Below are 57,671 nucleotides of genomic sequence, written 5' to 3'. Positions count from 1 at the left end.
GGCGACCCACCAGGGACTGATGACGCCCGAAACCGATTGAGCCCAATCGGTTTCGGGCGTCGCCCGGCTCAGACCGCGGCCAGTTCGCGCTGCGGCTCCGGCTCGCTGTCCTCCTGCGGCCCTTCGATATTCAGCGTCGGCAGCACCCGATCCAGGCGGCGGGGCAGCCACCACGCCCGGCGGCCGAGCAGGGCCAGCACCGCGGGGACCAGCGTCAGCCGGACCGCGAACGCGTCCACCAGCACGCCCACCGCCAGGGCGAAGGCGATCGGCTTGATCATGGCGTCGTCGGTGGGGACGAAGGAGGCGAAGACCGCCACCATGATCGTCGCCGCGGCCGTCACCACCCGGGCGTTGTGGCGGGTGCCCTCGATGATCGACGCCCCGGCGTCGCGGCGGTGCAGCCACTGTTCGCGAATCCCGGACACCAGGAACACCTCGTAGTCCATGGCCAGCCCGAACAGCACGCCCACCAGGATGATCGGCAGGAAGCTCACCACCGGCCCGACCTTCGAGACGCCGAACAGGTCCGCGGCCCAACCCCATTGGAAGACCGCGACCGTGGTGCCCAGTGCCGCCGCGACCGACAGCAGGAAGGTGACTGCCGCCTTCACCGGTACCGCGATCGACCGGAACACCAGGACCAGCAGCACCAGGCTCAGGCCGACCACGATGCCCAGGAACGGCACCAGGGACGCGGAAAGCCGTTGCGAGACATCGATGGTGACCGCGGTATCGCCGGTGACGGCCACCTCGGCCCCGGGGACCGCGCCGGGCGCCCGATCGCGGATGGCGTGGACCAGATCGGTGGTCTGCCGCGACTCCGGCGCGCTGGCCGGAATCACCATGATCAGCGACTGGCCTGCCCGCTGGGTCGGCTGCGGCGGTGCGACATACGTGACGTCGGGCAGTCCGCGCACCGTGTCGGCGACCGTCGCGGCGGCCCGGGTGTCGCCGTTCGGCGTGTCCACGACTACCACCAGCGGGCCGTTGAAGCCGGGACCGAACTTCTCGGCGAGGGTGTCGTAGGCCTGCCGCTGACCCGTCGCCGCGGCGGCGGAACCATTGTCGGGCAGGGCCATTCGCAGCGAGGCGGCAGGCAGGGCCAGCAGGATCAGCGCCCCGGCCACGGCCACCACGGTGACGAGCGGCCGCGCGGTGACCAGCCGTGCCCAGCGCGCGCCCATGCTGTCGGCTCCGGTGGCGGTGGCCCGGCGATGGGCGCGCGAGCCCGCCCGCGGCGTCAGCCGGACGCCGGCGAATCCGGCCAGCGCGGGCAGCAATGTGAGCGCCACCGCCACCGCGATCAGCACCGCGCCGGAGGCGGCCAGCCCCATGACGGTCAGGAACGGAATGCCGATCACGCTCAGCGCCGCCAGCGCGATGATCACCGTCGTACCCGCGAAAACGACTGCGCTGCCCGCGGTCTCATTGGCCCGCCGCGCCGATTCCCGGGGCGTCAGCCCGGCGGCCAGCTGGGACCGGTGCCGGGACAGGATGAACAGCGCGTAGTCGATCCCGACCGCCAGGCCCAGCATGAGCGCCAGCGTCAGCGCGGTCGACGACACCGGCACCGCCGCGCTCAGGGCGGACAGCCCGCCCACCGTGACCGCGATGCCGAAAACCGCTGACAGGATCGGCATTCCGGCCGCCACCAGTGATCCGAACGTGATCAGCAGGACCAGCACCGCCACCCCGAGCCCGAGGATCTCGGTGACGCCCGGCTGCATTTGCCCGGCCCCGTAGGCGGAGCCGCCGACCGACACGTCCAGCCCGGCCGCGCGTGCGGTCTCGCCCGACCGTTCGACCGCGTCCCGGGCGGCGCTGGTCACCTTGGACCGGTCGCCGTCGAAGTGCACGACACCGATCGCGGTGCGCTGGTCCCGCGAGACGGCTCCCGCCTGCTGGGGCGTGGTCACCCCGATCGCTCCCGGCGCGGTTCCCGCGGCCTCGAGGGTGTGCTGGATCGCCGTGCGATAGGGCGCCTCGGTGATGAGGTGTCCCTCGGGTGCGGTGAAGACCAGTTGCGCGTTGGCTCCCGCCGCGTCGGGCGCGGTCTCGGACAGGGTGTCCAGCGCCCGCTGGGACTCGGCCCCGGGCACGGTGAAGCGGTCGTCGAGGCGGCCGCCCGCCAGCGCGGCGCCGCCGACGACGGCGATCAGCAGAATGGCCCAGATCGAGACGACCAGGCCACGGCGCCGGAAGGCGAAGTCGCCGATCCGGCCCAGTAATGCGCTCATCGGTGATTCCTCTCGGAGGCGTGCGAGTTGATGTTGACGGGCGTGAACTTTATGGGTGTTAACTTGCCTCGCGATCTGTACAGGTGTCAACATCAATGTCGTGGACATCACCGACGATGTGGCGAAGAAACCCGCACGCGAGGGTCCCTACCACCACGGGGACCTGCGCAATGCCCTGGTGAGCGCCTCCGCGCAGCTCGCCGAGATCGGCGGGCCCACCGCGGTCACCGTCCGCGCCGCCGCCCGGGCGGTCGGCGTCACCGCCACCGCGGCCTACCGCCACTTCAACGGCCACGAGGAATTGCTCGCCGCGGTGCGCGAGCAGGCCGAGGAAGCCCTGTTCGAGGCCCTCGACGGCGCGATGAAAAACGTTCCGGCGCAAGCTGATCCGACCGCGGCCGCGATCGGCCGGCTGGCCACCGCCGGGCGCGCCTACATCGAATACGCCGAGCGGGAGCGCGGCCTGTTCCGGACCGCGTTCTGCGGCAGCGATGTCGACGTGGACAAAGAGGTGCTCGAGGATCCCATCTTCCAGCTCATCGGGACCGGAATCGACGCCCTGGTCGCGACGGGATTCATGGATCCGCGTCAGCGGCCCGGCGCGGAGTTCACCGCATGGGCGGCCGTACACGGACTGGCGAGCCTGATCGTCGACGGCCCGCTGGCCGACGCCGAGCCCGCCGATCGCGAGGCGGCCATCGATCACGCCGTCGCCACCGTGCTGCGCGGATTCGCCACCGGCCCGCGCGCCGAGCCGTACCGCTCGACCGATCCGCACATCGCGCTGCCCGCCTGATTCCGGCGACTCGCCGCGCGAATTGTCCTGTGTTCACCGCCATGTCGCGAGTCCGTAAGCTTGCGGCGTTTTGATGACCGCGCAAACGGACTCACGGTGACAAGGTTTTCTCGATGCTGAATCCCCTCGGCACGGTGCCCCGCACGGGCATTCCGGCACAGCTCGCCGCGCAGATGACGATGGACGAGCAATACGACTGGCACCGTTCGTATTTGAAACGGCATCGCGTGAGCCGGCGCACCTTCCTGCGGGGCAGCGCGGCCGCGGCCATGACCGCCGGACTCGGCTCCGCCTTCGGCGGCCGCGGCGTCGCCTACGCCGACGACGCCCCGCTGACCGTCGGCGGCCGCCGCGTCGGGTACGGCACGGACGCGGCCGCCCAGCTGCGCTTCTCCGCCCAGCTGTCGCGAAACCCGGGCGCCACCAAGGTCTTCCTCGATCACGGCCCGACCCCCGCGCTCGGCGGCACCCTCGAGGCCGAGGTTCGCAACCTGGTCACCCAGCTCCCGCGCACCGACGGGGGAGTGCTGTCGGCCGAACAGTTCTACGTCCACGCCCCCGTCGACGGACTACCCGGCCGCCTGCCGCACTTCTACCGCTGGCGCACCGCCGACGGCTACAGCAGCGACGTGCTCTCCGCGAGCACCGCCATGCCGAGTTCGCGTGCCGCACTGCTGCCGTTCCGCTTCACCATGATGGGCGACCAGGGCGTCGACGACACCCCGGCACTGCCCGCGGGCATGCCGGCGGGCGCCTACCGCAACAAGTACGGCGACGGCGACGCCCCGAGCTCCCGCAATGCCGAGAACATCCAGCGCCAGATCGTCGCCAGCAACCCGGAATTCCACATTCTGGCCGGCGACATCTGCTACGCCGACACCTCCCACGGCGGCGGCCCGGACTGGTTCGTGCCCAACGGCAAGGCCGACACCGACGCCATCGACGCCTACAACCCGTTCGTGTGGGACACCTACCTGCAGGCCATCGAGAGCAGCGCGGGCCACGTGCCCTGGATGTTCGCCACCGGCAACCACGACATGGAAGCCGTCTACGGCAATCACGGCTACGGCGGCCTGATGGCGCGCATGGACTTTCCGGACAACGGGCCCGCGGGCTGCCCGTCGGTGTACTCCTTCACCTACGGCAATGTGGCGGTGCTGTCGCTGGACGCCAACGAGGTGAGCTGGCAGGTCCGCGCCAATCTCGGCTATTCCGGTGGCGCACAGAACAGTTGGGTGGAATCCACCCTGGCGGACTACCGCGCCGACCCGAGCATCGACTTCATCGTCTGCTTCTTCCACGAGTGCGCCTACGCCACCGGCATCGGCGGCGCCAGCGACGGCGGCGTGCGCGGAGCCTGGGCCGACCTGTTCGACAAGTACCGGGTCGATCTGGTGCTGCAGGGCCACAACCACAACTTCGAGCGCACCGACCCGATGCGTGGCGGGCAGCCGACCAAGGCCGCACCCGACAACTCGATCGTCTACCCCGACACCGACGGCACCGTGTACTACGTGGTCGGCGGAGGCGGCGCGGCGCACGGCGCCTTCGCCGCGGGCGACACCTACCGCGGCAACGAGCGGCCCGACACCTTCGTGCCGGAGAGCACCCTGTGGGGCTCCGACGGTAAGGAGGGCAAGGAGGCCGTCGCCTGGTCGCGGGTGCGGTTCAGCCGCTACTCGTTCATTCGCGTGGATGTGCGGCCGGGCGTGTTCTCCAGCGAGATGGACGTGGTCGCGGTCGACGAGCACGGGCGCGAATTCGACACCGTGACCTACCGCCGCCTGGTCTCCCGCTAGCCGCGCAACGGGTTCCCGGGAGCCGTGCCGACCCCCGCGGCGGCACGGCGCATACTGGGTCCCGTGCTACAGACCCGAACACCGCTGCAGTTGAGCAGTTTGGTGAGCTCCTGGCGCTGGGACACCTCGACCGTGCTGGTCATCGCGCTCCTGGGACTCGCGTACGCGGCCTGCTTTCTCAAGGGAAGACAGCGCGGCGAACAGCTTCCGGTGAGCCGGGCCCTCTACTTCGGGCTGGCCGGACTGGGAGTGTGGCTGTACACCGGCGTCGGCATGATCGGCGTCTACTCCGACACCCTGTTCTGGGTGCGCGCGCTGCAGGTGCTCCTGCTGCTCTACCTGGTGCCCTTCGCGCTCGCGGCCGGTGCGCCGTTCACCGTGCTGCGCGCGGCGCTGGGCCCGGCGGGCCGGAAACGCCTGGACGCCATGCTCTCCGGCAGTGTCGCCCGGCTGCTCACCCACCCGGCCACCGCCTCGATGCTGATCCTGCTGCTGCCCTGGGCGTTGTTCCTCTCGCCCTGGTACGAGTCGGTGCTGCGGCACGGGGGCGTCGACGCGGTCACCCGAATCATCGTGGTGGCCATCGGGTTCCTGTACTTCTACTCGCGCCTGCAGATCGATCCGGTGCCCAAGCACTTCACGCAGGGGCTGTCGCTGCTCATCACCATCGCGGAGTCCCTGGCCGACGGCATCCTCGGCATCGTGCTGTGGCTGGGACCGCTGGTCGCCGCCGGCTACTACGGCTCGCTCGGCCGCACCTGGGGTCCGGACGCGCGCCTGGACCAGACCATCGGCGCGGGCATCCTGTGGCTGCTCGGCGATTTCCTCGGGCTGATCTACTCGCTGGTCGTCATGCGTGCCTTCGCCGCCGACGAGAAGCGCCGGGCCGGGGAGATCGATGCCGAGCTGGATGCCGCCGAGGCGGCGCGGTCGCGGCGGAAGGTGGTGTCGCGCACCGCGACCCGGGACGCGGAGGCCGACGACGAGCCGGTGTCCACCGGACTGTGGTGGGAGAACGACCCGCAGCTGCGCGAGCGCTTCCGCCGCTGATCGCTGAAAGGTGACCTGTCTCACCATCTTTGGGAGTCGGTGATATCAGGACGCTTCCTAAGCGCAGGGGTGTGAGGCGGGCCTCTTTATGCGCCGAAAGGTTGCCTGGGTCACTAGCGAAAGGCTCAGCGAACGCCATCTTTACGCAAAACATACTTTAAGGAGTGTCTTCGCTACGGTTTGGCAACAAGTAGGCAACATTTGCTGACTTATCTTGATCCGGGTGCTCGATGAGGACCTCGCTCCCAGGAGGGAAGCGCCCGATCAAGAAAGCGACGAGAAGTATGCGTTACACGAAGTTTGCCGCAACCTCGGCCCTGGCCATCGCGGCCGTCGGCATCTCCGCCGGGACCGCCTATGCCGATCCCGCGGCGGCCGCCGCTCCCGGGATCCACTGGGACACGAAGATCGATGGCGCTTCGGTGGTACTGAAGACCGACGCGGGCTCGCTGACCACCCAGGACGGCCAGTTCCAGGTGCGTGACAACAACGGCGGCCTGGTCACCCAGTTCCCGCTGAATATCATCACCGGTGACGTCGCCCACCCGGTCGCCGCCAAGATCGACGGCAACACCGCCACCTTCACCCCGAACATGGACCCGGCCGCCGGCTTCGCGGCCCCGGCTCTCCCGGCCCCCGTGGTCAAGGACGTCGCCAGCCAGGCCGACCAGGACGCCGCGTTCGGCGCCGCGGTCAACCAGTTCGGTATCGCCAGCTCCATGGGCACCCTGCTGGGCACCCTCGTCGGCGGTGTGGCCGGCTGCGCCATCGGCGCGCTGGGCGGCGCCATCGCCGGTGTCGTGATCATGTCGGTTCCGACCGGCATCGCGGGCTGTGTCGCCGGCGCCGCGATCGGCATCCCGCTGGGCGCCGCGGCCGGTCTGATCGGTGTCGGCGGGCCCGCCGCCATCGCTGTCGGCATCGGCCTGTTCAACCGCCTGAACGCGCCGGACTCCACCCCGGCCAGCTAGCCGCTGAACGACTGCCGGACCGGGACCACCGCGGTCCGGCCTGGCCGCGGCGGGCGGCGCGCCCGCCGCGGGGAGCAGCAGTGCCGGTGCAGGAGGCATTGCCTAGCAACAGAATTCGGGCCGGATCGCGGGGGGGCGATCCGGCCCGAATTCGTTGGTGCTGCCGAAAGGGTACGGCGAAACCCGAATGCCCCACGGACATGTCCGTGGGGCAAGGGATTTCGTATCGAACTAGCGCGGGCGGCGCGACACGATGGAGTCGCGGATCAGCACGAAGGCGATACCGGCCGCGAACAGCACCAGGAAGATGTAACCGACATTGCCGGTGCCCGAGGAGCTGCCCTGCTGGTTCTCGAACAGCATGGCCAGCAGGATCACGACGACGACCCAGCCGGCGGCGCGGGCGGAACGGCGCGACTCTCCGCTCCAGCCCCACGCGGCGGACGGAACCTCGGCGGTGTCGACCTTGGTGACAACCTCAGAGGGGTGCGCGGGTTCCAGTTCCGTGGCGGCCACTGTGGCTCCTTTACGGCTCGAATCGATTGCTGGCCAATATCGTGACATACGACCCAGCGTCGTAGCGAGCAGGGGGCAGGGGACAATGGACCCGTGTCCGACGTTGTGAGAGTTCTGCTGCTGGGCAGCACCGGTTCGATTGGTACGCAGGCACTGGAGGTGATCGCGGCCAACCCCGACCGCTTCGAAGTGGTGGGTCTCGCGGCGCGCGGGGGAAATGCGGACCTGCTGGCACAGCAGATCGCGGCCACCGGGACCGGCAACGTGGCGGTGGCCGATCAGGCGGCGGCCGCGAAACTCGGTGTGGCGCTGTCGGGTCCGGACGCCGTGACCGAGCTGGTCCGGCGCACCGACGCGGACGTGGTGCTCAACGCGCTGGTCGGCTCGCTCGGCCTGGAGCCCACCCTCGCCACGCTGGAATCGGGGCGGCGACTCGCCTTGGCCAACAAGGAGTCTCTGGTGGCGGGCGGCTCGCTGGTGACCCGGGCTGCCAAGCCGGGGCAGATCGTGCCCGTGGACTCCGAACATTCGGCGCTGGCCCAGTGCCTGCGCGGCGGCACCGCGGGCGAGGTCGCCAAACTGGTGCTCACCGCCTCCGGCGGACCCTTCCGCGGCTGGACCACCGAGATGCTGGAGTCGGTGAATCCGGCCGAGGCCAAGACCCATCCGACCTGGTCCATGGGGCCGATGAACACGCTGAACTCGGCGTCGCTGGTGAACAAGGGCCTCGAGCTGATCGAGACGCACCTGCTGTTCGGCATCGACTACGACCGCATCGACGTCACCGTGCACCCGCAGTCCATCGTGCACTCCATGGTCACCTTCACCGACGGCTCGACCCTGGCCCAGGCCAGCCCGCCCGATATGAAGCTGCCCATCGCGCTCGCCCTCGGCTGGCCGGACCGCGTTCCCGGCGCGGCCGCCGCGTGCGACTTCTCCACCGCCTCCACCTGGACTTTCGAGCCGGTCGACAACACCGTCTTCCCGGCCGTCGAGCTGGCTCGCCAGGCCGGTAAGGCCGGCGGCTGCGTGACCGCGGTCTACAACGCCGCCAACGAGATCGCCGTGCAGGCCTTCCTGGACGGGCTCATCCGATTCCCCGACATCGTGCGCACCGTCGCGCGCGTCGTGGAGTCCGCCGACCGCTGGAGCGCCGAACCCGGTAGCTTGGACGAGGTGCTCGCGGCGGATACGTGGGCGCGCGACACCGCACGCACGATCGTGCGCGGCTGACAGCAGGAGGGCTCGGAACCGGATGGTCTACGCGATCGGCTTCGTACTGTTCGCCCTCGGGATCACGGCCTCGGTCGCCCTGCACGAATGCGGCCACATGTGGACCGCGCAGGCCACGGGCATGAAGGTGCGGCGCTACTTCATCGGTTTCGGGCCCAAGGTCTTCTCTTGGCAGCGCGGCGAGACCGAATACGGTCTCAAGGCGCTGCCGCTGGGCGGGTTCTGCGATATCGCGGGCATGACCGCACTCGACGAGCTCGAACCCGAGGACCTCGACCGGGCCATGTACCGGCAGGCCACCTGGAAGCGGCTGCTGGTGATGTCCGGCGGCATCCTGATGAACTTCCTCATCGGCTACCTGCTCATCGTGCTGCTCGCGGTGGGCTGGGGGCTGCCGCGTTTCGATCAGCCGCCGGCCACCCAGCTCGGGGCGATGAGCTGCGTGGCCAATATGGGCCCGGACCAGAAGGCGCTGCCCTGCACCGGCGAGGGCCCCGCGCAGCTGGCCGGATTGCAGCGTGGCGACCAGGTGACCGCGGTCAATGGCGTCAAGATCAAGACGTGGAACGACTTCCGCGCCGAGACGGAGAAGCAGACCGGCACCTTCACCTACACCGTCGAGCGTGACGGTCAGACCCTCCAGATTCCGGTCACCCCGCAGATGGCCGTGGTCTACCAGGAGAAGAACGGCACCCCGAAGACGGTCGCCAAGGTCGGTGTCGGCCAGGACTATTACGCGCCGGTGCAGCACAACATCCTGTCCGCCATCCCCGCGTCGGGCGCGTTCACCGGCCAGATCGCGGTGCGCACCGTCGAATCCCTGGCCCAGATGCCCTCCAAGGTGGTCGACCTGTGGCACGCCGTCACCGGCGGCACCCGCGACCCGGAGACCCCCGTCAGCGTCTACGGCGCCTCCAAGATCGGCGGCGAGACCGCCGAGCACGGCCTCTGGTCGATGTTCGTCCTGACCCTGGCCAGCCTGAATTTCTTCCTCGGCGCCTTCAACCTGCTCCCGCTGCTCCCCCTCGACGGCGGCCACATGGCCGTCGTCATCTACGAAAAGCTCCGCAACCTCTTCCGCAACCGCAAGGGCCTCCCCGACGGCGCCCCGGTCGACTACCTGAAGCTGCTCCCCGCAACCTACGTCGTAGTCGTCCTAGGCGGCGCCTACATGATCCTCACCCTGGTCGCCGACATCGTCAATCCGGTGAAACTGTTCCCATAGCCGTTGGCGCGCTTGCGGATTCGATCGAGATGTCGCGCAGCAGAGTGCGGCAGAGCCGATCCGCCCGGCGGGTGGTTTCGGGCTGACGGTACTCCGGGGTCAGGGCCAGGACCTGTGCGCAGGCCGTCTCCAGGTCGATCAGGTGGCCGACCGAGACGTAGACCGGTTTGACGTTGGTGCGGGTGCGGAGGGCGCGGCCGACCGGGTCGCCGTCGATGGTGATGACGGTGGAGGCGCCGCGCTCGGGGGCGGGCTCCTCGAACTCGCCCCAGGCGTTCTTGGCGACTCCGATGGTCGGTACACCGGTCAAGAGGCCGAGGTGGCAGGCGAGGCCGAAGCGTCGCGGGTGGGCCAGGCCCTGGGAATCGCAGACGAGCAGATCCGGTGTGACGGTGAGGTTTTCGAGGGCGGCCAGGGTGGTGGGGAGCTCGCGGAAGGCGAGCAGGCCCGGCACGTACGGGAAATCGGTGGTGCCGCGCGCGGTGGCGGTCCCGACGGTCTCGAGCGTGGCGGCGTCCAGCACCACAATGGCGGCCGCCACATTGCCGTCGTCGTCGTAGGCCGAGTCAAGCCCCGCGATCGTGCGGAATTCCGGTGGCCGGGGGTTGGCGGCGATCACCCGCGCGCGCAGCCGATCCTGCAGTGCCGCGGCCTCTTCCGGTGTCGCCGGCCACGGCTCTGGATTCGCTACCTTCACTGTTCGGAGCGTAAACCTTCGCGTCGATTGCAACGAATATGAACCGTGGGCCCCGGGCCGATTCCGAGTCCTGCGGCCCGCGCGGGTACCCTTGTCGCCGCCGTCACAGGGCGACCGGTATCAGAGCCTCGGTAAGCTCGGAGCCGGTAAGGGTGAGGACTTAGTCGAAAGTAGGCAGCCGATCGTGAGCAGTGCCATCGCTTTGGGGATGCCGGCCGCACCGGCGGCCGTCCTCGCACCGCGGCGTAAGACGCGCCAGCTGATGGTGGGCAATGTCGGAGTGGGGAGTGAGTTCCCCGTCTCGGTCCAGTCGATGACCACCACCAAGACCCATGACGTCAACGCCACCCTGCAGCAGATCGCGGAGCTGACCGCGTCCGGCTGCGACATCGTGCGTGTGGCCTGCCCGCGTCAGGAGGACGCGGACGCGCTGGCGACCATCGCCCGCAAGTCGCAGATCCCGGTGATCGCCGACATCCACTTCCAGCCGCGCTACATCTTCGCCGCCATCGACGCGGGCTGTGCCGCGGTGCGCGTGAACCCGGGCAACATCAAGGAGTTCGACGGCCGCGTCAAGGAGGTCGCCAAGGCGGCCGGTGACGCGGGCATTCCGATCCGCATCGGCGTCAACGCCGGCTCCCTGGACAAGCGGATGCTGGAGAAGTACGGCAAGGCCACCCCCGAGGCGCTGGTCGAGTCCGCGCTGTGGGAGGCGGGCCTGTTCGAGGAGCACGGCTTCGGCAATATCAAGATCTCGGTCAAGCACAACGACCCGGTGATCATGGTCGAGGCCTACCGCCAGCTCGCCGCGCAGTGCGACTACCCGCTGCACCTGGGTGTGACCGAGGCCGGCCCGGCCTTCCAGGGCACCATCAAGTCGGCGGTCGCCTTCGGCTCGCTGCTGAGCGAGGGCATCGGCGACACCATCCGCGTCTCCCTCTCGGCACCGCCCGCCGAGGAAATCAAGGTCGGCACCCAGATCCTCCAGTCCCTCAACCTGCGCCCCCGCAAGCTGGAGATCGTCTCCTGCCCGTCCTGCGGCCGCGCCCAGGTCGACGTCTACACCCTCGCCGACCAGGTCACCGCGGGCCTCGAAGGCATGGAGGTCCCCCTCCGCGTGGCAGTCATGGGCTGCGTCGTGAACGGCCCCGGTGAGGCCCGTGAGGCCGATCTCGGCGTCGCCTCCGGCAACGGCAAGGGCCAGATCTTCGTCAAGGGCGAGGTCATCAAGACCGTCCCCGAGCACCTCATCGTCGAGACCCTCATCGAGGAGGCCATGCGCCTCGCGGAGGAAATGGGCGACACCACCGAATCCGGCGCCCCGGTCGTCACCGCCGGCTAGCCACACCCCAACTCGGCCCGGTCCGCATCGGCATCACCGCCGCTGTCGCCCGGGCCGCTCCTCGTTCGCGCCTCGGCCCGGCACCCGTACCGGCCGCCGCGTTCGGAGTGATGTGGGGCGGATGTCGTACCGAGGGGTTGGATTGGGTTGGGGGTTGGGGCTTTTGCCTGATGGGTGGGCGGTTGGGGACAATCGTGCGGCGCGGGGCGGGAAGTTCTGGCAGGCTGTGAGCGTGCGGAGTGTGCTGGAGCCGACTCGCAAGGGCCGGACGTCCGGGACCCGTCAGCTCGCGAACCGCGATCTGACGCAGGTCTTGCGTGTGCTCGACACCGATCCGGTGGCGACCTGTATGGTCGCCGCGCGCCTGCAGGAGTACGGGCTGGACCCGCGCGGGGTGTACGGCGAACTGTGGACCCGGGGTGGGCCGGCGGAGTCGCTGTGTTTCTCGGGCGCGAATCTGGTTCCGCTGCGCGGTGGTCGCGACGATATGAAGGCCTTCGCGGAGCGCGCGATCAAGGGGCCGCGCCTGTGCTCGTCGGTGGTGGGGCGGCGCGAGCTGGCTCTGCCGCTGTGGGAGTTGCTGGCGGAGCACTGGGGGACGCCGCGGGAGGTGCGCGAGGATCAGCCGCTGCTCGCGCTGGAACGGCCCGCGAGTATTGCGCCGGATTTGCGGGTGCGCCGGGTGCGGCCTGAGGAGATCGACCGCTATCTGGTCGCGGCGGTCGCGATGTTCACCGAGGAGATCGGGATCGATCCGCGCACGGGTGACGGCGGGCGCAGTTATCGCCGCCGGGTGTCGGGGCTCATCGAATCCGGCCGGGCCTGGGCACGATTCGAGGACGGTGAGGTCGTCTTCAAGGCGGAAGTCGGCGCGTTGTCGCGACGCACCGGACAAATTCAGGGCGTATGGGTCCATCCGGACAAGCGTGGCCAGGGCTACGGCACGGCGGGCACCGCGGCCGTGGCCAATGTGGTGGTCTCCTCCGGGCGCACGGCCAGCCTATATGTCAACTGCTACAACAAAATTGCGCGCCGCGCGTACAGCAAGGTGGGGTTCCGCCAGGTCGCCACCTTTGCGACCGTGCTGCTGGATTGAGTTCACACTCTGTGATGTGAGCGTGAAATCCGTTCCGGTGCAGTGTGTCGCGCCGGTTTGCCGGTAGTTGGCTCTAGCATCTGACTCGATGTCAACACGGGTCTTCATCACACTGATCGCCGCCGCGGTCGCCCTCCCGGTCACCGTCGCCGCGGCCGGTTGCTCGTCGGGTCCGCAGGGCCCCGCGCAGGCAGCCGAGGCCTTCGTCTCCGCCTTCGCCGACCATGAGGTGCAGGCGGCGGCCGACCGCACCAGCCAGCCCGAAAAGGCCGGTGCCGCACTGGCTTCGGCGTGGGATCAGCTGCAGGCGGAGAAGCTGGTGGCCACCACCGGCGCCGCCCGCGTCACCGGCGATACCGCCCTCGTCGACTACACCTACGAATGGCATCTGCCCAAGGACCGCGTCTGGACATACCAGGGCCAGCTGCAGATGGGCCGCGCCAACGGGCAGTGGCAGGTGCGCTGGTCCTCCGCCGACATCCACCCGCAGCTGGGCAATACCCAGACGCTGCAACTGCGTTCGAATCCCGCGCCCCGGGCGCGGGTGAACGAACGCTCGGGCAGTGACGTGATGGTGCCGGGCACGCTGTACCGGGTGCTGTTCACACCGTCGGCATCGTCCGACCCGACCAGGGTCTCCGCGGCGCTGGCGAACGCCCTGCACCGCTTCGACGCGCACCTCACCCCGGACTCGCTGTTGCGCGCGGCCGGCAAGGCCGACGGCGCCTACACCGCGGCGCTGCTCTCGGAATGGGAGTTCGGCGAGGTGAATTCGCAGCTGCTGGGGCTGTCCGGGGTCACCTTCAGCAAGGAGTTCGATCTGGTCCCCACCGACCGTCACTTCGCCCCCGACCTCATGACCGAGGTCCGCAAAACCGTCATCGACGAGGTGGACGGCAAGGCGGGCTGGAGCGTGGTGACCGTGAATGCCAATGGCGTCGACACCGACGTGCTGCAGGAGGTCGATCCCCAGACCTCCCCGTCGTTCTCGCTCAGCGTCGACCGCTACATCCAGAACGCCGCCCAGAGCGCGGTGGATGCCCGCACCGAGCAGACCATGATGGTGGTGCTGCAACCTTCCACCGGCGCGGTGCTGGCCATCGCCCAGAACGAGGCGGCCGATGCCGACGGCCCGGTGGCGGCGATCGGCCTCTATCCGCCGGGCTCGACCTTCAAGACGGTGACCGCGGCCGCGACCATGACCGCCGGCCACGCCACCCCGGACACCGTGGTGCCGTGCCCGAGCCAGATCGTGGTGGGGGAGCGCACGATTCCCAACTACGACCTGTTCAGCGTCGGCAATGTGGCCATGGCGACCGCCTACGAGCGTTCCTGCAACACCTCGTTCGCCAAGCTCGCCTCGGAGCTGGGTGGCCAGGATCTGCGCACCGCCGCGTCCGCGCTGGGGCTGGGCCCGGACTACACGATGGCGGGCCTGCCGACGGTGTCGGGTTCGGTGCCGCCCGACGATGATCCGGTGCAGCGCGCCGAGGACGGCATCGGTCAGGGCAAGGTGCTGGCCAGCCCGTTCGGGATGGCGATGGTGGCGGCGACGGTGGCGCACGGTTCGACGCCCGTGCCGTATCTGATCGCGGGTCATCCGACCCAGGTGTCCGGTGATCGGCCGCAGTTGAAGCCGGAGGTCATCAACGGGTTGCGGCTGATGATGCGCAAGGTGGTGCTCGGCGGTACGGCCGAGCGCATCATCGATCAGGGCGAGGTCTACGGGAAGACCGGTGAGGCCGAGGTGGACGGCGGTTCGCACTCGTGGTTCATCGGCTACCGCGGTGATCTGGCCTGGGCGACCCTGCTGGTGCGCGGTGGCAGTTCGGACAATGCGGTGGCGGTGACGCGGGACATGCTGGCGGCGCTGCCTCCGGGCTACTGAGGACCACCGCCCGGCAGGGTCAGCGCTCGCTGTAGGTGTCGAGTCGTGAGCAGGCGACGGAATGGATCGCGCCGAAGTTGTCGGTCACGAAGCGTTGGTCGGCAAGGGCTCGGACGGGTGGTCCGTCATTCGACGCGTCACCGAGGATCTCGGTGACGCCCGCACCCGCGAGGATCATGCCTGCGGTGGTGATCAGCAGAAGGGCCGAGCGCTTCATGTCCCTCTCCCTTGTTTGGGGATGAGTTGGGAGACCCGAACGTTCGCCGCTATCGGCGAACACGGTGGTGATCCGGTGCTCATTAAGGGTTGGCTGACTGTTTGCCAATGGAAGAAACGGTAATCGGTCACTTATGCCGAGGCAACCCGCAAGTGTGCTGCCGCATTCCGGTTGGACGGAGATGCGGCAGGTTACGGGCCGGGTTGGAGCCCGAAGTTCACTGCCGGTTTTCCCGCTGCATGGTCGCCGCGAGGTGATGGGTCAGCGGTTGCTCGACTGCGGCCATGCGCAGCGAATACTCGAGGGTGTCGCCCGCGACGGCGATGGTGCGGCCCAGCGCGGTCACCGATTTCGCGGTGCTGCTGAGGCCGATCGAGGTGGAGTCGAGCTCCAGGCGCAGCTCGCCGTCCTCGGTCACCAGGCTGCCCTCGCAGATCTCGGTGATGCCGGTGGGATGGGCCAGGATGAGTTCGATGCGGTCGGGGCTGATCGCCCGCAGATATCCGGCCTCGCTGTGCATGGGCCGGCTGCCGTCGGCGGCGCGGGTGCGCTGCCGGTAGGTGAGGAAGGGGCGGCCGACGTGGCCGAAGTGCACTTCCTCCAGGTACTCGAACGGTTCGATGGTCGGGTATTCGCCGCGGCCGCGGCCGCGCCAGGTGCCCAGCAGCGGGGCCAGGTGGGCGATATCGGGGTGCGGCGCGACGGTGGTTTCGGGTTCGAGCACGGCGGACAGCTTAATCGGCCCGGCGCGTAGCCGCGGGAGGTAGCCGCGCCCGGGCGCCGACATTCCCGGATAGGGGTATTGATCTCAGCGGCGGCTGGCCCGGCGGTAGCCGTAGGCGGAGGGAATGGCGAACACGATGATCAGGCCGGCGGTCCAGGCGAGGGTCCGCGTCAGCGGGCCCGCCACGGGTCCGCCCTCGGCCAGCGCACGCATGGTGTCGACGGCGACCGACATGGGCTGATCGCGGACCACGGGCTGAATCCACCGGGGGTAGGCCGGGAGCGGCACGAATCCGGTGCTGAAGAACATGAGCAGTGACGACAGCAGTGCGACGGCCTCGACCAGGGTGGACTTGGCGGTGAACACGGCGATGGCGGTGACCATGGTGGCGAAGGCCAGCCCGAACAGCACCGGAATCCACAGGAAGGCGAAGGCCTGCAACGGTCCCTGCCGGAAGCGGAAGCCGAGCGCGGTGCCGAAGCAGATGATCACGACGGTTCCGGCGAAGATGCGGCAGCCCTCGGCGATGATGCGCGCGGCGAGCCCGGAGGCGCGGTGCACCGGCAGCACCCAGAAGCGGGACAGGATGCCCGCCTCCCGTTCCCGGCCGAGCATGACACCGCTGGCCACGGTTCCGGAGAGCGCGCCGACCAGGGTCACCATGGGGGTGGATCCGTAGAGTGCGCTGTGGCCGGAGAACTTCTGGATCTGTGAGCCCACCACGATGTCGAGCATGAGCAGCAGCAGGCACGGCACGATGAGGGTTTCGAGCAGCGTGATGGGGTCGCGGACCCAGCGCAACAGCAGGCGCTGGGTCTGAATCCAGGTGTGCCGCAGCAGAGCTGGGGCCGAGCCTTCGCCGAAGACGATGGTGTCGGCGAGTTCGGGGCGGTCGAGGGTGGCCATATCACGACCTCTTCAGGTTCTGCCGGGCGATGAAGTAGCAGGCCAGCGCGGTGCTGCCGACGAGCCACAGCAGCGGCGGCAGCATGAGGGACCAGGTCACCGGGTGGGCCTTGCCGAGGGTGTCGCCGCCGAACGCGCGCAGCCCCTCGGCGAATTGGGAGACCGGCTGGTTGCGGACGAAGAACTGGACCCAGTGCGGGAATTGGTGGGCGGGGGCGAGACCGGTGGAGAGCATGCCGAGGATGAGCGGCGGCAGCACCAGCATCTGGGTGGTGGCCTCGGGGCTGCGGGTGGCGGTGCCGATGGCGTCCGCGCCGAGACAGAACGCGATGCCGATGGCCAGTCCGAGGGCCAGGAACCCCAGGGTGTGCACCGTGCCGCCGACGAAGCGGAACCCGATCACGTGGGTGCTGACCACGGCCGAGGCAAGCCCGATGAGCAGCCGGAACACATTGGAGGACATGCGCGCCGCGGCAGGGACGAGTGGATGCATGGGCATGGCGTCGAAGCGCCGGTCGAGGCCGGAGACCGCGTCGGTGGCGGCGCGGAAGGCGGCGGAGACCGCGGTGAAGGCGCACGCCTGCAGGATCACGATGGGCGCCATGAACTGTGCGTAGCTGCTGAATCCCAGTCCGGCGAAGGACATCACGCGGTTGAGCGGGATGTAGAAGCTGGCGGTGAAGGTGACGGGTGCCAGGATGGCGGTGATGATTTCGCCGGTTTTGACCGAGGGCACGATGAGCCGCACCGTGAGCACCCACCACTGGGCGAGGGTGGCGGGGGTGGCGCGGACGTTGGTGAGCCACCCGGCGGGTGCGGCCTCGACGGCGGTCATGCCCGGTTCCGATCCTCGGCGCTGAAGCGCCCGTCCGTTGTCCGGAACCGGACCGACGGCGAATCATCTTCGGCCTCTTCGGATTTGGCGATGTGCCCGGTGAGCTGGAGGAAGACGTCGTCGAGGGAGGGACGCCGCAGCGCGATGTCGACGAGTTCCATTCCGGCCGTGTCGAGCCGGCGCAGCGCCTCGGCGAGGGTTTTGGCGCCCTCCGGCGCGGGGATGGCGATCCGGTCCGAATCCCCGGTCAGCGCTTCGCGATTGGCGGTGGGCAGCAGGTCGCCGAGGGCGCGGGCGATAGCGGGCAGGTCCTCGATGCGCAGCGGCACGATCTCGCAGTAGCTGCCGCCGGTGCGGGCCTTGAGTTCGTCGGCGGTGCCGTCGGCGATGACCAGGCCGTGGTCGATGACGATGATGCGGTCGCAGAGCGCGTCGGCCTCTTCGAGGTACTGCGTGGTGAGCAGGGTGGTGATGCCGTGTTTGCGGAACCCGCCGACCAGGTCCCAGACGCCCTGCCGGCTGCGCGGATCCAGGCCGGTGGTGGGTTCGTCGAGGAAGACCACCTCGGGCCGCACCACGAGTCCGCAGGCGATGTCGATGCGCCGTCGCATGCCGCCGGAGTAGGTGCCGACGCGGCGTCCGGCGGCCTGCACCAGGTCGAATTCCTCGACGAGTTCGTCGGCGCGGGCGCGGGCGGCGCGTTTGCGCAGGCCCATGAGGCGGCCGAACATGACGAGATTCTCGTACCCGGACAGGGCGTCGTCGAGGGCGGCGAACTGCCCGGTCAGCATGATGGATCGGCGGACCGCGGCGGCGTCGGTGACGACGTCGTGCCCGGCGACCAGGGCGCGCCCGCTGTCGGGAGCGATGAGGGTGGACAGGATATTGACCGTCGTGGTCTTGCCCGCGCCATTGGGTCCGAGGATGCCGAGTACCTCGCCGGGCGCGGCCTTGAAGGTGATGCCGCGCAGTGCCCGGACCGCGCCGAAGGATTTCTCGACGTCTTCGACGACTACGCCGTCGACGCCGGTGTGCACGCTGCTCGGGGGTGCGACCGTCATGGTTTCCACGTCTGTTGTATCGGGTTTGCCACTGTCGGTGTTCACGGCGTCCCTCCCAGGTGTGCGTCGAGAATGCGTGCGATGGCCGCGAGCGCGTGCGGTGCGGTGAGTTCGTCGTGGCTGACGTCGATGTCGTGGTTGCTGATGGTCCCGGTGATCCAGGGTCGCCAGCCGGCGGGTCCGAAGATGTCGGAGGTGTGCACGGTGGCGCTGAAATACAGTGCGTCGCCGTGGAATACGGGCCGCTGGTAGCCGGTGCGGGTGGCGGCGGAGGCATTGTAGGAGGCGGCCATGCGTTCCAGGGTCTGCGCGTCGACCAGGCTGACGCCGCCCATGCGGTCGCGGATCATGGCCGCGGCCTGTTCGGCGCTGGTGTCGGCGGGGATGTCGGTGATCCCGAAGACCGAGCCGAAGGCCGCGACGAAGGAGCCGGCGGTGAGCTTGTCGATGCTGTCACCGTCGATATCGGTGCTGTCCGCGTCGAGCAGGGCCAGGGTGCCGACCTCGTCTCCGGTTGCCGCTAGCTGGGCGGCGATTGCGTGGGCGATCAGGCCGCCGAAGGACCATCCGAGCAGATGATAGGGGCCGCGCGGTTGCAGTCGGCGAATTTCGGCCACGTAGCGCGCGGCGAAGTCGGCGATGCTGCGGGCGTGCGGTTCGCCGGACAGGTCGGGGGCCTGCAGGCCGTAGATGGGACGGCCGGGGTTCAACGTGTCGGCGAGGCCGAGGTAGGTCCAGGCGATGCCGGAGGACGGATGAATGCAGAACAGGGCGGGCTCGTCGCCGCCGGGCCGGATCGGCAGCACCACGTCCAGGCCGAGTCCCGGCGGCGAATCCGCCCGGATGGCAGCGAGTTCGGCCGCGGCCTGCTGGTCGCGCAGATACTGGCGTTCCGCCTCGGCGGCGAGTTCGGCGGCCGGTGAGGTGGCGAAATAGGCTGCGGCGGAGAGCGCGTCGGTCCACAGGTGGGCCAGCATGGTGATCTCGTGGCGGGGCAGCAGGGTTTCGGGGAAGGTGAAGCTGGCCTGCAGGCGGTCCCCGGCCACGACAGCATTGATCTCGATCTCGGCGGTGACGGGCACGTCGGCGTGCTCGGTGGCGTGCAGGTCGCCGAACTCGTCGGTGGGCAGCCAGCCGAGATCTTCGAGCCCGGCCGGAATGTCGGCGGTGGCGTAGCGGCCGAGGTAGTTGAAGCCGACGCGGCCGGGCACCCGGTCGGGCAGTTCGGCGGCGGTCTCGGGGTTGAGGTAGCGCAGCATGCCGTAGCCGATGCCCTTGTCCGGCACGGACATCAGCTGGTGTTTGACCGCCCGGATGGCCGTGCCCATGGCCGGTCCGCCGGCGAAGGCGTCGCGAATCGGTATGTCGGACAGGGCGAGTCGCACCGGGTAGACGGTGGTGAACCAGCCGATGGTGCGGGACAGATCGGCTCCCGGAACGATTTCCTGCTGTCGCCCGTGCCCTTCGAGCCGGATCAGCACCGCCGCACCGGGTTCCATCCGCCAGCGCATGACGGCCAGCGTGAGCGCGGCCAGCAGGGTGTCCTCGACGGTGCCGTCGAACAGCGCGGGCAGGGTGGTGAGCAGGGCGGTGGTGACGTCCGCGTCGACCTCGATCTCGACGGTGCGGACGGCCGGCACCCGGTCGACGGCGGGATCGAGCGCGCGCGGCCCGATCGGCGGGTCGGGGGTGGCGGCCACCTGGCGCCAGTAATCCAGTTCGGCCGTGCGGGTTTCGCGTTGCGCGGCTTCCTCGAGCGCGTGCGCCCAGCGGCGCAGGGTGGTGCCGGTCTCCGGCAGGATCGGTGGCGTGTCCCCGCTGATCTGCGCCCAGGCGGCGATCAGGTCCGGAATGAGGATGCGCCAGGACACGCCGTCGATGACCAGGTGGTGGGCGACCAGGATGAGGCGGCCGCGGCGGTCGGCGGGGCTGCCCGGGGCCGGGTCCAGCCACACCAGCTGCAGGACGATCCCGGTGGCCGGGTCGAGGCGGCCGAGCGCGGAATCCAGTTCGGTGACGGCGTATTCGCGCAGGTCGACCGCGTCGGCGGTGTCGAATTCGATGCGATGCAGGAGCGCGTCGACATCGACCGCGCCGGGTTCGCGGATGCTCATCCGCCAGTCGCCGTCCGCGTAGGCGAGCTGGGCGCGCAGGGCGTCGTGGTGGTCGACGACGGCGGTCACGGTGGCGACGAGCTGGTCGCGCCCGATGCCCTGCGGCAGTTCCAGCACCGCGGTCTGCGCGAATCTGCGGTGGTCACCGCCTCGTTCGAGCATCCAGCGCACGATGGGGGTGAGCGGCAGCTCGCCGACTCCGCCGCCGGGCAGCTCCTCGAGGACGACGGTCTCGCCCGCGGCCGCCGCGAGCGCGGCCAGCGCCGCGACGGTGCGATGCTCGAAGATCTGCAATGGCGTGAGTTCGATGCCGCGCAGCCGGGCGCGGGAGACCAGCTGGATGGCGAGAATGCTGTCGCCGCCGAGGGCGAAGAACGAGTCGTGCACGCCGACCCGGTCGCGGCCGAGCAGTTCGGCGACGAGCTCGGTGAGCACGGTTTCCAGCTCGGTGCTCGGTGCCCGGTATTCGGTCGCGGCCTCGAACACCGGCGCCGGCAGCGCCTTGCGGTCGAGCTTGCCGACGGCATTGAGCGGTATGGCGTCGAGCACCACGAACGCGGTCGGCACCATATAACCGGGCAGCCGGTCGGCGGCGTGGGCGCGTACGGCGGCCAGGTCGGCCTCGCGCCCCGGCTCCGGCAGCAGATACGCCGCGAGCGCGGTGGCGCCGCCGGGTCCGGGAACGCCCAGGGTGACGGCGAATTCGATGCCCTCGGCGGCGGACAGCGCGGCATCGATCTCGCCGAGTTCGATGCGCTGGCCGCGCACCTTGACCTGGAAGTCGGTGCGGCCCAGGTATTCCAGGCGCGGCTCGTCGAGGTAGCCGGTCCAGCGCACCAGATCGCCGGTGCGGTAGAGCCGTTCACCGGGTCGCCCGTACGGGTCGGCGACGAAGCGGGCCGCTGTGAGACCGGGTCGCGCGTGGTAGCCGCGCGCCAGGGCCGGTCCGGCCAGGTACAGCTCCCCGGCCACACCCATCGGCACCGGGCGCAGGCGATCGTCGAGGACGAGGGTGCCCGCTCCCCGGATCGGAGTGCCGATGGTGACCGGCTGCCCGGCGGTCAGGGGTTCGGAAGCCGTTGCCCAGATGGTGAATTCGGTGGGCCCGTAGAGGTTGATCAGCGTGCGCCCGCTCGACCACCGCGCCACCAGGTCCGGGCCGATGGCCTCGCCCGCCACGGCCAGCACCCGCACGCTGGACACCGCCTCCGGGTCGAGGGTCGCCAGTGCCGAGGGGGTGATGACCAGGTGTGTGACACCCTGCGCCGCAATGAGATCCGACAGCGCCTCGCCGCCGAACACCTCGGGCGGGGCGACCACGGCGGTGCCGCCGGACCCGAAGGCCATGAGCGCCTCGAAGGCCGAGGCGTCGAAACTCGGTGAGGCGACCTGGAGTACGCGGCAGTGCTCACCCAGGCTCAGCAGTTCCCGCTGGGCCCGCACGAGGTCGGCGATGCCGCGATGCGAGACGGAGACGCCCTTGGGTGTGCCGGTGGACCCGGAGGTGTAGATGAGCCATGCGGGCTGATCCGGGTACGTGGTCATGGCGCGGATCCGGCTCTGCCCCGGTGCGATCCGCACGCTGGAGGCGGCGGGATCGTCGAGCACCAGCCAGCCGACGGTGTCGGGCAGCAGCGGCCGGTGGGCGCTGGTGGTGAGCCCGAGCACCGCACGCGAGTCGGCCAGCATGTGATCGATGCGGTCCAGGGGGTGACGCGGGTCGATGGGCAGGAAGGCCGCCCCGGCCTTGGCGCAGGCCCAGATCGCGGTGATCAGCTCGAGGCCGCGCGAGAGGGCCAGCGCCACAATCGTTTCCGATCCGGCTCCGGCGGCCGAGAGCTGCATGGCCAGCCGCTGGGAGGCGGTGTCCAGCTCGCGATAGGACACCGCGCGCCCGTCGGCGATGATGGCCGGGCACAGGCGGTGGGCGGTGGCGGCGGCCCGGAAAACCTGGGCGAGTGTGGTGATCTGTTGGTGCCGCGGGCCGCGCAGCGGCACCAGCGCGGTCCGTTCGGCGGCGTCGAGCAGGTCGATATCCGACAGCCGGACCCCGGGGTCGGCGGTGACGGCGTTGAGGATCCGCTGCCACCGGGTCACCAGCCGCGCGGCGGTGGCCTCGTCGAACAGGTCGGTGGCGAAGGTGAGCGTGCCGTCGAGCCCGGCTGCCTCGGTGCCGGGCAGCGGGGTGCGCAGATCGAAGGTCAGGTCGAACTGCGAGGCGTCTCGCTCGATGGGCTCGACCGCCACCGTCAGCCCGGGGAATTCGACGGTCGGCGGCTGGAAGTTCTGCAGTGACAACGACACCTGGAACAGCGGATGCTGGGCCGTCGACCGCGGCGGGTCCAGGACCTGCACCAGCCGCTCGAACGGCACCTCCGCGTGCGCGAAGGCGTCCAGATCGGTGGCCCGCACCTGCGCCAGGAACTCCCGGAACCCCGTTGCGGGATCCACGGGTGTGCGCAGGGCGAGCGTGTTCACGAACATGCCGACCAGGTCGTCGAGGGCCGCCTCGCCGCGCCCGGCCACGGCGGTCCCGATCAGAATGTCGGGCGTGCCGGACAGCCGCGACAGCAGCACCGCCAGCGTCGCATGCAGCACCATGAACAGGCTGGTGTCGGTCGCGGCCGCCAATTCGGTGAGCGCGGCGTGCAATCCGGCGTCGAGCCGGAACTCCAGATCCGTGCTCCGCAGGCTCTGCACCGCCGGTCGCGGCCGGTCGGTCGGTAGCTCCAGCACGTCGGGCGTCGCCGCCAGCCGTTCCTTCCAATACCGAATCTGCTGTGCGGCACGCGATTCCGGATCGGCCTCGTCGCCCAGCAGTTCCCGCTGCCAGATCGCATAGTCGGCGTACTGCACCCGCAACGGCGGCCGCTCGGCGTCCGTGCCCCCACTGCGCGCGAGATACGCCGTCACCAGGTCGGTGGCCAGCGGTGCCATGGAGGCCCCGTCCGCGCTGATGTGGTGCACCACCAGCACCACCACGTGCACCTCGGCCGGGCCGATCAGCCGGAGCACTCGGACCCGCAGCGGGGCTTCGCGGGTGAGATCGAAACCTGCCCCGGTGCTTTCGGCAATGGCCGCGCGCAGGTTCGGGCCGTCGTCCGTCTCGGCGAAGCTGATCTGCGGCGCGGCCGCTTCGGCGCTGAGGACCACTTGGCGGGGGCCGTCGGCGTCGGCGGGGTAGATGGTGCGCAGCGATTCGTGCCGGGCGACCACGTCGGCGACCGCCGCGCGCAGGGCCGCCGTCTCCAGCTCGCCGGTCAGGCGCAGGGCCGCGGTGATGTTGTAGGCGGCGGAGCCCGGGTCCAGGCGGTTGAGGACCCACATCCGTTGTTGTGCCGGGGACAACGGGATTCGGTCCGGGCGAATCCGCGGGGCCAGTGCCGGCCGCCCGGGAGTCTCGGTGCCGGGGACGATACGGGACGACAGTTGCGCGACTGTGGGTGCGTCGAAGAGGTCGCGTAGTGCGATGGTCGCGCCGAGGGCGGCGTTCACCCGGGCCACCACGCGGGTGGCGGTGAGCGAGTTGCCGCCGAGGTCGAAGAAGGAGCGGTCGATGCTGACGCGCTCGGCGTCGAGGACATCGGCGAAGACCTGGGCGACGGCCGTTTCGACGGCGGTGCGGGGGGCCAGGTAGCGCTGGTCGAGGGTCGCGAAATCCGGTGCGGGCAACGCATTCCGGTCGAGCTTGCCGACCGGGGTCAGCGGCACATCGTCGAGTGCGATCAGGTAGCTCGGCACCATGTAGCCCGGCAGCGCCGCGGCGACGCGAGTGCGCAGCAGTTCGGTGTCGAGGGTGTGCCCGGCCGCGGCGACCACGTAGGAGACCAGCACCGTCTGCCCGCCCGGTCCGGGGCAGCCCAGGGTGGCGGCGTAGTCGACCTGCTCGTCGGCGGTCAGCACCGCGTCGATCTCGCCGAGTTCGATGCGCAGGCCGCGGATCTTGACCTGGAAGTCGCTGCGGCCCAGGTACTCCAGCTCCAGCTGCGCGCCGCCGGGCGTCTTGACCTCCGCCCAGCGCACCATGTCGCCGGTGCGGTACATGCGCGCGCCGGGCGCGGCATACGGGTTGGCGACGAAACGGGCGGAGGTGAGCCCGAATCGGTTGAAGTAGCCACGGGCCAGTGCGGGACCGGCCAGATACAGCTCCCCGGTCACCCCGATGGGCACCGGCCGCAGCCAGCCGTCGAGCACCAGGGCGGCCGCGCCGCGAATGGGCGCGCCGATGGTGATGGGTTCGCCCGCCAGCAGCTCACCCGGCCCGGTGGCCCACACGCTGAATTCGGTGGGGCCGTACAGGTTCACCAGGCGCCGCCCGGCGGACCAGGCGGCCACCAGTTCGGGTCCGGCCGCCTCACCGGCCACCGAGAGGCAGCCGAGTTCGTCGAGTCCCGCCGGATTCATGGTGGCCAGTACCGACGGCGTGATGACCGCGTGTGTCACCCCTTCGGTGCGCAGCAGTTCCTCGAGTGCGCTGCCGCCGTACACATCCGGTGGCGAGATGACCAGTCGCCCGCCCGCGCCGTGTGCCATGAGCAGTTCGTGCACCGAGGCGTCGAAGCTGGGGGAGGCCACCTGCAGTGTGCTGGAGGTCTCGTCCAGATCCAGCAGACTCTGTTGCGAGGCAACGAGATTGGCGAGACCGCGATGGCTCAGCAGCACCGCCTTGGGCTTGCCGGTCGAGCCGGAGGTGTAGATGAGGTAGGCGGTCTGGGCCAGGTTGATGGGCCCGCCGCGTTCGGCGTCGGTGATGTGCGCGTCGGACACCGTCATGACCCGGCGGATGGTGTTGAGGTCGTCGAGCAGCAGCCAGTCGATGCTGCCGGGCAGGGTCTCGCCGACCGCGCACACCGTCACCCCGATGGGCGCGCGGGAGTCGGTCAGGATGTGCTCGATGCGCTCGACCGGGTAGCTGGGGTCCAGCGGCAGGAACGCCGCCCCGGTTTTGGCCAGCGCCCACACCGCCACCACGGATTCCACCGACCGGGTCAGGGCCAGCACCACGAAGCTCTCGCGGCCGACCCCGCGCCGCAACAGGACTCGCGCGAAGCGGTTGGACCAGGCGTCGAGGTCGCGGTAGGTCATGCTGAGGGCGCCGGAGCTGAGGGCGATGCCGTCCGGATTGACGCGCGCGCCCGCGGCCAGGATGTCGGGCAGGGTGCGCAGGGGGGTGGGCGTGCCGCCCCGGACGGGCAGCAGCTGGGTGCGTTCGATCGGATCGCAGTGCTGCAGTTGCGCGGTGCGGCGCTCGGGATGGTCGGCGATCTGATCGAGCAGCAGTACGAACCGGTCGAGCAGCCGGCGCGCGGCGGCCTCGGGCAGTTCGTCGGCCATGAATTTCACAGTGATGGTGAGGCTTTCGCTGCCGTCGGCGGCGCGCTGCGGGATCACCATGAGGTTCAGCGGGTAGGGGGTGGCGTCGGTGCCGGACACGTCGAGGATCCGCATGCCCGCGATATCCAGTGCGCGCGAGAGGGTTTCGCGGTCGATGGGATAGGACTCGAAGACGGTGAGGGTGTCGAACAGCTCGGGCAGCCCGACCGCCCGGTGGATAGCGGCCAGCCCGACGTGCTGGTGGTCCAGCAGCCGCGCCTGCTCGGCCTGCACCCGGGCCAGCAGATCGCCCACGCGCTCACCGGGATCCAGCCGCACCCGCACCGGCAGGGTGTTGATGAACAGCCCCACCATCTCCTCGACCCCGGCCAGCTGCGGCGGCCGCCCGGAGACGGTGCCACCGAACACCACATCGGTGCGGCCGGTGAGCATGGTCAGCAGCAGCGCCCACGCGGCCTGCACGGCGGTGTTCACCGTGGCCCCGGCGGTGCGCACGGTGTCGGTGAGCCGTTCCAGTCGCGCCGCGGTGAATTCGGCCGAGACCATGCCGGATTCGGTCGAGGTGATGCCCGCGAGGGTGGGCACCGCGCGGGTCGGTGCGTCGACCCCGGCCAGCGCCTCGGTCCAGGCCGACAGGGACGCGGCGTCGTCCTGCTGATCGAGCCAGGCCAGGAATTCGCGATACGAGTGCGCCGGAGCCTGCGCGATCTCGTGCCCGGTGACCGCGGCCAGGTATCCGGCCAGCAGCTCGCGCACCACCAGCGGCGTGGACCAGCCGTCCAGGGCCAGATGGTGATTGGTCATGAGCAGCGTGTACGCCTCGGGTTCGGTGCGTATCAGGCTGAAGCGCAGCAGCGGCGGCCGGGCGAGGTCGAAGCGGGTGCCCGCGTCCACGGCGATCAGCCGGTCCAGTTCCCGCTGCCGTTCGGCCGGTTCCTCGATGGTGGTGAGATCGAGGTCCTGCCAGGGGATCTCGGCCTCGCCGAGCACCAGCTGCCGGGGGCCGTCGGCGGTCTCGGCATAGGCCACCCGCAGCACCTCGTGCCGGGCTGTCAGCGCCGCCGCGGCCGTGCGCAACCGTCCGGCATCGACCCGGCCGGCCAGCGACAGCCGGGTCTGGACGGTGTACCCGTCGGCGGTGTCGGTGTCGTAGCGGGCGTGGAAGAGCAGGCCGTACTGCAGCGGCGACAGCGGCCAGACCTCGGTGAGGTCCGGGTACTCCCGCTCCCAGGCGTCGATCTGCGCCTGATCGACCGTGACCAGCGGGAAGTCCGAGGGCGTGTGCCCGCCGGCTCCGGCGTTTCGGGCATGGGCCACCAGCGCGGTGACCGCCCGCCCCCACAGCCGCGCGAACTCCCGCACCTGCTCGGGCGTGAGCAGCCGCGACGCGTAGGCCCAGGTCACCTCGAGGCCGGCGGCGGTATGGAAGGCATTGATGTCGACAACCGCCGCCAGCGGTGCGCGATCGTCCTGGGTGGCGGCGAATCTGACCGGCACCCACGGGGTTTCCGCGCCGCCCGGATGCTCCACCCCCGCGCCCGTCCGGCCGAGATAGTTGAAACTGATCTGCGGCGTGGGCGAATCGTCGAGTCGGTTGGGTCCCGTTCCGAGGTAGCGCAGCATGCCGAAGCCCACGCCCTTGTCGGGAATCGCCCGCAGCTGCTCCTTCACCGCCTTCAGTGCCGCGCCCGCCGCGGGCCCGCCCCGGAAGGCGTCGTCGAGGTCGAGGTCGCCGAGGTCGAGCGCCACCGGGAACACACTGGTGAACCAGCCGATGGTGCGCGAGATGTCCGCACCGGGCAGCACCGATTCCTCGCGCCCGTGGCCCTCCACGGTGAGCAGCGTCCGGTGGGTGCGCCGCCAGCGGCTCGCCGCCAGCGCCAGCGCGGTGAGCAGGGCGTCGTCGAATCCGCAGTGGAAGCGCGCCGGAATGAGTTCCTGTGCGGCCGTGGCGGTATCGCTGTCGATGACGGTCCGCAGCTGGCCCATGGTGGCCACGGTGTCGAGCTCCGGATCCAGGGCCCGGGTGCCCAGCCGCGGGTCCGGTGTGGTGAGGATCCGCCGCCACAGCGGGATCTCGGCCGCGCGCGCCGTGGTCTGCTCGACCTGCCCGTGCGCCCAGCGCCGGAACGAGGTCCCCACCGGCGCGAGCGGTCCGCCCGCCCAGGCGGTGGCCAGATCCGGCAGCAGGATGCGCCAGGACACGCCGTCGGTGACCAGGTGGTGCAGCACCACCCACAGCAGTGGCTGGGTGTCCGCGCGGTCGATGAGCACGAAGCGGGCCACGATCCCGGCGGCGGGATCCAGCAGGTCGGCCGCGCGTTGCAATTCGTCCTCGCCGTCGGAATCGGGTGCGGCGGTCACGGTTTCGATGAGGGCCCCGGCCTCGATCGTGCCGGGCGCGCCGACCCGCCACTCCCACGGGCCGCTGCCGTTCGCGGGCCGGTGGGTGAGGGTGCTGCGCAGCAGGTCGTGCCGGTCGAGCAGGGCCTGCACCGCCATCGTGAGCCGGGATCGGTCGGCCTCGCCGGAGGCGACAGTGTCTTCAGCGCCGGAGGCGACAGTGTCTTCAGTGCCGGAGGCGACAGTGTCTTCAGTGCCGGAGGCGACAGTGTCTTCAGTGCCGGAGGCGACAGTGTCCTCAGTGCCGGAGGCGACAGTGTCCTCAGCGCCGGAGGCGGAAATGTCCTCGGCGCGCGGAAGCGGAATCAGCACGGCCTGAGCGAATCTGGGCCAGGTCTCGCCCTGCTCGAGCATGGCGTGCACGATCGGGGTGAGCGGCACACGGCCCACCGCGCCGCCGGGCAGCTCCTGGACCACGGGGGTGGTCACCTCGGTGGCGACGACGGCCAGCGCAGCGACGGTCTTGTGCTCGAACACATCCCGGGCCCGCAGCCCGAGTCCGGCCGCCTTGGCGCGCGCCACCAGCTGGATGGCCACGATGCTGTCGCCGCCGAGGGCGAAGAAATTGTCGTCCGCCGCAACCGATTCCACCCCGAGCACCGCGGCGAAGACCTCCGCGAGCGCACGTTCCCGCTCGGTGGCGGGCGCGCGACCGGCGCGGGGGCCGGATCCGAAATCGGGTCTGGGCAGGGCGCGGCGATCCACCTTGCCCGCCGGGGTGAGCGGCAGCGAGTGCAGCACCATCACGACCGACGGCACCATGTGCGCCGGAAGAGACTGGGCCACTGCGGCTTTCACCTCCTCCGGCGCGACCACCGAATCGGCCGCCAGCACGTAGGACACCAGCGCGGTCGCACCGCCGGGCGTGGTCGCGCCCACCGTGACCGCCATCTCCACCCCCGGATACCGCGCCACCGCGGCGTCCACCTCGCCGAGTTCGATACGGAAGCCGCGCACCTTCACCTGGGTGTCGCCGCGGCCCAGGTACTCCAGTTCCCAGCGGCCGCCGCGCCGGCGCCACCGCACCAGGTCGCCGGTGCGGTACATGCGCGCGCCCGAGGCGAACGGGCTGGCCACGAAACGCTCGGCGCTCAGGCCGATGCGCTGGTGATAGCCGCGCGCCAGACCCGGCCCGCACAAATACAGTTCACCCGTCACGCCCGGCGGCGCCGGACGCAGCCACGGATCGAGGACGACCGCTCCCATGCCCCGCGAGGGCGCACCGATCGTAATGGGATCGCCGGGGGCGAGCGGGGCGCTCAGGGTGGCGGTGACGGTGGCCTCGGTGGGGCCGTAGCCATTGATGACACACCGCCCGGCCCAGCGGACCGGCAGCTCGGGCGGGCAGGAGTCGCCGCCCACCACCACGGTGCGCAGCCGCGGCAGCGTGTCCGGTTCCAGCGAACCCGCCACGGCCGGTGTCACATTCAGGTGGGTGACCTCCAGGTGCCGCAGCACCCGCGCCAGCTCTTCGCCCGCGTAAGCGGCCGGCGGCACTACCGCCACCGTCGCGCCGACCGCGAGGGCGACCAGCAGCTCCTCCACCGAGATGTCGAAACTCGGCGAGACCGCGTGCGCCACCACGGCATCCGATCCGACGCCGAACGCGGCTCCGGAACCGGTGACCAGATTCGTCAGACCGCGATGGGTGACCGCGACGCCCTTGGGCAGCCCGGTCGAGCCGGAGGTGTAGATGAGGTACGCGACCTGGTCCAGGTGCAGGGGCGCACGCCGGTCGGCGTCGGTGATCGAACCGGAATCGCTTGCGGCGATGAGCTTCTCGGTGGCCGGGTCGTCCACCACCAGCCACTCGACCCGATCCGGCAGGGCCGCCCGGGAACCCGCCACCGTCAGGCCCGCGACCACGCCGCTGTCGGTGAGCATGTGCTCGATGCGGTCGACCGGATAGCCGGGGTCGACGGGCACGAACGCCGCGCCGGTCTTGGCGACCGCGCACATGGCCAGCACCGACTCCGCGGAACGCGGGATCGAGATCGCCACCGTGCGTTCCGGTCCGGCCCCCGCCGCGATCAGCACCCGGGCCAGCCGATCGGTGTACTCGGTGAGCTCACGGTAGGTGAACGCGGTCCCGTCCACCCGCAGGGCGATGGCCGACGGGTCCCGGCCCGCCCCCGCCGCGAGGATCTCGGGCAGCGTGCGCGGACCGGTGCCGTCGCGGCCCTGTGCGGGGACCAGTTCGGCGCGTTCGGTTTCGGACAGCGCGGTCACCGCCGCCAGCGGTTGTTCGGCGCCACCGGCCAGGAAGCGGTGCAGGAACTCCAGGAAGCGCGCGTGCAGCACCGCGAGTTCGGGCTCGTCGTAGCGGTTCGGATTGGCCTGGAAGTCGATGTGCGTGCGTTCCGCGCCGCCGCCCGGATAGACGTTCACGAACAGGTCGTCGATGAGGCCCGAGGTCAGCACGTGCAGCTGCCCGGTGACCCCGCCCAGGCGGATGCGGGTGTCGGCGAGCATGAGATTGACCGTCGGGCCGAAGCCCGCCACCTCGTCCATGGCCCAGCCGAGGTCGCGGATGATGTCCTCCTGCCGGTACCGCTGGCGGCGCAGCGCGGCGGTGAGCTCACCCTGGGTGGCGCGGACGAGATCGCCGACCGTGGCGGTGGGGGAGGGACGCAGCCGCAGCGGCACCACATTGGCGACCATGCCGCCGGAGCGGCGCAGGACGGCGGTGGTGCGGCCGGATACCGGCAGGCTCAGCACGATCTCGCCCGCCCCGGTCATGGCGCCGACATAGGCGGCGAAGGCGGCCACCACGACCGGCGCCGGCCTGGTGGACAGGGCGGTGGTGAGCGAATCAAGCAGGGCCGCCGTGGATTCCGGCAGTGTGCCGCTGAGCAGGCGGGGGTGGGCGTCGACCGCGCCGGTGCGCTTGCCCAGCTGCGCCGGTTCGGGCAGGCCCGCCAGATGCGCGCGCCAGTACTCCCGGTCGGCCTGGATCTTGTCCGAATCACGGTATGCCGCATCGGCTTCCACGATGCGCTGCAACGGCTCGGCCCGGCCGGGCGGAATCTCGTGCCCGGCGGCGGCCTCGTTGTAGATCTCGGAGGTGCGCTGCAGCATGGTGAGCGCGCCGACGCCGTCGATCAGGATGTGGTGGAACCGCGAGTACCAGTACCAGTGGTCCGGGCCCAGGCGCAGCATGGCGATCAGGCACAGCCGGTCGCGGGTCAGGTCCAGGGGCGCGGTGTACTCGGCGTGCATCCACGCCCGTGCGGCGGCCGCCGGATCGGGCGCGCCGCTCAGGTCGACGGTGTCGATCGTGTCGTCGAGCGTGGTGTCCACGAGCTGCCAGGGCAGCTCGTCGATTTCTGTCAGGCGCAGGTATCCGGTGCCGAACTCGCGCCCGGCGCGGCGGATCGCGTCGGCGAGCAATTGCACGTCGACGGGGCCGGTGAGCTCCACGTACTGGGCGATCGAGACGGGCGTGTCACCCGCCAGCTGCTGGGCGAACCAGATGCCGCGCTGGGCCGCCGAGAGAGCGAAGGCCGCGGATGAATCAGGGGTGGATGTGGACAGGGTGCTGAAAACCATTCTGAAACATCCTGCGGGCGATAATGATTCGGTACGGTCAGGCTGCAGCCTCCCGTGCCGGCGGCAGTTCCGCCGCGGTGAGCGGGGCGTCCGAACCGGTGAGGTACTGCACCAGCGTGGAGCGGTCGTCGAGCACCAGCCAGCGGCTCGGATCGGTGATCCGCTCCCGGCCGTCCTTGGTGGTGACGCCGAAATCGGCACGCGCCACCGTGGTTTCGGTGGTGAGCGGCACCGGAATCGCGCCGATCTTGGTGATGGCCAGACGGGACACCGCGGCCTCCAGCTGCGGGGTCTCCGCGATCGCGATGCGGGCCCCCGGGTGGGCTCCGAGCCGCAGCAGCATGCGCGCGAGGCGGTTGCTCCAGCGATCCAGTTCGGCGTAGCTCAGTTCGCAGTCGGCGGCGGTCATCGCGATGGCGGCGGGCGATTCGACCGGCTTGCACATCGAACATCATCCTCTCGGAGGGGCGCTTGCGGTGGCGTTCGGGATGTATCTACTGTCGCCGCCGCGCGCCGTGGCCGATAGCGACCACAGTGCTGCCGGAATCCGCTCCGAGGGTGCGGATGTACCCACCCTGGGGTGGGTGGAAGATCAGCCGCCCAGGCCCTCCATGGTCTGGGAGATCATGGCGATGGAGTCGCGCGGGCTCAGTGCCATGGCCCGGAGCTGGTCGAACATCACGCCGTAGCGGCGTACCTCCGGATGGCCCTCGATGAGCTCGTCACTGGCGATGCCCTCCACGTAGACCAGCTCCGGGTCCGCGGGGTCCGGGAAGTCCAGCAGCGTGAAGGAACCCAGCATGCCCGGGTGCGCGCCGGCGTCGAAGGGCAGGATCTGCAGGATCACATTGCGCTTCTCGGTGTGCTCCAGCAGCAGGGTGAACTGCTGGAACATCACCTCCGGGCCGCCCACCAGCCGGCGGATGACGGCCTCGTCCAGCACCACCCACAGTTCCAGCGGATCGTCCTTGGTGAGCACCTTGGCCCGCTCCTGGCGCGCCCGGATCCGTTGCTCGATAACCTGATCCGAGATCTTGGGCATGGTGGTCTGGTACACCGCGTTCGCGTACGCCTCGGTCTGTAGCAGGCCGGGGATATAGGTGGACTGGAAGAACCGAGCCGAGAGCGCCTCGGCTTCGAAGTTGATGTAGGCGCCGTAGACCTCCGACACCGCATCCTCGAAAGACCGTGCCATGCCTGGGCGGAGCGCATCCACCAGCAACTGCAAGGCATCTGAACGTTGCGGCTCGCCGATGCCATACAGGTCCAGCATGGCCGTCAGGGTGCGGCGCTGGGGCCTGGCCTGAGCGGTTTCGATGCGGTAGAGGGTGGTCACGTTGATGCCGGTCTTGGCGCTGACCACTTCTTTGCTGAGCTGCGCCGTCTCGCGCATCTCGTGCAGCATCGCGGCGAGCCGCCGCAAACGGACGGTGAGCACGGTGCGCTTGCCTGCCATGACAACCCTTTCCCTTGTCGCACTTGCTAGAACGCAGTATTGCGTTCTTGCATTTGTAAGAGCATGATCCAGCTAGCCTATTCGTGAACAACCGATCCGATGACCGGTATAGCTGAATCCGGAGACCAATCATGTTGGTGCGATTAGTGATGCTGTCGGGTGCGTATAGGGAGTCTCGATGACCATGTCGATAGCCGGCGTCCTGCCGACCGCTCCGCAATTGCTCTGTGCCTTCCAGGGGAGGCGATTTCAAGATCGAGTGTTGCTACGGTCGGCGCACGCTCTCGCCGAACTGCACGAACGTCGCGGCCAGCTACGGGATCCCATGATGGTCAGCGAGATCGATTGTCGCCGCAGCGAACTCGTTGACGATATCAATGATTGGGTGGAACAGGAACTGCCGCAACACCGCAACGGCGCCACGCTGCACACCGAGAGCCTGGGCGCGGTCGTCGACCGCATGGCCCGGAGCTGGGTGGAGGCCAATCAGGTGATCGATCACGAGGGCGCGGGCAGTGATAACACCCATAAACACTGGTACCACCTGGCCGAACTGGTGGACGGCTACACTGATCTCGTAATCGACGTGGCCGGTGGCCGCCGCCGTTTACCAGAACAATGATTCCAAATGCATTGACACAATTGATGTATTGCCAACGAATCGTTGATCGTCAGCGGTGACGTCAGCCGAGTCGTGCTATCGGACCAATAGGTCGCTCGAACCGTAGGACGTCGCCCGCCCGAGACGGCGGGCGCAACGGGGCGCCCCGCCCGGCGTGCCGCGTGGTCGACTGGCGCGGCACGCCCGCCTGGATAAATCGCGGAGCGCCCCAAAACCATCCGCGCGGTTTTTGTTCACGCCATGTTTCATTCACATGGCGGCGGATTCACAAAATTGCGGGTGTAATACGGCGTTTCACATTTCGAGGGAGGGAGTTCGTCATGAACACGGGCGAGGGCACGGCCACCGAGCTCTACCGGCGGGCCCAGGACGGCACATTCCGCCTGGAGATGGGAGCGGCGCGTAACTGCGCCGCACACTTCCTGCGGTTCGCAGACGCACTGGACCCGCAAATCGAGCGCAGCCACGATACTCATACCCTCACCGGCTTCGGTGATTTCGACTCCGCCCACCAACTACGGCGCGGTTTCGAACACAAGGGCCGCCAGCTCACCGAGGCCCTGACCGCCCTGCGTCACTCCGCCCTCGACATGGCCGCCGCCTACCTGCTGGCCGCCGGCCTGATCGAGGCCACCGACGCCACCTACTCGCGCACGCTGCTGGCCGCCGCCGCGGGCCTCTGAGACTTCGGGTCTTGTTGATCCCTCACCCGGAGAAGGTTGGGCCGGTATCCGCCGAACGGGTACCGGCCCAATTCTTGTCGTCCGGACCCGGCGCCAGCGGTGGACCGCCAACCCGTTCCGCCGCAGCCGATCTCATCCGTTCCCGGAGAACGCCACCGTCGTCCCCACCCCGATGATCATCGCGCCGCCGGTGGCCCCCACCGCCTCCAGCCGCCGCGGTGACCGGGCGAACCACTCGCGCGCCGACGCCGCCCCGAGCGCCCACACCACATCCGAAAGCACCTGCAGCACCGGGAAGATCGCCCCCAGCACCAGGAACTGCACCGGCAGCCACCCGTTGGCGGGCACCGCGAACTGCGGCAGCACCGCCGCGAAGAACACCACCGTCTTCGGATTCGTCGCCCCCACCACGAACCCCTGCCGCACCACCCGCCGCTGCGCCCCCTCCGGCACTCCCGCCCGCAAACTCTCCCCGAGCTTCCGCCGCCCCCGAATAGCCATGCCCCCCAACCAGATCAAATACACCGCCCCCGCGATCTTCACCACCAGAAACAACATCGCCCAGGCCATCAGCAACGCCCCCAACCCCACCGCCGCCCCCACCAAACACACCGCAGTCCCCGCCCCTGTCCCCACCACCGACAACACCGCCGCCCGCCGCCCCAACACCAACGCCCGCCCCACCGCGAACATCACATTGGGCCCCGGAATCACAATCAGGATCACCGCCGCCGCCCCGAATGCCACCACATGCGACACAGGCACCATCACCCCAGGGTAACCACGGTGGCCGCCGGATACGGCCGTTCTGCTCGGAAGCTGTTGGGGTCAGCGGTCTTTCCAGTAGTTGTCGGGGCCTACCAGGTTGAGGATGGTGCGGGCGGAGGCCTCGAGGTTGGGTTCGAGGGAGGCGTCGACTGTGAGGTTGATGTAGAGGGAGTAGGACTCGTAGAGGTAGCGGTATTCCTGGCTGCCCCAGCTGGAGTAGGTGGCCTTGAAGAGGGTGTCGGTGTTGGCTTGGCAGACGCTGGAGCCGACGCCCTGGGTGGGGCACCAGACGTCCCAGATCTGGTCCTGGCCCTTGAGGCCGTTGTAGAGGGTTTCGGCCTCGGTGTTGGAGGGGAAGGCGAAGACCTCGATGGAGGTCAGGATCTTCTCGGAGGCGTCGAGGTAGACGCCTGTCATCATCTGCTGGCACTTGTTGTTCTGCAGCGCCGTCTTCACGTTCTGCGACATATTGCTGGAGACGCAGTCCTTGGGGCCGAAGGAGCGACGGGTGAACACCACGCCCTTGCTGTCGGTGAAGCTCTGCGGCAGTAGGGCGTCCGCGGTGAACGGGGTCTTGTCGGTGGACTGCTTGTTGAGGGTGTTCTTGTCGAAGCCCGCGGTGGTGCTGGTCGGCGGGGCCGTCGTGGTCACGGTGGTGGTCGTGGAGGTGCCGGCGGCCGAGTTCTTGTTGGAGTCCTTGCCGGTGAGCACCACCGCGCCCACAGCGATGGCGATGACCAATACCACCAGCAGGACGCCGAGGATCACCTTGAGTGCCGTGTTCGCCGAACTGGACTGCGGTGCAGTCGAATACGCCACCGGCTGCTGTGGCATGGACCAACCGCTCGGTGGGCTCGGCGTGGTCGGCGAGCCGAACGCCACCGTCGGCACGGCGGGCGCACTGGCCGGCTGCCCGGCGTGCCGATCCAGCACCGCCAGCGCCTCGGGCACATAGTTCGCACCGTCGGGCGTCAGATACACCGCCCGCAGCGTGTCACTCCACTCCGTCGCGGCGGGCCGGGCGTCCGGCCCGAATCCGCCGTTGCCGAAGGCCCGGTCGAACAGCGCCCGCACCCGCGGATCGAGATCGGCGGGCACCCCGGACGGCTGCCACGACGCACCGGGCGCCCCCGCCCCGGCATCCGGCAGCAACGTCCGATACACCAGCACCGCCAGGTCGTACCGATCCTTGAACCGGTCGTGGGCCGCGTCGGGCGTCGCCGGCCCGGCCGTGTCGATGACGTACGCCAGCGGCGCGGCCGGCTGCCACAGCACGTTCTTGGCGGACAGGTCCCCGTGCGCGAATTGCCGTTCCTCGAGCACCCGCGCGATGTCGCTCAGCCGGATCGCCAGTCCGGCCCGGAAATACGACGCCACCTGCCCGGGCGCGGCCCACAGCTGATCCAGGGTGCGCGGCCGCCCGTCCGGCTGCAGGAAGTCCATGGGAATCAACGGCAGCACGGTCCCGGCCAGCATCCCCTCGTGCAGCACCAGATCGATCGGCCAGTTCACCGCCTCGGCGGCATCCCCGGTGGATCCGCCCGCGGCCTCGGCGGCGAGGACGGTCTGCCGCCCGAAGAGCATGGCCTGCCGCGCCGATTCGATGGCGTCGGGACCGGTGACCGGAGTCCGGTACAGCTTGTAGAGCCGCTGCTGCCCACGCGGATCCCGGCACAGGTACTGCACCGACCGGCTGCCCGCGGTATAGAACGGTTCGTTGTCCACGTCATAGGACTCTCCGGACAACCCTGCTACGACCACCATCGAACTACCCCCGCCCGAGCAGTAACTCCGACAACGCGAACGAACGCGACAACGCGGCGAGCCTAACCGTTCAACTGTCCGCCGCGCCCGGCAATAAACGCAAGACACCGCTGACCGTCCCCTCATTCGCGGTCAGCGGTGTGGTGCGGTCGACCCGAAAGCTGACCCGGCAGTCAGCGCAGTGCCGCACGACCTTTCAAGCGACCCAGGATCACCAGGGCGAGGAGGGTGACCAGCACCAGCAGCGTGGTACTGGCCGCGGCATCGAAGACTTCGCCGCGGTCGGTGGCCGCGAAAATGGCCACCGGCAGGGTTTTCCAGGTCGCGGGGTAGACCATGATGGTCGCCCCCAGCTCACCCATGGACAGTGCGATGGCCAGCCCCGCCGCCGCGCCGAGCGCGGGCAGCAGCAGCGGCAGCGTGATCCGGAACAGGACCCGCGCCGGTCCGGCGCCGAGCGATTCGGCGGCCTGCCGGTAGCCGGGGTCGAGCCGGTCCAGCGCGGCGGAGACCCCGCTGAAGGCGTAGGCCAGCACGAGCACCGTATGCGCCAGGATCACAATCCATTTGGTCCCGCCCAGCAGCAGCGGCCGCTCGTTGCAGGTGATGAGCACGCCCAGGCCGATCGCGACCGACGGCACCGCGACCGGCACATGGAACACCGCGTCGGTGAGCCGCCGCAGCCAGCCGGGCGCCTCCATCGACGCCAGCGCCGCCCAAGTGCCCAGCGCCAGTGAGAGCAGTCCCGCCAGCAGCGCGGTCTGCAGGCTCACCGACAGGCTCGCGGACTCCTCGCCCGACAGCGCCCGGGAGAAGTTCGCGAACCCCAGCTGCGAGGGCAGCGGCCCGTTCCAGCGTCCGGCCAGTGCCGCCGCCACCACGGTCGCGATGGGCGCCACGAACACCACCGCGACGACGACTCCGAACACGGCGAGCACCGCGGCCCGCCCGCGCCTGGTCCACACCAGCATGGTTCAGCTCTCCTTCCGCGCACCGGTGAGGCGCGCGAACAGCAGCCGATATCCGAGATACAGGCCGAGTGACAGCAATACCTGCACCGAGGCCAGCACCGCGGCTCCCGGCAGATCGAAGGTGACGATGCCGCGCGTGTAGATCAGCGCGGGCAGCGTGATGACACCCTTGGCCCCGGTGAACAGCACGATGCCGAATTCGTTGAGGGTCAACAGCAGCGTGAGGCTGCCGCCCGCCGCCAGCGCGGGCCAGGCCTCCGGCATCACCACCTGCGCCAGCACCCGCCACGGCGAGGCGCCCAGACTGGAGGCCACATCCAGCTGTTCGCGCGGCATCTGCGCGAACGCGGCCAGCAGCGGCCGCACCACGAACGGCGTGAAGAAGGTGACCTCGGCGAGGATCACGCCCCAGGGCGTGCTGAGGAAGTTCACCACCGGCCGCGTACCGCCGGTGATCTGGTTGATGAACGCGTTCACCGCCCCCGCTGTCCCGTACAGGAACGTGAAGGCCAGTGTCACGAGGAAGGACGGCAGTGTCAGCACCGAGTCGATGAGCCGGCCCACCAGCTGCGAACCCGGAAACGGCACGAATGCCAGCACGATCGCCAGGAATGTCCCCAGCAGCAGGCAGCCGATCGTCGAGCTGACCGCGATGGTGACGGTGCGCAGCAGCGCATTCCGGAACGACTCTTCGGCCAGCACCGCCGACCAGGTCCCGACCCCTCGCCCGGACTTGGTCTTGGTCGATTCCAATAGCACCCGCACGATGGGATACACCGCGATCAGCAGCACCGTCAGCACCGGCGGCAGTGTCCACAGCACCGGCCGCCACGACCGTCCCGGCTCGCGAGTCCCGGGAGCCTCTGCCGCGGAAGGAGATTCGAGCAGCGCGGTCACGACGGCCTCCCATCCCGCGCCGCGGCTGCCCCTGCGACCAGCTCGGAGGCCTCGTCGGCGGTCACCGCGCGCCGTCGCGACACCGTCCGCCGTTCTTCCCGCAGCGGGCTCGATGTCACCGCGGCATAGTCGAATTCACCCGTAGCTCGACGGGCCGGCGGGGCGGTCATGCGCGGACCTCGCCGTCCGCGGCGGAGTCGGTGCCGATGCCCGGCGGGATGAGCACCCCGGCCGGGTCGGGGAAGCACACCCCGATGTGGTCGCCGGGCTCGATCTCGGTGTGGCCCAGGACATCCACGGTGAGCTCGGCGGGTATACCCGTCACGTCGAGGTGCAGCCGGGTCGAAGCGCCCTTCCAGACGCTGGTGATCACGGTGGCGCGCAGCGCATCTCGTTCGGTGAGCGGCACGATGCGCACAGTCTGCGGCCGGACGCACAACTGGGCGTCGGCATTCGGTGCCCAGTCGGGGCGTCCCACGCCGGGCGGCGGCGCGTCCGCGCGCAGCGTGTGCTCGCCGACGGTCACCAGCGCGGCGGTGCCGGAGACGTGTTCGACCGTGCAGGCCAGCAGATTCGCGCCGCCCAGGAAGGATGCGGTGAATTCGGTGGCGGGCTGCTGCCACAGTTTGTGCGCGGTATCGATGTCGACCAGCCGCGCGTCGCGCATGACCGCGATGCGATCTGCCAGCGCGAGCGCCTCGGCCTGGTCGTGGGTCACGTACAGCATCGCCGTGTCCGGCAAGGCTTTTCGCAGCTGCTGCAGCTCGCCGAGCATGTTCTGGCGCAACTGCGCGTCCAGCGCCGCGAGGGGCTCGTCGAGCAGCAGCACCCGGGGCCGGATGGCGAGTGCCCGCGCGATGGCGACGCGCTGCTGCTGCCCGCCGGACAGCTCGCGCGGCAGCCGCTGGGCGTAGGCGCCCATGCCGACCATGTTCAGGGCCTCGGTCACCCGGGCCCCGATCTCGTTGCGCGGCACGCGATGTGCCTTCAGCCCGAAGGCCACATTGTCGTGCACCCGCATGTGCGGGAACAGCGCGTAGGACTGCACCACCACCCCGATGCCGCGTTTGGCGGGGGAGAGGTCGGTGACGTCGCGGCCGGCCAGCCGCACCGCGCCCGAGGTGGGCCGGACGAACCCGGCCAGCGCCTTGAGCGCGGTGGACTTGCCGGAACCGCTGGGCCCCAGGAGCGCGACCGTTTCCCCCGCGGCCACCCGCAGGTTGAAATCGGCCAGTGCCACAGTGGATTTACGGCCGCGACCGTAGGTGACTCCGACCCGGTCGAACACGATGGCCGGTTCGTCGGTGGTCTCGCCGGCCACCGTGGATGTCGTCAACGCGGAGGACATGGTTGCTGCTCCTGGGGCTGGTATCGCTAGCTACCGGTGGCCTTGGTGTAGGCGGCCACGTCGGCGTCGAGGTTGTCGAGCACGGAGGTCCAGTCGGGGTGCAGAACGGTCACGTCCTTGATCGTCGAGGCCGGGGACGGACCGTTGCCGGTGGCCGGAGCGCTCGCCAGATCCGTGCGGGACGGGATGGCGAAGGTGTCGGGCAGCGACTTCTGCACGTCGGCCGAGAGCAGGAACTCCATCAGCTTCTTGGCCGCGTCCGAATGCGGCGCGCCCTTGGCCATGCCCATCAGGTAGGGCAGCGAGACGGTCGACTTCTTGCCGTCGGCGGACGCCGGGAAGAAGACGTTGAACTTGGAGCCGTTCTTGACGCTCTGCAGGTTCATCTGCACGTCGCCGTTGGCGATGAGGATCTCGCCCTTGTCCACCTTGGCCTGCAGCTTGCCGGTGGAGGAGGACGGGCCGACATTGTTGGCCTGCAGCTTGGCCAGGTAGTCGAGCGCGCCCTGCTTGCCCATGAGCTGCTGCAGCAGCACCAGGACCGCGGTGCCGTCACCGGCCTGGCCGGGGGTGGAGTACTGCAGCTTGCCCTTGTAGTCGGGCTTGAGCAGGTCGTCCCAGGTCAGCTTGGTGGCGTCGACCGACGGGTTGGCGATGAAGCACAGGTAGTTGCCCGCCAGGGAAACCCACTTGCCGTTGGCGTCCTTGTCGGCGGCGGCGACCGCGCCGGTGTCCACGCCGCTGGCCTGCAGCAGCCCCGACTTGTCGGCCTTCTGCATGAACGGCGGCAGGGTGACGACGACATCGGCCTGCGGGTTGGACTGTTCCTTCTCCACTCGGCTGACGACCTCACCGGAGCCGGCCTCCACCTCGTTGACCGTGATGCCGGTCTGCGCCTTGAACTGCTCGAAGACGGGCTTGTACCAGTCGCCGAGGCCATCGACGGAGTAGACGGTGACCGTCTTGCCGTCCTTCGAGTCGCTGCCGGTGCCGCCGCAGGCGGTCAGGCTGAAGGCGACCGCGGTGGCGGAGGTCAGGATGAGAGCGGTGCGGGCGATGTTGCGTGCGAGGCGGTTGTTCGAAATACGCACGGTGACTGCACTTTCAGTTCAGGGGACGGTCGAGTCGAAGACTGGTGGAATCGAAGGGATGGGGTACTCCGCCGCCCGGGCGAGGCGCGCCCGGGCGGCGGAATTCTCTAGCCGCGCTCGGCCAGCAGCAGCTGCGCGAATTCGGTGACCGACGGCACCACGTGGGTGGCTCCCGCGGCCCGCAGCTGCTCCTCGGTGTGCGCGCCGGTCAGCGTGCCCGCGACGATGCGCGCGCCCGCGGCCAGGCCGGTGACGATATCGCTGGACGTATCACCCAGCACCGCAACGCGATCCACGGCGTCGGCCTCCAGTCGCAGCACGGCGGTGAGCACCATGTCGGGGTAGGGGCGGCCGCGCCCGGCGTCGGAGGGGACCAGGGCCAGATCGGCGATGTCGTTCCAGCCCAGCGCGTTCAGCAGCCTGTCCTGGGTCTCGCGGCTGAACCCGGTGGTCAGCGCCACCTTGATGCCCGCCGCCCGCAGCGCCGAAATGGCCTCCGCGGCACCGGGAATCGGGTTCACGCCCGCGTCGGCGAATTCCGCGTAGGCGGCCTCGAAGGCGCGGTTGGCCAGCTGGGCTCGGTCCTCGTCGCCGAGCAGGGTGCGGAAGCACCAGATCTTGGACTGGCCCATGGTGTCCCGCACGAAGGTGCGGGCCGCCTCGCGTTCCGGGCCCGCGGCGGGCACGCCCGCGGCGGTGATGGCCGCCTCGAACGCCCGCTCGACCAGTCCGTCGTCGGCGACGGTGGTGCCCGCCATATCGAGGACGGCGAGTTCGATCTGCTTGTCGGACACGGTGATTCCTTTGGTCGAGGAGGTCTCAGAGCGAGAGGAGGTCGGCGGTCTCTTCGCCGAGGGCGGGGCCGAGCGTCATGCCGCGGCCACCCGGACCGGTGACGACCCAGACGCCGTCGGCCGCCTGCGCGCGGGTGACGATGGTGCCCGGATCGATGGACTGGCTGTACACGCCCGCCCAGCGCCGCACGATCGGCGGCAGCTTGCGGCCCAGCAGTTCCTCCATCACGCCGGTGAGGTGCTCGTAGGGGGCCTCGTCCACGTCGAAGGTGAACGGCTCGTCGTACTCGTGGGTGTCGCCGATGGTGAGCCCGCCGTGCAGGCGCTGCACGGCCAGCAGCTGCATCTTGTGCTGGGCGGCCGTGAACGGCTGCGCCTCTTCACGATTGAGCCGGTCCAGCTCCGGGCCGGCGAAGGCCGGGTAGTAGCGGAAGCTGTCGCCGTCGGCGATGGCGGTGGTGAGCGGTTCGCCCAGGGGAGCGGTCTGCATCATCTGCAGCCGCACCCGGCGCACCGGAATGTCGCCCACCAGTTCGCGGGTCAGGCCGGTGTGCGCGGCACCCGGGCAGACCAGCACCAGATCGCCCTCGTGGCGGCGGCCGCGGTCGTCGATCACGGTGGTGCCGGTGACGGCGCGGGCCTCGGTGCCGGCGAAGAAGGCGTAGCGTTCAGTGGCCTCCATGTAGCGCCGCAGGGCGGGCAGCGCCTGCCGGGACTCCACGGCGGCATCGGTCGAACAGTGCAGGCCCGCAAGGAATTTGCCGCGCAGCGCGGGGTTCAGCGCGCGCACCCGGTCGACGTCGAGCAGTTCGAAGCCGCGTTCGGCGGCCGAGGGGTGGGCCGCGGCGGCCTCGGCCACCGCGAGCTCGTTCTCCGAGCGCACCAGCGTGAGGGAACCGGCCGCGCGGAAGCCGACGCCGGGGACCTGGCCGCCGATCTCCTCCCACAGCTGCCGCGAGCGCAGGGTGAGCTCCAATTCGTGTGCGCTGCGCCCCGATACCCACACCAGACCGAAGTTGCGCACGGTCGCGCCGCGGGCTTCGACCTCGCGCTCGAGGTGGATGACGTGGTGGCCGCGCCGGATGGCGGCCAGAGCGTGGGCGGTACCGAGGATCCCTCCGCCGATGATGACCATTCGCATGGGAATCATCCTGAGCAATGGTCTAGACCTACGAGTGTTTCGTGTGGAAACGGTAGGTTAATAATTGGTATAGACCAATCCTGTGTAGGCTGGGGTCATGGACACGAGGGAGGCTGCCGGGGTGGAAGACCAGGTGGAGCCAGGCCGTCCGCTGGGCGAAATGCCCGGCGCCGGAACCGATTCCGCGCCGAACGCGCGCCTGCCGAAGTCGTACCGCGTGCGCGCGGAACTCGAGGCGCTGCTCACCGAACTCTCCGAGGGTGACCCGCTGCCCTCGGAACGCGAACTGGCCCTGCGCTGCGGCGTCGCCCGTGAAACCGTGCGTCAGGCCGTGCGAGAACTCTTGGTGGAAGGCCGTATTCGCCGTCAGGGCCGCGGCACGGTGGTCTCGCGCCCGAAGATGGTGCAGCCCCTGTCGTTGCGCTCCTACACCGAGGGCGCGATCAAGTTCGGCCGCAAACCCGGCCGTCTGCTCGTCGAATGGACCGATATCCCGGCGGACAAGGACACCGCCGGGGACCTCGCGCTCGAACCCGGCACGCCGGTCATGCACCTGGAGCGCATCCTGCTGGCCGACGGCGAGCGCATCGGCCTGGAGAGCACCTGGATGCCGCTGGACCGCTTCGCCGTGCTGCGCGAGTTCTACAACCCGGAGACCTCGCTGTACGCCGCCACCCGTGGCATGGGCGTGGTCTACGCGGTCGCCACCGAGCGCATCGAAACCGTGCTCGCCTCACCGCGCGAGGCCGCCCTGCTGGAATGCACGACGGCCCTGCCGATGCTGCTGCTGCACCGCCGCAGTGTGGACGGTGAGGGTGTGCCCATCGAACGCGTGCGCTCGCTCTACCGCGGCGACCGCATCGCGTTCCAGGCCAGACTCACCGATTACTGACGCCGGTCAGCCGAGCTGCGGAGCAACCTTTCCGCCCAGCAGTTCGATGGTGTGCAGCACCTTCTCGTGCGGCAGCGTGCCCACGCTGGCGTGCAACATGAACCGGTCCAGCCCGAGCGTGTCACGGACATCGGCGATCTTCTCCGCGACATGGTCCGGCGTGCCCACGAACAGCGAACCACTCTGCGAGCGCAGCGCATCGAACTGCTGCCGGGTCATCGGACCCCAGCCGCGCTCGCGCCCGATCCCGGACATGGCCCGCGCGTACGGCGCGTAGAAGTCCTCGACGGCTTCCTTGTCGGTGTCGGCGACATACCCGTGCGCGTGCACCGCCACCGGCTGCGGCTCGTGCCCGCCTTCCTCGAGTGCCCGGTGATAGAGATCGACCAGCGGCTTGAACCGCGCCGGCTGCCCGCCGATGATGGCGATGGCCAGCGGCAGGCCCAGCAGCCCTGCGCGCACGACGGATTCGGGGCTGCCGCCCACCGCGATCCACACCGGCAGCGGCCGATTCTCGGTGCGCGGGTAGACGATCGCGTCGGTCAGCGGTGCGCGGAACCTGCCCGACCAGGTGACCGGCTCCTCCTCGCGGATCTTCAGCAGCAGCGCGAGCTTCTCCTCGAAGAGCTCGTCGTAGTCGCCGAGGTCGTACCCGAACAGCGGGAACGATTCGATGAACGACCCACGCCCGGCCATCAATTCGGCCCGCCCGTTCGAAATCCCGTCCAGCGTGGAGAAGTCCTGGAAGGCCCGCACCGGGTCTGCGGAGCTCAGCACGGTCACCGCGCTGGTGAGCTGGATCCGTTCGGTGCGGGACGCGATGGCCGCCAGCACGACGGCCGGCGAGGACGCGGCGAAGTCCTTGCGGTGATGCTCACCGACGCCGTAGACGTCCAGCCCGGCCTGCTCGGTGGCCACTGCCTCCTCGACCACCTGTCGCAACCGCTCGCCCGCGGTCGGCACCGGCCCGTCGCCACCGACGGGATGAGTTTCAGCGAATGTCGTCAGCCCCAGTTCCACGGCCGGAACCCCTCTCGAGTCTTGTTTCCAAGTCAACCGAAAGGATAAACGGACCATGGTCCGGAAGAATTCCCCCGTAGCCGGACCTGGGGATCTCGCGATCCGGACCGGCAGATAGTCTGGTACCCATGTCTGTGCGCACCCGCAAGCCCCTCGTTCCCGGCACGCAGTCGCCCATTCGCGAGGTCCCGAAGAACATCGAGCGACCCGAGTACGTCTGGAAGAAGACCGCCAAGGAGGGGCACGAGCCCTGGGTGCAGACCCCGGAGACCATCGAGAAGATGCGGATCGCGGGCAAGATCGCGGCCCAGGCCCTGGAAGAGGCCGGCAAGGCCGTCGCGCCCGGCGTCACCACCGACGAGCTGGACCGGATCGCGCACGAGTACATGCTCGACCACGGCGCGTACCCGTCGACCCTGGGCTACAAGGGATTTCCCAAGTCCTGCTGCACCTCGCTGAACGAGGTCATCTGCCACGGCATCCCGGACTCGACCGTGATCGAGGACGGCGACATCGTCAATATCGACGTCACCGCCTACATCGACGGCGTGCACGGCGACACCAACAAGACCTTCCTCGCCGGTGATGTGGACGAGGAGGTGCGCCTGCTGGTCGAGCGCACCGAGGAGGCCACCATGCGGGCCATCAAGGCGGTCAAGCCGGGCCGCGCGCTCAATGTCATCGGCCGCGTCATCGAGGCCTACGCCAACCGCTTCGGCTACGGCGTGGTCCGCGACTTCACCGGCCACGGTGTCGGCCCCACCTTCCACTCCGGCCTGGTCATCCTGCACTACGACCAGCCCGCCGTGGAGTCGGTCATCGAGCCGGGCATGACCTTCACCATCGAGCCCATGATCAACCTGGGCGGCATCGACTACGAGATCTGGGACGACGGCTGGACGGTGGTCACCAAGGACCGCAAGTGGACCGCACAGTTCGAGCACACCCTCGTCGTCACCGACGACGGCGCCGAGATCCTGACGCTCCCGTGAGAGTCGCGATGCCCCAGCGGGGTACCAGAACTCGGGCGATCGGCTCCCGCGGCCCGCGGCGGAAGAATTCGCGGGTTCTCCCGCCCAACCCCCGCGACGAGGGTCTGGGCGCGCTCCGCGCCACCATGCGCCGCCACGTCGAACTCGCCGCGGGGCGGCAGGTGCCGGAAGCGGACGACGCCCCCGGCGAGCAGCCCGAGGTCGAGGTGACCAGCGGCGCCGACGCCGAAGCGGACGACGGCCGCGACGTCTACACGAGCCGGGACGCGTACACCAGTAGCAGCCGCGACTCCTATACCAGCCGGGATGCCTATGACAGCGGCGCCCGAGCTGGGAACAACCGGCGGTGACGCGTGCCCCGCTGGTTGCGGGTACCGCCTCGCCCGCCGGGAAAAGCGTTGTGGTGAACGGGTTTTGCCGTCGGCGCGCGCAGTGGAGAGCGCGGAGGGCAGCCGGCGCCACCATCCTCACCCGCGTCCTCCGGGGGGAGCGTCGAGTGGCAGAGGTGAGGAGCGCTTCGCCCGCGGCGGGCGCCACCTGCGAAGTAAGCGTTGTCGCGGCCGGGCCTTGCCGGATGTCGGCGAGGTGTGGGGCGAGTGTCGTTGCGCGGGGCATGGGGAGCGGATCTGTGGTGGCCGGTATCGGGTGGCCGGGATGAAGGGCGCTCTGCTGATCGCCGGGACCACATCCGATGCGGGCAAAAGCGTTGTGGTGGCGGGGCTCTGCCGCATGCTGGCGCGGCGCGGGGTGCGGGTCGCACCCTTCAAGGCGCAGAACATGTCGAACAACTCCGTCGTCACCTTGGACGGCGGGGAGATCGGCCGGGCGCAGGCGCTGCAGGCCCGGGCCTGTGGGCTGGAGCCGAGCGTGCGGTTCAACCCGGTGCTGTTGAAGCCGGGGAGTGACCGGCGCTCGCAGCTCGTGGTGCGGGGCAAGGCCGTCGATACCGTCGGGGCGAAGGATTACTTCCGTCATCGGCAGCAGTTGCGTGCCATCGTCGCCGCGGAATTGGCTTCGCTGCGAGCCGAATTCGATGTGGTGATCTGCGAGGGCGCGGGATCGCCCGCCGAGATCAACCTGCGGGCAACGGATCTGGCGAACATGGGATTGGCGAGGGCTGCAGAGCTGCCGGTCGTGGTGGTCGGCGACATCGATCGCGGGGGAGTGCTCGCCCACCTGTTCGGGACCGTGGCGATTCTGGAACCCGAAGACCAGCAACTGATTTCCGGGTTCATCATCAACAAGTTCCGGGGCGATGTGGACCTGTTGCGACCGGGGCTGGACCAGCTCGCTGAGCTGACCGGGCGGTCCACGCTCGGTGTCATCCCGTTCGCCGAGGACCTCTGGATCGACGCCGAGGACTCGCTCGGCACCGTCGCGGACGCCCCCGTCGGCCGTTCCCGCCCGCCGCTGGGCGGAGAGTGGCTGACGGTCGCCGCGATCCGGCTGCCGCGCATCTCCAATTCCACCGATGTGGAGGCCCTGGCCTGCGAACCCGGGGTATCCGTGCGCTGGGTGAGCGACCCGTCCCGCCTGGCCGGAGCGGACCTGGTCGTCATTCCCGGCAGCAAATCCACCGTCGGAGACCTGGAGTGGTTGCGGCGCACCGGGATTGCCGACGCCCTGACGGTGCGTGCGGCGGCCGGTGGCCCCATTCTCGGCATCTGCGGCGGCTACCAGATGCTGGCCCGCACCATCGTCGACCCGGTCGAATCCGCCGCGGGCACCGTCCCCGGCCTGGGCCTGCTGGACCTGGAGATCGAATTCGCCGACCCCAAGGTGCTGCGCCGTTCCAGCGGCCGTGTCCCGATTCATGCTGAGCCGGGCCGTGACAGCGATCTCCCGGTGCACGGCTATGAGATCCACCACGGGCGCGTCACCCGGCAGGGCGACGACCCGTGGTTCGAACTCGACAGCGCTCCCGAAGGCAGTGTGCGCGAGGCGATCTGGGGCACCCATCTGCACGGAGCCCTGGAGTCGGACGAGTTTCGCCGCGCCTGGCTGCGCGTGGTCGCCGCGCGGGCGGGCCGCACCGATTTCGTTGTCTCCGACACTGTTTCGGTCGCCGAGGTGCGCTCCGCCCAGCTGGATCTGCTGGCCGACCTCATGGAGAAGCACCTCGACCAGGACGCGCTCGAACGGCTCATCACCGCTGGTGCGGCCGCGGATCTCCCGGTTCTGACCATCAAGAAGTGACCGGCGTCACACAAATCCGCCCGACTCGCGTTCGGCCCCTCCGGCGCTCCTGTAGCGTGTTCGACCATGGAATCTCGGCGGATCACGGTCGGTGACCGCGAGTGGGCGGTGCGAGTCGGCGGACCCGAAACCAGGCACCACGTCCTGCTGCTACCCGATGCGGGTGATCCGGCCGACATTTACGACCAGGTCTGTGCCCGGTTGCAGACCTCGGACCTGCACACCATCGCGATCGAATCGATCGACGGTCTCGACGCCACCACCGTTTTCGCCATCCTCGACCAGCTGAAGGTCCCGTGGGCCAACCTGGTCGGCAGCGGCGCGGGCGCGGACCTGGCCTGGCAGCTGGCCGCCCGCGGCTTCGGCCGCTTCATGAGCCTCATCGTGGCCGGCGGCGGTCACCCGGCCGCGCCGGGCGCGGACGGCGCCGTCAAGGACCCTTCCTGCCCGCCGGTGGAGATCCCCACCACCCTGCTGGCCACCAAGCGCCTGCCGCGCCCGGTGGCCGAGGCTTCCAGCCGGTTCGTCTACGGCGAATTCCGGCTGGTCCCCATGGATGTCGCCGATGTGGCGGCCGAAGCGGGCCACGAGCTGGCCACCGAAGTGGTGCTACGCACCAGTTTCTGGTGAGTCGGCGAGCCACTTCAGCCAGGAATCCAGCTCCCTGAACGCCTGGGTGCGCGGCGTCTCCGACGACAGGAACACGTCGTGCCGCGCGCCCTCGATGGGCACGATATTGGTGCGCTCGCCCAGGCAGCCCGACCAGCGCTGGATCTGCTTGACGTCGAGTACCAGATCCGCCAGGTCGGCGGCGGGTCCGTACTTGCTCATGAACTTGGTGGCCTTCGACCGCAGGATCAGCGCGGGCACACCGATGTCCAGGCCCTTGTGCAGCCGGAGGTGACCGCGGCGAATGGCCCGCAGCCAGCCGGCGTGAACCGCGTAGCCGCTCAACGGTTTCCAGTCCAGGTTGTAATCCCACTCGCCGGAGACGCTGTGGTGCAGGCTGTCGCCGTACGCGGTGGAGACGCCGAGCGGCAGCTTCGCGAACCCCCGCCACCGGCCCAGGCCCTCCAGCAGCGGCGTGCCGACCGAGCGGTAGTAGCCGGGTCCCTGCAGGTCGAACCAGGGGCTGTTGAGCACCAGTCCCGTGATGCCCTGCGCGCGAGCGCCGCCGGTGGCCTGCAATCGGTTCAGCCACAGCGAGGTCACCAGGCCGCCGGTGGAGTGCGCCATGATCAGCACCGGCAGCTCGGTCTCCTCGCGGATCACCTGCAGCGACCGGTTCAGTTCCCCGTCGTAGAGCGCCAGGTCGCTCACATAGTGCGGGGTCTGCCCGGCCCGCTGTGAGCGCCCGCATTTGCGCAGATCCAGCGCGTAGAAGGCGTAGCCCTGGGCGGCCAGGTGCTGGGCCAGGTGCTCCTGGAAGAAGTAGTCGGTGAACCCGTGCACGTACAGCACGGCCCGGGTGGCGACCGGGGCGTCGGCCGGGGCATAACGGACCAGGGTGGCGACCACGTCGCCTTCACCGTCCGGATCCGGACCCATCGGAATGGTCAGCTGCTGGTAGTCGGCACCCAGCACATCGGGCTGCCAGGTAGTGGTCGACGACGTGGTGGATGACGTTTCGGAGGTCACACGCCCAACATAGACCGCGTCCCGGCGATGTCCATTTGGGAGGGATCTCTCACATTCGGGGATTTGGAAGCAAGATTCGGGAATGGTCAGGGGCAGAATTGAGTCCAAGTGAACGACGGGTAACCTAACCTCCACCTGGTGACCCACAAATGACAAGGAAGTCGATCAACGCCGTGTCGAACGCTGCCACGATTGAAAAGACCGATGTAGTACTCGTCGGTGCCGGCATCATGAGTGCCACCCTCGGTGCCTTGCTTCGACAGGTGCAGCCGGACTGGTCGATCACCATCTTCGAGCGCCTGGAGGCCGCGGCCGCCGAGAGCAGCGACCCGTGGAACAACGCGGGGACGGGCCACTCCGCCCTGTGCGAGCTGAACTACACGCCGCAGAACGCCGACGGCTCGGTGGAGATCACCAAGGCCATCGACATCAACGAGCGCTTCCAGGTCTCGCGCCAGTTCTGGTCCTACTCGGTCGAGAACGGCGTGCTGGCCAACCCGTCGAACTTCATCAACCCCATCCCGCACGTGAGCTTCACCCACGGCCCGGACGGCGTGGAGTACCTGCGCAAGCGCCACGAGGCGCTGTCGAAGCACCCGCTGTTCGAGGGCATGGAATTCATCGACGACGCAGCCGAATTCAGCCGTCGCCTGCCCCTGATGGCCAAGGGCCGTGACTTCTCCGACCCGGTCGCTCTGAACTGGACCGACTCGGGCACCGATATCGACTTCGGTGAGCTCACCAAGGAACTGCTGGCCTACCTGGGTGCGTCCGGCGCGGACATCGCCTTCGGCCACGACGTGCTGAACCTGACCAAGCAGTCCGACGGCTCCTGGCTGGTCAAGGTGCGCAACCTGCGCAGCAACAAGGTGCGGGTCATCAACGCCAAGTTCGTGTTCGTCGGCGCGGGCGGCGGCGCGCTGCCGCTGCTGCAGAAGTCGGGCATCAAGGAGATCCGCGGCTTCGGCGGCTTCCCGGTGTCGGGCCTGTTCCTGCGCTGCACCAACCCGGACCTGATCGCCCAGCACGAGGCCAAGGTGTACGGCCAGGCGTCGGTCGGCGCGCCGCCGATGTCGGTGCCGCACTTGGACACTCGCGTCATCAACGGTGAGAAGGGCCTGCTGTTCGGCCCCTACGCCGGCTGGACGCCGAAGTTCCTCAAGGACGGCAAGCTGACCGACCTCGTCAAGTCGGTCAAGCCGAACAATCTGTTCTCCATGCTCGGCGTGGGCGTCACGGAGATGGGCCTGGTCAACTACCTGGTCTCCGAGCTGCTCAAGTCGCAGAACGGCCGCATCGGCGCCATGGAGGAGTTCATCCCGCGCGCCGACAGCGCCGACTGGGAGCTGATCATCGCCGGTCAGCGCGTGCAGATGATCCGTCGCAAGGGCATCGGCGGCGTGCTGGAGCTGGGCACCGCGGTCGTCGCGGCCGAGGACGGCACCATCGCCGGTCTGCTCGGTGCGTCCCCCGGCGCGTCCACCTGTGTCAGCGCCATGCTGGATGTCATGAAGAAGTGCTTCCCGCGCGAATTCTCCACGTGGGAGCCGAAACTCAAGGAAATGGTGCCGTCGCTGGGCGTCAAGCTCTCCGAGAACCAGGCCCTGTACCGCGAGGTCTGGGACTGGTCCACCAAGGCTCTGCAGCTGGATTCGGTGGATTCGGACAACACGCCCGAGCCCGTCGGTATCGCTTCTCACGCCTAGATGTGATAGCAAGACGCGATGATGTCAACGGTTGCTCTCAAACGGTCGTGGTCCCAAGACCTGGACACCGCGACGCTGTACAAGCTGTTGAAACTTCGCGTCGAGGTGTTCGTCGTCGAGCAGAAGTGCGCGTACCCGGAACTGGACGGGTTCGACCTGCTGCCGGAAACCCGGCACTTCTGGCTCGACGATGAGGGCGAGGTCATCTGCACCCTGCGCCTCATGGAGGAGCACGACGAGGGCGTGAAGTCCTTCCGCATCGGCCGCCTCTGCACCACCCCCGAGGCCCGCGGCCACGGCTACACCACCCGCCTGCTGCAGGCCGCCCTGGCCGAAGCCGGCTCGGCGACCGTCCGCCTGAACGCCCAGACCTACCTGCTCGACATGTACACCAAGCACGGCTTCAAGCCCGACGGCGAGGAGTACATCGAAGACGGCATCCCGCACATCCCGATGCGCCGCGGCTGACCCCGCACCCACCGAACAATCCCGCGCCCGCTGTGAAACCCACAGCGGGCGCGGCTGTTTCACCCAGTGGCCCAGGTCGGCAGCGCGACCGGGAAGGGGTGCCCGGGGTGGGGGACGGGGGCGCCCTTAGAGTTGGGGTCGTGTCCGTTTCTCCTGTGGCTTACTCCGAGAGTGTTCGTACGGCCGTTGACGAGGCCGGGTTTCCGTTCTCCGCGGTGGTGGGGCAGGAGCGGTTGCAGCTGGCGCTGATCCTGTGCGCGGTGCATCCGGGGATCGGCGGGGTGCTGGTGCGCGGGGAGAAGGGGACCGCGAAATCGACCGTGGTGCGGGCGCTGGCGCAGTTGCTGCCGCCGGTGGTGGACGAGTCCGGGGCGCGGCCCGCACGGCTGGTGGAGCTGCCGGTGGGCGCCACCGAGGACCGGGTGGTCGGGTCGCTGGATCTGGAGCGGGTGCTGCGGGACGGGGAGCAGGCGTTCAAGCCGGGGCTGCTGGCCGCCGCGCATCACGGCGTGCTCTACGTCGACGAGGTGAACCTGCTGCACGACCATCTGGTGGACGTACTGCTCGACGCGGCCGCCATGGGGCGGGTGCACATCGAGCGCGACGGTGTCTCGCACACGCATCCGGCGCGATTCGTCCTGGTGGGCACCATGAATCCGGAGGAAGGCGAGCTGCGGCCGCAGCTGCTGGACCGATTCGGGCTCACCGTGGACGTGGTCGCCTCCCGCGATGTGGACGTGCGGATGGCCGTCGTCCGCCGCCGCCTGGACTACGAGGCGGATCCCGGCGCCTTCGCCGGCCGCTACGCCGCCGCGGATCGTGAAGTGGCCGAACGCATTCTGACCGCCCGCGACAAGCTCGCCGACGTCGGTCTCGACAATGTCGAGCTGCGCCGCATCGCCGCCCTGTGCGCGAGCTTCGATGTCGACGGCATGCGCGCCGACCTGGTGGTGGCGCGCACCGCGACCGCCCACGCGGCCTGGCGCGGAGCGACCGCGGTCACCGAGGCCGATGTCCGCGTGGGCGCCGAACTGGCGCTGCCGCACCGCCGTCGCCGCGATCCCTTCGACGAACCCGGTATCAGCGAGGAGCAACTCGACGACGCCATGCGGAACGCGGCCGAGGAAGCGGCCCGCGCCGAGGAGGACGACAGCCTGGGAAAAGGTGAAGCGGTCCCGCCGAACAACGGTGCGGGACCGCAGGATCCGGCGGACGGGGCCGATGGTTCCGGCCTGAACCCGGAACACGCCGATTCACCTGGCGCCGAACCGGACTCGCGCGATGGCGGCGCTGGGTCGTGCGATGGCTCGGACCCCTCGCCGAGCGACTCCGATACCCCGGGTGGTCCGGATTCGGACCATGGCCTCGAGCCGGACAGCGGCCCGGATTTCCCTGGGGGAGGCCAGAATCCACCGGGTGACCCGCGCCCGCACGACGATCGGCGTGGCCGGAACGACTCGGCCGGCCGTGAGGGCCGCGTCGCCGCGCCCACCGCAACCCTGCCCAAGCCCCCGCGCTGGGAGGTCCCCGGCGTCGGCGAGGGCGCACCCGGCCGCCGCTCCCGTGCCCGCACCCGCCAGGGCCGCGTCGTGCGCACCACCGACGACACCTCCACCGGCCTGCATCTGCTGGGCACCATCTTCGCCGCGGCCCCGCGCCAGTTCGAGCGCGGCCGCCTGTCGGGCCCCCTCGCCTTCGCTGCCGACGACCTGCGGGGCGCGTATCGCGAAGGCCGCGAAGGCAACCTGGTCGTCTTCGTCGTCGACACCTCCGGCTCCATGGCCGCCCGCGACCGCCTCGCCGCCGTCACCAACGCGGTGGTGGCGCTGCTCCGCGACGCCTACCAGCGCCGCGACAAAGTCGCCGTCATCACCATGCGCGGCCAGGACGCGGAACTGGTCCTTCCGCCCACCACGTCGGTCGACATCGCGGTCCGCCGCCTCGCCGACCTCCGCACCGGCGGCAAAACCCCACTCGCCCAAGGCCTCCTGAAGGCCCGCGACCTCATCCGCCGCGAACGGACCCGGGACCCCCACCGCCGCCCCCTCCTCGTCCTCCTCACCGACGGCCGGGCCACCGGTGGCACCGACCCGCTCCCGCGCGCCCGAACCGCCGCCCGCATGCTCGCCGCCGACGCCGTCACCGCCATGGTCATCGACTGCGAACGCGGCATGATCCGCCTGAACCTCGCCCGCGACATAGCCACCGCCCTCCGCGCCGGCTACCTCCAATTGACCGCCCTCACCGGCGATTCCGTCGCCGGCATCGTCCGCGCCACCCGAGCCGCCTGACCACCCACCCGTTCCCTCGCCGCCAGTTGCGGTGGGTGGGACTACCCGTGAGGTGTCCGCCGAAACCCTTGGCGGACTCCGGGTCCGAGTCCTCGCCGACTTTTGGCGAGGCCGCACCATCGCGGTCGGCCGATATGGATCAGGGCGCGCCGGGGTATCGGAGCGGCCCGGGCCATGACCACAACAGGTGACCGGTCGTCGTGTGGGCCGGGGCGCGGATCGGCGCGCCGGGTGCATATGGCACCGTGATTCACCGACGAGTCGGTGTGGAAGGAGCTGGAGACGATGCCGAAGGGTGTGCCGCTGCCGGAGAGCATTCCGGATGACGGGCTGACGACGCGGCAGCGCCGGAATCTGCCTGTCCTCGCGGTGCACACCGGGCCCGGGAAGGGGAAGTCGACGGCGGCGTTCGGGATGGCGCTGCGGGCCTGGAATCAGGGGTTCGATGTCGCGGTGTTCCAGTTCGTGAAGAGCGCGAAATGGAAGGTGGGCGAGGAGGCCGCGTTCCGGACGCTCGGGACGCTGCACGACGAGACCGGGGTCGGCGGGGCCGTGGAGTGGCACAAGATGGGGGAGGGCTGGTCGTGGACGCGGAAGCAGGGGTCCGATGAGGATCATGCGGCCGCGGCGCTGGCGGGGTGGCAGGAGATTCGACGCCGCCTGGAGGCCGAGCAGCATCGGTTCTATGTGCTGGACGAGTTCACCTACCCGCTCAAGTGGGGCTGGGTCGACGTGGACGAGGTCGTCGAGACGCTGCGCAACCGGCCGGGCAACCAGCACGTGGTGATCACCGGCCGCGACGCACCGCAGGCGCTGATCGAGGCCGCGGACCTGGTCACCGAGATGACCAAGGTGAAGCACCCGATGGACGCGGGCCGCAAGGGCCAGCGCGGAATCGAATGGTGAACACGCCCGCGGTCGTCATCGCCGCGCCCGCCTCGGGGAGCGGGAAGACAACCGTCGCCACCGGATTGATCGGGGCGCTGCGCCGGGCCGGGCACCGGGTCGCGCCGTTCAAGGTGGGCCCGGACTACATCGACCCGGGATATCACGGGCTGGCGGCCGGACGACCCGGGCGGAACCTGGATCCGGTGCTGGTCGGGCCCGACCGCGTGGTGCCGCTGTACCGGCACGGGAGCCAGGGCTGCGATCTGGCGGTCGTCGAGGGCGTCATGGGCCTGTTCGACGGGCGCATCGACGAACACCACACCGAACCCGTCGCGGAGGGCTCGACCGCCCAGATCGCCGCCATGCTGGGCGCGCCGGTCATTTTGGTGGTCGACGCGCGCGGGCACAGCCAGAGCCTGGCGGCCCTGCTGCACGGATTCGCGACCTACGACAGCGGAATCCGGCTCGGCGGAGTGATTCTCAACCGGGTCGGCAGCGAACGCCACGAGCAGGTGCTGCGTGCGGCCTGCGCCCGCGTCGGACTGCCGGTGCTGGGCGCACTGCCGCGACTGGCCGAATTGGCGGTGCCGTCACGGCATCTCGGCCTGATTCCGGCGGTGGAGCACGGCTCGGCGGCCCAGGCCGCCGTGGACGCCATGACGGATCTCGTTGCGGCGCATATCGATCTCGCGGCGGTGGCCGCCTTGGCCGCGTCGAGCGCACAGGGGCAGGACTGGGATCCCGCCGCCGAGGTGACGGCGGCGGAATCCGGGCCGGTGGTGGCGATGGCGGGCGGACCGGCCTTCACCTTCGGGTACGCCGAACATCGCGAGCTGCTGGCGGCGGCGGGCGCGCAGGTGCGAGTCTTCGACCCGCTGCGCGACGAATTGCCCTCCGGTGCAGCGGGACTGGTCCTTCCCGGCGGTTTCCCCGAAGAGCACGCCGCCGAACTCGCTGCCAACACGGGCCTGCTCGACGCCATCGCCGAACAGGTCGGCCGCGGCCTCCCGATCCACGCCGAATGCGCGGGCCTGCTCTACCTGACCCGCACCCTCGACGGTCACCGCATGGCCGGAGTCATCGACGCCGAAGCCGAATTCGGCCCGCGCCTCACCCTCGGCTACCGGGATGCGGTGGCGCTCACCGATACTCCGCTCTGGAGCGCGGGCGCACGCGTGCGCGGCCACGAATTCCACCGCACCCGCCTGGTCACCCCCGGATCCGCCGTTGCGGCCTGGGCCTGGCGCGCTCCCTCCGGCGAGACCGTCCGCGAGGGCGCGGCAGTGCATCGCGTCCACGCGTCCTACCTGCACACCCACCCCGCCGGAAATCCAGCGGCCGTCAGCCGATTCGTCACCACCGCCGCTGATTTCGCCCGCACCCATGCCCCGGCCTGAATTGGCTGTCGGGGTTGGACTCCGTCCCGGGACAACCGCCGACGCGATCCTCGCCGCCATACGAAACACGGTCGGTGACAGGGTGATTCGCTGCTTGGCGACCGTCGAGCGGCGCGTCGGAGAGCCCGGGATCAGAACGGCCGCCGACCGGTTGGGTGTCGAGCTGGTGGGATTCACGCTCACGGAGCTGGAGGCCGTTCCCGTTCCCAATCCGTCGGAGCGGGTTGCGCTTGCCGTAGGGAGCGCGAGCGTCGCTGAGGCGGCCGCTGTGCTGGCCGGCGATGGCGGGAATTTGGTCATCGCCAAAACCGTTTTCGCTGGGGTTGTTATCGCGGCGGCAGAATTCAATTCGTAGTCGCAAATGTGAAAAGGCAAGGGATACTGGACATTTCGGGTTCCTAGCATGCCCATTCGGCGGTAAAATCAATGCATGAATTCGACGGGGGTGACACTCAACGAATGCGGTATCGCCGAATTGGCGACCGCCGTCGAGACCCTGTCGAATTCCGTCCTGCACGGCAACCTGAACCCGTTCTCCGATAGTGATGTCGTGGAGTTGATGCAGCGCCTGGAAACCTGCAAAAGGCAACTGTCGGCGCTGGATTCACGCCTGATCATCGAAGCCTGCAATCGTTCGCTGCCCGAGGGCAGC

At 69.6% G+C, this 57,671-nt stretch carries 45 protein-coding genes and 1 pseudogene (1 of these 46 running past the window's edge); 24 read left to right on the top strand and 22 right to left on the bottom strand.

The features are described from left to right. Positions 1 to 40, top strand: partial view of a DedA family protein gene (locus ABZV44_RS18785; protein WP_354837636.1) — the final stretch only. It extends 623 nt beyond the left edge of the window; only the last 40 of its 663 coding nucleotides appear in the window; the start codon falls outside the window, past its left edge; its stop codon occupies positions 38 to 40. A gap of 28 nt (positions 41 to 68) precedes the next feature. Here the strand turns inward: ABZV44_RS18785 and ABZV44_RS18780 are convergent, their stop codons facing one another. Then, positions 69 to 2,240, bottom strand: a complete 2,172-nt coding sequence (locus tag ABZV44_RS18780; RefSeq protein WP_354837635.1) for an MMPL family transporter — start codon at positions 2,238 to 2,240, stop codon at positions 69 to 71. 100 nt (positions 2,241 to 2,340) lie between these two features. Here ABZV44_RS18780 and ABZV44_RS18775 point away from each other — a divergent pair, with 100 nt between their 5' ends. The 4 genes from ABZV44_RS18775 (at position 2,341) to ABZV44_RS18760 (ending at position 6,856) form a co-directional block, all read left to right on the top strand. Then, the gene (locus tag ABZV44_RS18775) at positions 2,341 to 3,036 is read left to right on the top strand and encodes a TetR-like C-terminal domain-containing protein (RefSeq protein ID WP_354837634.1); all 696 of its coding nucleotides are present in this window, start codon (positions 2,341 to 2,343) and stop codon (positions 3,034 to 3,036) included. Positions 3,037 to 3,149: 113 nt separating this feature from the next. Beyond that, the gene (locus ABZV44_RS18770; RefSeq protein WP_354837633.1) at positions 3,150 to 4,835 is read left to right on the top strand and encodes a metallophosphoesterase; all 1,686 of its coding nucleotides are present in this window, start codon (positions 3,150 to 3,152) and stop codon (positions 4,833 to 4,835) included. Positions 4,836 to 4,898: 63 nt separating this feature from the next. Then, positions 4,899 to 5,885, top strand: a complete 987-nt coding sequence (locus ABZV44_RS18765) for a cytochrome c oxidase assembly protein (protein ID WP_354837632.1) — start codon at positions 4,899 to 4,901, stop codon at positions 5,883 to 5,885. A 284-nt stretch (positions 5,886 to 6,169) separates the two neighbouring features. Beyond that, positions 6,170 to 6,856, top strand: coding sequence for a hypothetical protein (locus ABZV44_RS18760; protein WP_354837631.1), 687 nt, complete (start codon positions 6,170 to 6,172; stop codon positions 6,854 to 6,856). A gap of 231 nt (positions 6,857 to 7,087) precedes the next feature. On the opposite strand, the gene ABZV44_RS18755 is transcribed toward ABZV44_RS18760, so the two are convergent. Then, positions 7,088 to 7,372: a DUF2631 domain-containing protein gene (locus ABZV44_RS18755; RefSeq protein ID WP_354837630.1), complete on the bottom strand. Its 285-nt coding sequence runs from the start codon at positions 7,370 to 7,372 to the stop codon at positions 7,088 to 7,090. Between the two features lie 93 nt (positions 7,373 to 7,465). On the opposite strand from ABZV44_RS18755, the gene dxr reads away from it, so the two are divergent. Continuing rightward, complete coding sequence (gene dxr / locus ABZV44_RS18750; protein ID WP_354837629.1) at positions 7,466 to 8,605, top strand: 1-deoxy-D-xylulose-5-phosphate reductoisomerase; 1,140 nt, start codon at positions 7,466 to 7,468, stop codon at positions 8,603 to 8,605. A 22-nt stretch (positions 8,606 to 8,627) separates the two neighbouring features. Beyond that, on the top strand, positions 8,628 to 9,830 hold the full coding sequence (locus tag ABZV44_RS18745; RefSeq protein WP_354837628.1) for a M50 family metallopeptidase: 1,203 nt from the start codon (positions 8,628 to 8,630) through the stop codon (positions 9,828 to 9,830). On the opposite strand, the gene ABZV44_RS18740 is transcribed toward ABZV44_RS18745, so the two are convergent. Continuing rightward, complete coding sequence (locus tag ABZV44_RS18740) at positions 9,805 to 10,527, bottom strand: endonuclease V (protein ID WP_354837626.1); 723 nt, start codon at positions 10,525 to 10,527, stop codon at positions 9,805 to 9,807. The two genes, ABZV44_RS18745 and ABZV44_RS18740, sit on opposite strands and share 26 nt — an antisense overlap. A gap of 184 nt (positions 10,528 to 10,711) precedes the next feature. Here ABZV44_RS18740 and ispG point away from each other — a divergent pair, with 184 nt between their 5' ends. The 3 genes from ispG to ABZV44_RS18725 all read left to right on the top strand — a co-directional run bounded on the left by ispG (position 10,712) and on the right by ABZV44_RS18725 (position 14,853). Further along, complete coding sequence (gene ispG / locus ABZV44_RS18735) at positions 10,712 to 11,869, top strand: flavodoxin-dependent (E)-4-hydroxy-3-methylbut-2-enyl-diphosphate synthase (protein ID WP_354837624.1); 1,158 nt, start codon at positions 10,712 to 10,714, stop codon at positions 11,867 to 11,869. 232 nt (positions 11,870 to 12,101) lie between these two features. Beyond that, positions 12,102 to 12,965: a GNAT family N-acetyltransferase gene (locus ABZV44_RS18730; RefSeq protein WP_354837623.1), complete on the top strand. Its 864-nt coding sequence runs from the start codon at positions 12,102 to 12,104 to the stop codon at positions 12,963 to 12,965. A gap of 88 nt (positions 12,966 to 13,053) precedes the next feature. Next, on the top strand, positions 13,054 to 14,853 hold the full coding sequence (locus ABZV44_RS18725; protein WP_354837621.1) for a penicillin-binding transpeptidase domain-containing protein: 1,800 nt from the start codon (positions 13,054 to 13,056) through the stop codon (positions 14,851 to 14,853). Between the two features lie 19 nt (positions 14,854 to 14,872). On the opposite strand, the gene ABZV44_RS18720 is transcribed toward ABZV44_RS18725, so the two are convergent. The 8 genes from ABZV44_RS18720 to ABZV44_RS18685 all read right to left on the bottom strand — a co-directional run bounded on the left by ABZV44_RS18720 (position 14,873) and on the right by ABZV44_RS18685 (position 33,452). Then, entirely contained in the window at positions 14,873 to 15,070 is a 198-nt protein-coding gene (locus ABZV44_RS18720) for a hypothetical protein (RefSeq protein ID WP_354837619.1), read from the bottom strand. A gap of 217 nt (positions 15,071 to 15,287) precedes the next feature. Further along, positions 15,288 to 15,794, bottom strand: a complete 507-nt coding sequence (locus tag ABZV44_RS18715; RefSeq protein ID WP_354837617.1) for a peroxynitrite isomerase — start codon at positions 15,792 to 15,794, stop codon at positions 15,288 to 15,290. 84 nt (positions 15,795 to 15,878) lie between these two features. Beyond that, positions 15,879 to 16,700, bottom strand: a complete 822-nt coding sequence (locus ABZV44_RS18710) for an ABC transporter permease (protein ID WP_354837615.1) — start codon at positions 16,698 to 16,700, stop codon at positions 15,879 to 15,881. Between the two features lies 1 nt (position 16,701). Next, entirely contained in the window at positions 16,702 to 17,535 is an 834-nt protein-coding gene (locus ABZV44_RS18705; protein ID WP_354837613.1) for an antibiotic transporter, read from the bottom strand. Continuing rightward, on the bottom strand, positions 17,532 to 18,596 hold the full coding sequence (locus tag ABZV44_RS18700; protein WP_354837968.1) for an ATP-binding cassette domain-containing protein: 1,065 nt from the start codon (positions 18,594 to 18,596) through the stop codon (positions 17,532 to 17,534). The genes ABZV44_RS18705 and ABZV44_RS18700 overlap by 4 nt, the downstream gene beginning before the upstream one ends. A 41-nt stretch (positions 18,597 to 18,637) precedes the next feature. Next, entirely contained in the window at positions 18,638 to 31,996 is a 13,359-nt protein-coding gene (locus ABZV44_RS18695; RefSeq protein ID WP_354837611.1) for an amino acid adenylation domain-containing protein, read from the bottom strand. Between the two features lie 37 nt (positions 31,997 to 32,033). After that, the gene (locus ABZV44_RS18690) at positions 32,034 to 32,441 is read right to left on the bottom strand and encodes an AMP-binding protein (RefSeq protein ID WP_354837609.1); all 408 of its coding nucleotides are present in this window, start codon (positions 32,439 to 32,441) and stop codon (positions 32,034 to 32,036) included. 147 nt (positions 32,442 to 32,588) lie between these two features. After that, positions 32,589 to 33,452: a helix-turn-helix transcriptional regulator gene (locus ABZV44_RS18685; RefSeq protein WP_354837607.1), complete on the bottom strand. Its 864-nt coding sequence runs from the start codon at positions 33,450 to 33,452 to the stop codon at positions 32,589 to 32,591. Positions 33,453 to 33,630: 178 nt separating this feature from the next. Here ABZV44_RS18685 and ABZV44_RS18680 point away from each other — a divergent pair, with 178 nt between their 5' ends. Both ABZV44_RS18680 and ABZV44_RS18675 read left to right on the top strand, forming a co-directional pair. Next, the gene (locus ABZV44_RS18680; RefSeq protein WP_354837605.1) at positions 33,631 to 34,074 is read left to right on the top strand and encodes a DUF4254 domain-containing protein; all 444 of its coding nucleotides are present in this window, start codon (positions 33,631 to 33,633) and stop codon (positions 34,072 to 34,074) included. 320 nt (positions 34,075 to 34,394) lie between these two features. Further along, positions 34,395 to 34,757, top strand: coding sequence for a hypothetical protein (locus ABZV44_RS18675; protein WP_354837603.1), 363 nt, complete (start codon positions 34,395 to 34,397; stop codon positions 34,755 to 34,757). 132 nt (positions 34,758 to 34,889) lie between these two features. Here the strand turns inward: ABZV44_RS18675 and ABZV44_RS18670 are convergent, their stop codons facing one another. The 9 genes from ABZV44_RS18670 to ABZV44_RS18630 all read right to left on the bottom strand — a co-directional run bounded on the left by ABZV44_RS18670 (position 34,890) and on the right by ABZV44_RS18630 (position 43,531). Continuing rightward, positions 34,890 to 35,525 carry a LysE family translocator gene (locus ABZV44_RS18670; protein ID WP_354837602.1) on the bottom strand — a complete coding sequence of 212 codons (636 nt, stop codon included), beginning with the start codon at positions 35,523 to 35,525 and terminating at the stop codon, positions 34,890 to 34,892. A 60-nt stretch (positions 35,526 to 35,585) separates the two neighbouring features. Then, positions 35,586 to 37,289 carry a hypothetical protein gene (locus ABZV44_RS18665; protein ID WP_354837600.1) on the bottom strand — a complete coding sequence of 568 codons (1,704 nt, stop codon included), beginning with the start codon at positions 37,287 to 37,289 and terminating at the stop codon, positions 35,586 to 35,588. Positions 37,290 to 37,462: 173 nt separating this feature from the next. Further along, complete coding sequence (locus tag ABZV44_RS18660; protein ID WP_354837598.1) at positions 37,463 to 38,260, bottom strand: ABC transporter permease subunit; 798 nt, start codon at positions 38,258 to 38,260, stop codon at positions 37,463 to 37,465. 3 nt (positions 38,261 to 38,263) lie between these two features. Continuing rightward, positions 38,264 to 39,157, bottom strand: a complete 894-nt coding sequence (locus ABZV44_RS18655) for a 2-aminoethylphosphonate ABC transporter permease subunit (protein WP_354837596.1) — start codon at positions 39,155 to 39,157, stop codon at positions 38,264 to 38,266. Beyond that, complete coding sequence (locus tag ABZV44_RS18650) at positions 39,154 to 39,327, bottom strand: hypothetical protein (protein ID WP_354837594.1); 174 nt, start codon at positions 39,325 to 39,327, stop codon at positions 39,154 to 39,156. The genes ABZV44_RS18655 and ABZV44_RS18650 overlap by 4 nt, the downstream gene beginning before the upstream one ends. Further along, on the bottom strand, positions 39,324 to 40,505 hold the full coding sequence (locus ABZV44_RS18645; protein ID WP_354837593.1) for an ABC transporter ATP-binding protein: 1,182 nt from the start codon (positions 40,503 to 40,505) through the stop codon (positions 39,324 to 39,326). Before ABZV44_RS18645 ends, ABZV44_RS18650 begins: the two co-directional genes overlap by 4 nt. A gap of 26 nt (positions 40,506 to 40,531) precedes the next feature. Continuing rightward, the gene (locus ABZV44_RS18640; protein WP_354837966.1) at positions 40,532 to 41,563 is read right to left on the bottom strand and encodes a 2-aminoethylphosphonate ABC transporter substrate-binding protein; all 1,032 of its coding nucleotides are present in this window, start codon (positions 41,561 to 41,563) and stop codon (positions 40,532 to 40,534) included. A 140-nt stretch (positions 41,564 to 41,703) separates the two neighbouring features. Beyond that, positions 41,704 to 42,390: a phosphonatase-like hydrolase gene (locus tag ABZV44_RS18635; protein ID WP_354837591.1), complete on the bottom strand. Its 687-nt coding sequence runs from the start codon at positions 42,388 to 42,390 to the stop codon at positions 41,704 to 41,706. 25 nt (positions 42,391 to 42,415) lie between these two features. After that, entirely contained in the window at positions 42,416 to 43,531 is a 1,116-nt protein-coding gene (locus tag ABZV44_RS18630; protein ID WP_354837589.1) for a TIGR03364 family FAD-dependent oxidoreductase, read from the bottom strand. 160 nt (positions 43,532 to 43,691) lie between these two features. Here ABZV44_RS18630 and ABZV44_RS18625 point away from each other — a divergent pair, with 160 nt between their 5' ends. Beyond that, entirely contained in the window at positions 43,692 to 44,423 is a 732-nt protein-coding gene (locus ABZV44_RS18625; RefSeq protein ID WP_354837964.1) for a GntR family transcriptional regulator, read from the top strand. Positions 44,424 to 44,429: 6 nt separating this feature from the next. On the opposite strand, the gene ABZV44_RS18620 is transcribed toward ABZV44_RS18625, so the two are convergent. Further along, the gene (locus ABZV44_RS18620) at positions 44,430 to 45,443 is read right to left on the bottom strand and encodes an LLM class flavin-dependent oxidoreductase (protein ID WP_354837588.1); all 1,014 of its coding nucleotides are present in this window, start codon (positions 45,441 to 45,443) and stop codon (positions 44,430 to 44,432) included. Positions 45,444 to 45,571: 128 nt separating this feature from the next. Here ABZV44_RS18620 and map point away from each other — a divergent pair, with 128 nt between their 5' ends. The 4 genes from map (at position 45,572) to ABZV44_RS18600 (ending at position 49,261) form a co-directional block, all read left to right on the top strand. Next, positions 45,572 to 46,435, top strand: coding sequence for a type I methionyl aminopeptidase (gene map, locus ABZV44_RS18615; RefSeq protein ID WP_354837586.1), 864 nt, complete (start codon positions 45,572 to 45,574; stop codon positions 46,433 to 46,435). 8 nt (positions 46,436 to 46,443) lie between these two features. After that, positions 46,444 to 46,785: a hypothetical protein gene (locus tag ABZV44_RS18610; RefSeq protein ID WP_354837584.1), complete on the top strand. Its 342-nt coding sequence runs from the start codon at positions 46,444 to 46,446 to the stop codon at positions 46,783 to 46,785. A 304-nt stretch (positions 46,786 to 47,089) separates the two neighbouring features. Then, a complete protein-coding gene (locus ABZV44_RS18605; RefSeq protein ID WP_354837583.1) occupies positions 47,090 to 48,631 on the top strand; it encodes a cobyric acid synthase in 1,542 nt (513 codons plus the stop codon). Between the two features lie 66 nt (positions 48,632 to 48,697). After that, entirely contained in the window at positions 48,698 to 49,261 is a 564-nt protein-coding gene (locus ABZV44_RS18600) for an alpha/beta hydrolase (RefSeq protein ID WP_354837582.1), read from the top strand. Here the strand turns inward: ABZV44_RS18600 and ABZV44_RS18595 are convergent. Beyond that, a complete protein-coding gene (locus ABZV44_RS18595) occupies positions 49,241 to 50,179 on the bottom strand; it encodes an alpha/beta hydrolase (protein WP_354837962.1) in 939 nt (312 codons plus the stop codon). The genes ABZV44_RS18600 and ABZV44_RS18595 overlap by 21 nt on opposite strands. A 239-nt stretch (positions 50,180 to 50,418) precedes the next feature. On the opposite strand from ABZV44_RS18595, the gene mqo reads away from it, so the two are divergent. The 7 genes and pseudogenes from mqo to ABZV44_RS18560 all read left to right on the top strand — a co-directional run. Beyond that, complete coding sequence (gene mqo / locus ABZV44_RS18590) at positions 50,419 to 51,975, top strand: malate dehydrogenase (quinone) (protein ID WP_354837580.1); 1,557 nt, start codon at positions 50,419 to 50,421, stop codon at positions 51,973 to 51,975. Positions 51,976 to 51,993: 18 nt separating this feature from the next. Next, complete coding sequence (locus tag ABZV44_RS18585) at positions 51,994 to 52,443, top strand: GNAT family N-acetyltransferase (protein ID WP_354837578.1); 450 nt, start codon at positions 51,994 to 51,996, stop codon at positions 52,441 to 52,443. Positions 52,444 to 52,583: 140 nt separating this feature from the next. Beyond that, positions 52,584 to 54,734, top strand: coding sequence for a magnesium chelatase subunit D family protein (locus tag ABZV44_RS18580; protein ID WP_354837576.1), 2,151 nt, complete (start codon positions 52,584 to 52,586; stop codon positions 54,732 to 54,734). A gap of 285 nt (positions 54,735 to 55,019) precedes the next feature. After that, positions 55,020 to 55,640, top strand: a complete 621-nt coding sequence (cobO, locus tag ABZV44_RS18575) for a cob(I)yrinic acid a,c-diamide adenosyltransferase (RefSeq protein ID WP_354837574.1) — start codon at positions 55,020 to 55,022, stop codon at positions 55,638 to 55,640. After that, positions 55,634 to 57,019 carry a cobyrinate a,c-diamide synthase gene (locus ABZV44_RS18570; protein WP_354837573.1) on the top strand — a complete coding sequence of 462 codons (1,386 nt, stop codon included), beginning with the start codon at positions 55,634 to 55,636 and terminating at the stop codon, positions 57,017 to 57,019. Before cobO ends, ABZV44_RS18570 begins: the two co-directional genes overlap by 7 nt. Beyond that, positions 57,006 to 57,374 (top strand): cobalamin biosynthesis protein, encoded by a 369-nt coding sequence (locus ABZV44_RS18565; RefSeq protein ID WP_354837571.1) that lies wholly within the window; start codon positions 57,006 to 57,008, stop codon positions 57,372 to 57,374. Before ABZV44_RS18570 ends, ABZV44_RS18565 begins: the two co-directional genes overlap by 14 nt. 75 nt (positions 57,375 to 57,449) lie before the next feature. After that, positions 57,450 to 57,671, top strand: a pseudogene (locus ABZV44_RS18560) (hypothetical protein); the annotation flags it as partial.

Source organism: Nocardia sp. NPDC004860 (assembly GCF_040609015.1).
GTDB lineage: Bacteria > Actinomycetota > Actinomycetes > Mycobacteriales > Mycobacteriaceae > Nocardia.
Note: the sequence above shows the minus strand (reverse complement) of the source record. Positions and strands in the feature narration are given on the sequence as shown.

Coding starts and splice junctions, on each gene's coding strand:
- ABZV44_RS18670 (WP_354837602.1), bottom strand. CDS start 35,525: ATGGTGCCTGTGTCGCATGTGGTGGCATTCGGGGCGGCGGCGGTGATC.
- ABZV44_RS18565 (WP_354837571.1), top strand. CDS start 57,006: ATGCCCCGGCCTGAATTGGCTGTCGGGGTTGGACTCCGTCCCGGGACA.
- ABZV44_RS18625 (WP_354837964.1), top strand. CDS start 43,692: ATGCCCGGCGCCGGAACCGATTCCGCGCCGAACGCGCGCCTGCCGAAG.
- ABZV44_RS18675 (WP_354837603.1), top strand. CDS start 34,395: ATGAACACGGGCGAGGGCACGGCCACCGAGCTCTACCGGCGGGCCCAG.
- ABZV44_RS18630 (WP_354837589.1), bottom strand. CDS start 43,531: ATGCGAATGGTCATCATCGGCGGAGGGATCCTCGGTACCGCCCACGCT.
- ABZV44_RS18705 (WP_354837613.1), bottom strand. CDS start 17,535: ATGACCGCCGTCGAGGCCGCACCCGCCGGGTGGCTCACCAACGTCCGC.
- ABZV44_RS18700 (WP_354837968.1), bottom strand. CDS start 18,596: ATGACGGTCGCACCCCCGAGCAGCGTGCACACCGGCGTCGACGGCGTA.
- ABZV44_RS18720 (WP_354837619.1), bottom strand. CDS start 15,070: ATGAAGCGCTCGGCCCTTCTGCTGATCACCACCGCAGGCATGATCCTC.
- ABZV44_RS18780 (WP_354837635.1), bottom strand. CDS start 2,240: ATGAGCGCATTACTGGGCCGGATCGGCGACTTCGCCTTCCGGCGCCGT.
- ABZV44_RS18650 (WP_354837594.1), bottom strand. CDS start 39,327: ATGACCGCCCCGCCGGCCCGTCGAGCTACGGGTGAATTCGACTATGCC.
- ABZV44_RS18645 (WP_354837593.1), bottom strand. CDS start 40,505: ATGTCCTCCGCGTTGACGACATCCACGGTGGCCGGCGAGACCACCGAC.
- map (WP_354837586.1), top strand. CDS start 45,572: ATGTCTGTGCGCACCCGCAAGCCCCTCGTTCCCGGCACGCAGTCGCCC.
- ABZV44_RS18605 (WP_354837583.1), top strand. CDS start 47,090: ATGAAGGGCGCTCTGCTGATCGCCGGGACCACATCCGATGCGGGCAAA.
- ABZV44_RS18690 (WP_354837609.1), bottom strand. CDS start 32,441: ATGTGCAAGCCGGTCGAATCGCCCGCCGCCATCGCGATGACCGCCGCC.
- ABZV44_RS18595 (WP_354837962.1), bottom strand. CDS start 50,179: ATGGGTCCGGATCCGGACGGTGAAGGCGACGTGGTCGCCACCCTGGTC.
- ABZV44_RS18660 (WP_354837598.1), bottom strand. CDS start 38,260: ATGCTGGTGTGGACCAGGCGCGGGCGGGCCGCGGTGCTCGCCGTGTTC.
- ABZV44_RS18685 (WP_354837607.1), bottom strand. CDS start 33,452: ATGGCAGGCAAGCGCACCGTGCTCACCGTCCGTTTGCGGCGGCTCGCC.
- ABZV44_RS18710 (WP_354837615.1), bottom strand. CDS start 16,700: ATGGCCACCCTCGACCGCCCCGAACTCGCCGACACCATCGTCTTCGGC.
- ABZV44_RS18600 (WP_354837582.1), top strand. CDS start 48,698: ATGGAATCTCGGCGGATCACGGTCGGTGACCGCGAGTGGGCGGTGCGA.
- ABZV44_RS18680 (WP_354837605.1), top strand. CDS start 33,631: ATGACCATGTCGATAGCCGGCGTCCTGCCGACCGCTCCGCAATTGCTC.
- ABZV44_RS18745 (WP_354837628.1), top strand. CDS start 8,628: ATGGTCTACGCGATCGGCTTCGTACTGTTCGCCCTCGGGATCACGGCC.
- ABZV44_RS18665 (WP_354837600.1), bottom strand. CDS start 37,289: ATGGTGGTCGTAGCAGGGTTGTCCGGAGAGTCCTATGACGTGGACAAC.
- ABZV44_RS18610 (WP_354837584.1), top strand. CDS start 46,444: ATGCCCCAGCGGGGTACCAGAACTCGGGCGATCGGCTCCCGCGGCCCG.
- ABZV44_RS18585 (WP_354837578.1), top strand. CDS start 51,994: ATGATGTCAACGGTTGCTCTCAAACGGTCGTGGTCCCAAGACCTGGAC.
- cobO (WP_354837574.1), top strand. CDS start 55,020: ATGCCGAAGGGTGTGCCGCTGCCGGAGAGCATTCCGGATGACGGGCTG.
- ABZV44_RS18725 (WP_354837621.1), top strand. CDS start 13,054: ATGTCAACACGGGTCTTCATCACACTGATCGCCGCCGCGGTCGCCCTC.
- ABZV44_RS18570 (WP_354837573.1), top strand. CDS start 55,634: ATGGTGAACACGCCCGCGGTCGTCATCGCCGCGCCCGCCTCGGGGAGC.
- ABZV44_RS18770 (WP_354837633.1), top strand. CDS start 3,150: ATGCTGAATCCCCTCGGCACGGTGCCCCGCACGGGCATTCCGGCACAG.
- mqo (WP_354837580.1), top strand. CDS start 50,419: ATGACAAGGAAGTCGATCAACGCCGTGTCGAACGCTGCCACGATTGAA.
- ABZV44_RS18760 (WP_354837631.1), top strand. CDS start 6,170: ATGCGTTACACGAAGTTTGCCGCAACCTCGGCCCTGGCCATCGCGGCC.
- ABZV44_RS18695 (WP_354837611.1), bottom strand. CDS start 31,996: ATGGTTTTCAGCACCCTGTCCACATCCACCCCTGATTCATCCGCGGCC.